Origin of the sequence: Enterococcus sp. DIV1639a (genome assembly GCF_050530445.1) — a bacterium.
GTDB lineage: Bacteria > Bacillota > Bacilli > Lactobacillales > Enterococcaceae > Enterococcus_B > Enterococcus_B hirae.
The window spans coordinates 2,212,501-2,270,171 of sequence record NZ_CP172886.1; the positions used below are offsets into that span (position 1 = coordinate 2,212,501).

At 37.3% G+C, this 57,671-nt stretch carries 51 protein-coding genes, 1 rRNA gene, 1 other RNA gene, 2 pseudogenes and 1 riboswitch (2 of these 56 only partly in view); of the genes and pseudogenes, 13 read left to right on the top strand and 42 right to left on the bottom strand.

All coding sequences use genetic code 11. The features are described from left to right. The 3 genes from IGJ32_RS10125 to IGJ32_RS10135 all read right to left on the bottom strand — a co-directional run. A 16S ribosomal RNA gene (locus tag IGJ32_RS10125) occupies positions 1–1,509 on the bottom strand; it reaches 51 nt to the left of the window's first position. A gap of 690 nt (positions 1,510–2,199) precedes the next feature. Next, positions 2,200–2,562, bottom strand: coding sequence for a hypothetical protein (locus IGJ32_RS10130; RefSeq protein WP_010720718.1), 363 nt, complete (start codon positions 2,560–2,562; stop codon positions 2,200–2,202). A gap of 73 nt (positions 2,563–2,635) precedes the next feature. Continuing rightward, entirely contained in the window at positions 2,636–3,016 is a 381-nt protein-coding gene (locus IGJ32_RS10135) for a CvfD/Ygs/GSP13 family RNA-binding post-transcriptional regulator (protein ID WP_207433585.1), read from the bottom strand. Positions 3,017–3,107: 91 nt separating this feature from the next. Between IGJ32_RS10135 and IGJ32_RS10140 the strand changes: the two genes are divergently transcribed. Continuing rightward, positions 3,108–4,274 (top strand): MalY/PatB family protein, encoded by a 1,167-nt coding sequence (locus IGJ32_RS10140; protein ID WP_207426907.1) that lies wholly within the window; start codon positions 3,108–3,110, stop codon positions 4,272–4,274. A gap of 141 nt (positions 4,275–4,415) precedes the next feature. Here the strand turns inward: IGJ32_RS10140 and IGJ32_RS10145 are convergent, their stop codons facing one another. After that, on the bottom strand, positions 4,416–5,000 hold the full coding sequence (locus IGJ32_RS10145) for a peptidylprolyl isomerase (protein WP_010720721.1): 585 nt from the start codon (positions 4,998–5,000) through the stop codon (positions 4,416–4,418). A 327-nt stretch (positions 5,001–5,327) separates the two neighbouring features. Between IGJ32_RS10145 and IGJ32_RS10150 the strand changes: the two genes are divergently transcribed. Then, positions 5,328–6,326 carry an NAD(P)/FAD-dependent oxidoreductase gene (locus IGJ32_RS10150; RefSeq protein WP_034700569.1) on the top strand — a complete coding sequence of 333 codons (999 nt, stop codon included), beginning with the start codon at positions 5,328–5,330 and terminating at the stop codon, positions 6,324–6,326. Positions 6,327–6,446: 120 nt separating this feature from the next. Next, a complete protein-coding gene (locus IGJ32_RS10155; RefSeq protein WP_010720723.1) occupies positions 6,447–6,956 on the top strand; it encodes a phosphatidylglycerophosphatase A family protein in 510 nt (169 codons plus the stop codon). 577 nt (positions 6,957–7,533) lie between these two features. Here IGJ32_RS10155 and IGJ32_RS10160 read toward each other — a convergent pair. The 11 genes and pseudogenes from IGJ32_RS10160 to tadA all read right to left on the bottom strand — a co-directional run bounded on the left by IGJ32_RS10160 (position 7,534) and on the right by tadA (position 16,196). Then, entirely contained in the window at positions 7,534–8,175 is a 642-nt protein-coding gene (locus tag IGJ32_RS10160; RefSeq protein ID WP_034700571.1) for a TIGR01906 family membrane protein, read from the bottom strand. A 1-nt stretch (position 8,176) separates the two neighbouring features. Beyond that, positions 8,177–8,941 carry a TIGR01457 family HAD-type hydrolase gene (locus IGJ32_RS10165; protein ID WP_185184752.1) on the bottom strand — a complete coding sequence of 255 codons (765 nt, stop codon included), beginning with the start codon at positions 8,939–8,941 and terminating at the stop codon, positions 8,177–8,179. Between the two features lie 2 nt (positions 8,942–8,943). Continuing rightward, a complete protein-coding gene (locus IGJ32_RS10170; RefSeq protein WP_010720726.1) occupies positions 8,944–9,603 on the bottom strand; it encodes a YutD family protein in 660 nt (219 codons plus the stop codon). Positions 9,604–9,639: 36 nt separating this feature from the next. Continuing rightward, positions 9,640–11,025 (bottom strand): bifunctional metallophosphatase/5'-nucleotidase, encoded by a 1,386-nt coding sequence (locus tag IGJ32_RS10175; protein ID WP_010720727.1) that lies wholly within the window; start codon positions 11,023–11,025, stop codon positions 9,640–9,642. Between the two features lie 949 nt (positions 11,026–11,974). After that, positions 11,975–12,943: pseudogene (locus IGJ32_RS10180) on the bottom strand (peptidoglycan amidohydrolase family protein); the annotation flags it as partial. Positions 12,944–13,018: 75 nt separating this feature from the next. Beyond that, positions 13,019–13,426: pseudogene (locus IGJ32_RS10185) on the bottom strand (phage tail tip lysozyme); the annotation flags it as partial. Between the two features lie 263 nt (positions 13,427–13,689). After that, positions 13,690–14,061, bottom strand: a complete 372-nt coding sequence (locus IGJ32_RS10190) for a phage holin family protein (protein WP_053766345.1) — start codon at positions 14,059–14,061, stop codon at positions 13,690–13,692. A gap of 279 nt (positions 14,062–14,340) precedes the next feature. After that, positions 14,341–14,529, bottom strand: coding sequence for a hypothetical protein (locus IGJ32_RS10195; protein WP_081204136.1), 189 nt, complete (start codon positions 14,527–14,529; stop codon positions 14,341–14,343). 398 nt (positions 14,530–14,927) lie between these two features. Next, complete coding sequence (locus IGJ32_RS10200) at positions 14,928–15,374, bottom strand: type II toxin-antitoxin system HicB family antitoxin (protein WP_207426845.1); 447 nt, start codon at positions 15,372–15,374, stop codon at positions 14,928–14,930. A 205-nt stretch (positions 15,375–15,579) separates the two neighbouring features. Further along, positions 15,580–15,664, bottom strand: an RNA gene (gene ffs, locus IGJ32_RS10205) — signal recognition particle sRNA small type. Between the two features lie 40 nt (positions 15,665–15,704). Continuing rightward, entirely contained in the window at positions 15,705–16,196 is a 492-nt protein-coding gene (gene tadA, locus IGJ32_RS10210) for a tRNA adenosine(34) deaminase TadA (RefSeq protein WP_010720731.1), read from the bottom strand. A 108-nt stretch (positions 16,197–16,304) separates the two neighbouring features. Here tadA and IGJ32_RS10215 point away from each other — a divergent pair, with 108 nt between their 5' ends. Next, entirely contained in the window at positions 16,305–17,165 is an 861-nt protein-coding gene (locus IGJ32_RS10215) for a helix-turn-helix domain-containing protein (protein WP_010720732.1), read from the top strand. A gap of 106 nt (positions 17,166–17,271) precedes the next feature. Here IGJ32_RS10215 and IGJ32_RS10220 read toward each other — a convergent pair whose 3' ends face one another. Both IGJ32_RS10220 and IGJ32_RS10225 read right to left on the bottom strand, forming a co-directional pair. After that, positions 17,272–17,607 carry a hypothetical protein gene (locus IGJ32_RS10220; protein ID WP_010737193.1) on the bottom strand — a complete coding sequence of 112 codons (336 nt, stop codon included), beginning with the start codon at positions 17,605–17,607 and terminating at the stop codon, positions 17,272–17,274. 159 nt (positions 17,608–17,766) lie between these two features. Continuing rightward, positions 17,767–18,309, bottom strand: coding sequence for a TetR/AcrR family transcriptional regulator (locus IGJ32_RS10225; RefSeq protein WP_373169204.1), 543 nt, complete (start codon positions 18,307–18,309; stop codon positions 17,767–17,769). Between the two features lie 444 nt (positions 18,310–18,753). On the opposite strand from IGJ32_RS10225, the gene IGJ32_RS10230 reads away from it, so the two are divergent. Then, entirely contained in the window at positions 18,754–20,217 is a 1,464-nt protein-coding gene (locus tag IGJ32_RS10230) for a helix-turn-helix domain-containing protein (protein ID WP_010737192.1), read from the top strand. A 201-nt stretch (positions 20,218–20,418) separates the two neighbouring features. Here the strand turns inward: IGJ32_RS10230 and IGJ32_RS10235 are convergent, their stop codons facing one another. From IGJ32_RS10235 to IGJ32_RS10305, 15 genes are all read right to left on the bottom strand, one after another. Beyond that, the gene (locus IGJ32_RS10235; RefSeq protein ID WP_010720736.1) at positions 20,419–21,126 is read right to left on the bottom strand and encodes a zinc metallopeptidase; all 708 of its coding nucleotides are present in this window, start codon (positions 21,124–21,126) and stop codon (positions 20,419–20,421) included. 77 nt (positions 21,127–21,203) lie between these two features. Continuing rightward, a complete protein-coding gene (locus tag IGJ32_RS10240; RefSeq protein ID WP_010720737.1) occupies positions 21,204–21,536 on the bottom strand; it encodes a zinc ribbon domain-containing protein YjdM in 333 nt (110 codons plus the stop codon). Positions 21,537–21,676: 140 nt separating this feature from the next. Continuing rightward, complete coding sequence (locus tag IGJ32_RS10245) at positions 21,677–22,627, bottom strand: DHH family phosphoesterase (RefSeq protein WP_207426841.1); 951 nt, start codon at positions 22,625–22,627, stop codon at positions 21,677–21,679. Between the two features lie 14 nt (positions 22,628–22,641). Continuing rightward, positions 22,642–23,973 carry a DRTGG domain-containing protein gene (locus IGJ32_RS10250; RefSeq protein WP_010737191.1) on the bottom strand — a complete coding sequence of 444 codons (1,332 nt, stop codon included), beginning with the start codon at positions 23,971–23,973 and terminating at the stop codon, positions 22,642–22,644. Positions 23,974–23,982: 9 nt separating this feature from the next. Next, entirely contained in the window at positions 23,983–24,663 is a 681-nt protein-coding gene (locus tag IGJ32_RS10255) for a metal-dependent hydrolase (RefSeq protein ID WP_010720740.1), read from the bottom strand. A 153-nt stretch (positions 24,664–24,816) separates the two neighbouring features. Beyond that, positions 24,817–25,290, bottom strand: a complete 474-nt coding sequence (locus IGJ32_RS10260; RefSeq protein WP_207426840.1) for a YbaK/EbsC family protein — start codon at positions 25,288–25,290, stop codon at positions 24,817–24,819. Between the two features lie 154 nt (positions 25,291–25,444). Further along, on the bottom strand, positions 25,445–27,124 hold the full coding sequence (locus tag IGJ32_RS10265; protein WP_010720742.1) for a ribonuclease J: 1,680 nt from the start codon (positions 27,122–27,124) through the stop codon (positions 25,445–25,447). Positions 27,125–27,882: 758 nt separating this feature from the next. Continuing rightward, positions 27,883–28,107 carry a CsbD family protein gene (locus IGJ32_RS10270; RefSeq protein ID WP_010720743.1) on the bottom strand — a complete coding sequence of 75 codons (225 nt, stop codon included), beginning with the start codon at positions 28,105–28,107 and terminating at the stop codon, positions 27,883–27,885. 88 nt (positions 28,108–28,195) lie between these two features. Then, complete coding sequence (gene iadA, locus IGJ32_RS10275; RefSeq protein ID WP_088745467.1) at positions 28,196–29,380, bottom strand: beta-aspartyl-peptidase; 1,185 nt, start codon at positions 29,378–29,380, stop codon at positions 28,196–28,198. 235 nt (positions 29,381–29,615) lie between these two features. Beyond that, positions 29,616–31,355 (bottom strand): putative basic amino acid antiporter YfcC, encoded by a 1,740-nt coding sequence (gene yfcC / locus IGJ32_RS10280; protein WP_010720745.1) that lies wholly within the window; start codon positions 31,353–31,355, stop codon positions 29,616–29,618. 680 nt (positions 31,356–32,035) lie between these two features. Continuing rightward, on the bottom strand, positions 32,036–32,635 hold the full coding sequence (locus IGJ32_RS10285) for an SIS domain-containing protein (protein WP_010737187.1): 600 nt from the start codon (positions 32,633–32,635) through the stop codon (positions 32,036–32,038). A 780-nt stretch (positions 32,636–33,415) separates the two neighbouring features. Continuing rightward, on the bottom strand, positions 33,416–33,772 hold the full coding sequence (locus IGJ32_RS10290; RefSeq protein WP_010720747.1) for a hypothetical protein: 357 nt from the start codon (positions 33,770–33,772) through the stop codon (positions 33,416–33,418). Between the two features lie 169 nt (positions 33,773–33,941). Next, positions 33,942–34,811: a UTP--glucose-1-phosphate uridylyltransferase GalU gene (galU, locus tag IGJ32_RS10295; RefSeq protein ID WP_034700586.1), complete on the bottom strand. Its 870-nt coding sequence runs from the start codon at positions 34,809–34,811 to the stop codon at positions 33,942–33,944. A 31-nt stretch (positions 34,812–34,842) separates the two neighbouring features. Further along, on the bottom strand, positions 34,843–35,862 hold the full coding sequence (locus IGJ32_RS10300) for an NAD(P)H-dependent glycerol-3-phosphate dehydrogenase (protein WP_094940103.1): 1,020 nt from the start codon (positions 35,860–35,862) through the stop codon (positions 34,843–34,845). A 559-nt stretch (positions 35,863–36,421) separates the two neighbouring features. After that, the gene (locus IGJ32_RS10305) at positions 36,422–38,155 is read right to left on the bottom strand and encodes a fibronectin type III domain-containing protein (protein ID WP_034700588.1); all 1,734 of its coding nucleotides are present in this window, start codon (positions 38,153–38,155) and stop codon (positions 36,422–36,424) included. Between the two features lie 217 nt (positions 38,156–38,372). Here IGJ32_RS10305 and IGJ32_RS10310 point away from each other — a divergent pair, with 217 nt between their 5' ends. The 3 genes from IGJ32_RS10310 (at position 38,373) to IGJ32_RS10320 (ending at position 41,014) form a co-directional block, all read left to right on the top strand. Continuing rightward, a complete protein-coding gene (locus tag IGJ32_RS10310; RefSeq protein ID WP_178285705.1) occupies positions 38,373–39,245 on the top strand; it encodes a helix-turn-helix domain-containing protein in 873 nt (290 codons plus the stop codon). A gap of 133 nt (positions 39,246–39,378) precedes the next feature. Continuing rightward, entirely contained in the window at positions 39,379–40,026 is a 648-nt protein-coding gene (locus IGJ32_RS10315; RefSeq protein ID WP_010737182.1) for a lytic polysaccharide monooxygenase auxiliary activity family 9 protein, read from the top strand. Between the two features lie 343 nt (positions 40,027–40,369). After that, positions 40,370–41,014, top strand: coding sequence for a lytic polysaccharide monooxygenase (locus IGJ32_RS10320; protein ID WP_010720753.1), 645 nt, complete (start codon positions 40,370–40,372; stop codon positions 41,012–41,014). Between the two features lie 170 nt (positions 41,015–41,184). On the opposite strand, the gene IGJ32_RS10325 is transcribed toward IGJ32_RS10320, so the two are convergent. From IGJ32_RS10325 to IGJ32_RS10355, 7 genes are all read right to left on the bottom strand, one after another. Continuing rightward, complete coding sequence (locus IGJ32_RS10325) at positions 41,185–42,186, bottom strand: SIS domain-containing protein (RefSeq protein ID WP_010737180.1); 1,002 nt, start codon at positions 42,184–42,186, stop codon at positions 41,185–41,187. A 12-nt stretch (positions 42,187–42,198) separates the two neighbouring features. Further along, positions 42,199–43,248 (bottom strand): SIS domain-containing protein, encoded by a 1,050-nt coding sequence (locus IGJ32_RS10330; protein WP_342082121.1) that lies wholly within the window; start codon positions 43,246–43,248, stop codon positions 42,199–42,201. A gap of 16 nt (positions 43,249–43,264) precedes the next feature. After that, positions 43,265–44,086, bottom strand: coding sequence for a PTS system mannose/fructose/sorbose family transporter subunit IID (locus IGJ32_RS10335; protein ID WP_010720756.1), 822 nt, complete (start codon positions 44,084–44,086; stop codon positions 43,265–43,267). Next, positions 44,073–44,852 (bottom strand): PTS mannose/fructose/sorbose/N-acetylgalactosamine transporter subunit IIC, encoded by a 780-nt coding sequence (locus IGJ32_RS10340; RefSeq protein WP_010720757.1) that lies wholly within the window; start codon positions 44,850–44,852, stop codon positions 44,073–44,075. Before IGJ32_RS10340 ends, IGJ32_RS10335 begins: the two co-directional genes overlap by 14 nt. A 17-nt stretch (positions 44,853–44,869) precedes the next feature. Further along, positions 44,870–45,340: a PTS sugar transporter subunit IIB gene (locus IGJ32_RS10345; protein ID WP_010720758.1), complete on the bottom strand. Its 471-nt coding sequence runs from the start codon at positions 45,338–45,340 to the stop codon at positions 44,870–44,872. A gap of 12 nt (positions 45,341–45,352) precedes the next feature. Next, on the bottom strand, positions 45,353–45,772 hold the full coding sequence (locus IGJ32_RS10350) for a PTS sugar transporter subunit IIA (protein ID WP_010720759.1): 420 nt from the start codon (positions 45,770–45,772) through the stop codon (positions 45,353–45,355). A 76-nt stretch (positions 45,773–45,848) separates the two neighbouring features. Continuing rightward, positions 45,849–48,617, bottom strand: a complete 2,769-nt coding sequence (locus IGJ32_RS10355) for a sigma 54-interacting transcriptional regulator (protein WP_207427166.1) — start codon at positions 48,615–48,617, stop codon at positions 45,849–45,851. A gap of 374 nt (positions 48,618–48,991) precedes the next feature. Here IGJ32_RS10355 and IGJ32_RS10360 point away from each other — a divergent pair, with 374 nt between their 5' ends. Next, the gene (locus IGJ32_RS10360) at positions 48,992–50,707 is read left to right on the top strand and encodes an ABC transporter ATP-binding protein (RefSeq protein WP_342082122.1); all 1,716 of its coding nucleotides are present in this window, start codon (positions 48,992–48,994) and stop codon (positions 50,705–50,707) included. A gap of 1 nt (position 50,708) precedes the next feature. Continuing rightward, entirely contained in the window at positions 50,709–52,475 is a 1,767-nt protein-coding gene (locus IGJ32_RS10365; protein WP_010737174.1) for an ABC transporter ATP-binding protein, read from the top strand. A 283-nt stretch (positions 52,476–52,758) separates the two neighbouring features. On the opposite strand, the gene IGJ32_RS10370 is transcribed toward IGJ32_RS10365, so the two are convergent. After that, complete coding sequence (locus IGJ32_RS10370) at positions 52,759–53,649, bottom strand: helix-turn-helix domain-containing protein (RefSeq protein WP_342082123.1); 891 nt, start codon at positions 53,647–53,649, stop codon at positions 52,759–52,761. A 419-nt stretch (positions 53,650–54,068) separates the two neighbouring features. On the opposite strand from IGJ32_RS10370, the gene IGJ32_RS10375 reads away from it, so the two are divergent. Beyond that, the gene (locus tag IGJ32_RS10375; protein ID WP_373169205.1) at positions 54,069–54,791 is read left to right on the top strand and encodes a hypothetical protein; all 723 of its coding nucleotides are present in this window, start codon (positions 54,069–54,071) and stop codon (positions 54,789–54,791) included. A 93-nt stretch (positions 54,792–54,884) separates the two neighbouring features. Then, positions 54,885–55,232, top strand: coding sequence for a thioredoxin family protein (locus IGJ32_RS10380; RefSeq protein WP_242690531.1), 348 nt, complete (start codon positions 54,885–54,887; stop codon positions 55,230–55,232). Between the two features lie 330 nt (positions 55,233–55,562). Here IGJ32_RS10380 and IGJ32_RS10385 read toward each other — a convergent pair whose 3' ends face one another. Together IGJ32_RS10385 and mgsA are read right to left on the bottom strand one after the other, a co-directional pair. Next, a complete protein-coding gene (locus IGJ32_RS10385; protein ID WP_010720763.1) occupies positions 55,563–56,099 on the bottom strand; it encodes a folate family ECF transporter S component in 537 nt (178 codons plus the stop codon). A 37-nt stretch (positions 56,100–56,136) separates the two neighbouring features. Next, positions 56,137–56,235, bottom strand: a riboswitch (THF riboswitch). A 154-nt stretch (positions 56,236–56,389) separates the two neighbouring features. Continuing rightward, positions 56,390–56,815 (bottom strand): methylglyoxal synthase, encoded by a 426-nt coding sequence (gene mgsA / locus IGJ32_RS10390; RefSeq protein WP_014834468.1) that lies wholly within the window; start codon positions 56,813–56,815, stop codon positions 56,390–56,392. 173 nt (positions 56,816–56,988) lie between these two features. On the opposite strand from mgsA, the gene IGJ32_RS10395 reads away from it, so the two are divergent. Continuing rightward, positions 56,989–57,671: the 5' portion of an ABC transporter ATP-binding protein gene (locus tag IGJ32_RS10395; protein WP_010720765.1), read on the top strand. Its footprint extends 427 nt past the window's final position; 683 of the gene's 1,110 nt are visible here — the first part of the coding sequence; it begins with the start codon at positions 56,989–56,991; its stop codon lies off the right edge, out of view.

Below are 57,671 nucleotides of genomic sequence, written 5' to 3' on the forward strand. Positions count from 1 at the left end.
CACCCCAATCATCTATCCCACCTTAGGCGGCTGGCTCCAAAAGGTTACCTCACCGACTTCGGGTGTTACAAACTCTCGTGGTGTGACGGGCGGTGTGTACAAGGCCCGGGAACGTATTCACCGCGGCGTGCTGATCCGCGATTACTAGCGATTCCGGCTTCATGTAGGCGAGTTGCAGCCTACAATCCGAACTGAGAGAAGCTTTAAGAGATTAGCTTAGCCTCGCGACTTTGCGACTCGTTGTACTTCCCATTGTAGCACGTGTGTAGCCCAGGTCATAAGGGGCATGATGATTTGACGTCATCCCCACCTTCCTCCGGTTTGTCACCGGCAGTCTTGCTAGAGTGCCCAACTAAATGATGGCAACTAACAATAAGGGTTGCGCTCGTTGCGGGACTTAACCCAACATCTCACGACACGAGCTGACGACAACCATGCACCACCTGTCACTTTGCCCCCGAAGGGGAAGCTCTATCTCTAGAGTGGTCAAAGGATGTCAAGACCTGGTAAGGTTCTTCGCGTTGCTTCGAATTAAACCACATGCTCCACCGCTTGTGCGGGCCCCCGTCAATTCCTTTGAGTTTCAACCTTGCGGTCGTACTCCCCAGGCGGAGTGCTTAATGCGTTAGCTGCAGCACTGAAGGGCGGAAACCCTCCAACACTTAGCACTCATCGTTTACGGCGTGGACTACCAGGGTATCTAATCCTGTTTGCTCCCCACGCTTTCGAGCCTCAGCGTCAGTTACAGACCAGAGAGCCGCCTTCGCCACTGGTGTTCCTCCATATATCTACGCATTTCACCGCTACACATGGAATTCCACTCTCCTCTTCTGCACTCAAGTCTCCCAGTTTCCAATGACCCTCCCCGGTTGAGCCGGGGGCTTTCACATCAGACTTAAGAAACCGCCTGCGCTCGCTTTACGCCCAATAAATCCGGACAACGCTTGCCACCTACGTATTACCGCGGCTGCTGGCACGTAGTTAGCCGTGGCTTTCTGGTTAGATACCGTCAAGGGATGAACAGTTACTCTCATCCTTGTTCTTCTCTAACAACAGAGTTTTACGATCCGAAAACCTTCTTCACTCACGCGGCGTTGCTCGGTCAGACTTTCGTCCATTGCCGAAGATTCCCTACTGCTGCCTCCCGTAGGAGTTTGGGCCGTGTCTCAGTCCCAATGTGGCCGATCACCCTCTCAGGTCGGCTATGCATCGTCGCCTTGGTGAGCCGTTACCTCACCAACTAGCTAATGCACCGCGGGTCCATCCATCAGCGACACCCGAAAGCGCCTTTCAAATCAAAACCATGCGGTTTCGATTGTTATACGGTATTAGCACCTGTTTCCAAGTGTTATCCCCTTCTGATGGGCAGGTTACCCACGTGTTACTCACCCGTTCGCCACTCCTCTTTTTCCGGTGGAGCAAGCTCCGGTGGAAAAAGAAGCGTTCGACTTGCATGTATTAGGCACGCCGCCAGCGTTCGTCCTGAGCCAGGATCAAACTCTCATAAAAAGTTCGAACAATCTTGCGATTGTTAAGCTCAATTGTTTGCTAGCATATTGCTTGCTTGTTAAAAATGTTTGTTGTCTTGAATCAATCAAGACGCCCTACACATTTGGTTTGTCTTTGCTTTGTTCAGTTTTCAAAGGTCTACTTGATTAAAAGCTAATCAGTTGAGATTGCCGTAGCAACTTTTATATCATATCAGAGTGACGTTTGTTTGTCAACTCTTTTTTAAAAGTTTTTTTCGACTTCATTTTTTAGAAGTGTTTCAGCAACTCATTTATCATAACTCGTCGTTTGTTATTTGTCAACAACTTTTTTGAAGTTTTTTTCGATAGAATCAAGCTTCGTAAGCTGTCGTTTTTTAACGACTTAGTTATCTTATCATGTGTTTTTAGAAACGTCAAGAACTTTTCTGCTATTTTTTTAGAAAGTTTCATTACGCTGTTTCTTAAATCAACGTTAATAAATTTATCACGTAAACCAAGGTACGTCAACAAGCATTTTCACTTAATTTTTCAAAAGAATATTCAAGCAAAAGATCATCATTCGCTTTTACTTCAAAAGAAGCATAAAAAAGTTTGCATTATCGAATATAATCCATGATAAACTGAACGTTTCATCCTTTAAAGAGGACCGGTTACCATAAAAAAAGAAACTTGAATTTTTTTCAAGTTTCTTTTGGTGTCTAATTCTACATTAAAAGAAAGGAACTCCTTCCACTTCGTAAGTGCCAAGGACAGAGCGCATTTGATCTGGGTCTTCCCAAAGATAGCCTTTACCTAAGTCTTCACTTTGACTTTTTTGCTCAGTTTCAAAAACAAACAATGGAACATTTTCGTGATTAATATGTGTATTGGTCAACTCCATCAAATTAATTTTGCTAACATCAATATGAACGATTTCTTTTAAAAAGCTAAGTATGTTTGCTAACCCCGTCTTTTCTTCTGAAAGCTCTGCTAATGCAAACTCCAGCTTGTCATCAATTGAATGGACTAAAAATTTTTTTGATCCATCCTCCAAATGCAACATGATTGTACCAGCTACTTTTTTGCTTGCCAAAATTTCCACCTCGATCAACTTGTTCTGTGGTTTACATAAAAATTCTAGCACATTTTCAGAAAAAATACACTTTTTATTTCTTATTTTCTTTCTGTTCTAGTTCTTTTAGTGCTTCGTCCACCCATTTTGGTAGTTGTTCCGCAATCGTGGCAAACCCGATCTTTTTATTTTTATTCGTAAAATATCTTTTCCTTCGATAAGGAATAACAGGGCTCTTCTTCTCCAACGTACGTAACGACAAACTAATTTTTTTTGAATATTCATCAATATCAATGATTTGAACAGTTACTGGTTGACCAACTTTTAACAATGTGTGAATACTTTTCGTGTAACCTGATTGTACTTCTGATACGTGAATCAAGCCTTGTGTTTCCTCGTCTAAAGACACAAATGCACCATAAGGCTGTATTCCAGTTATTTTTCCTTTAATTATTTGTCCAATTTTATATGTCATGTACTTCCCTCTCTTTGCATTTATCATTATACTGTAAATGATTTAAAAAAAGAAGTTTTGAAAATACTCAATAGAAAAAGGGGTCCTTTAGATGAGTGAATTTGACAAGAAAGTTTCAAGAAGACATACCGATAGCGTAAAATGGGATTCAATTAAAGAAACCTATCAAAGAGACGACTTATTGCCTTTATGGGTTGCAGACATGGATTTTTTATCACCTGCTGGAGTAAAAAAAGCTTTTGAAAATTATGTTTCTCAAGGTCTTTTTGGTTACTCTACCGTTTCAGAAAAATTATATCACGCAGTCATCAATTGGGAAAAACAACAGCATCAGGTATCTTTAACAAAAGAACACATTGTCTTTACTAGCGGTGTTTTATCTAGTTTAGCTGTTGCAATTCAAACTTTTACTGAACTAGGTGACAGTGTGCTGATCCATGACCCCGTTTACCCACCTTTTTCTGCAATCGTCGAGAGCAATCACCGTCAGCTTATACGGAGTCAATTAATTGAACAAAACAATAAATTCATGATGGACTTTCAAGATATGGAAAAAAAGATCGTTGAACAACAAGTAAAAGTGGTAATCCTTTGTAATCCCCACAATCCAGGGGGGCGTGTTTGGACTAAAGAAGAATTATCACAACTAAGCGAACTATGTTTGAAACACCAAGTGCTGCTTTTTAGTGATGAAATTCATCAAGACTTAGTTTTTTCAACGAACCATTTTAACTCGATGTTAACGATTGATGAAACACTAAGTCAGTCTTTAATCACGTTTACTTCGGCAACCAAGACCTTTAATTTAGCAGCGATTAAAAACTCAATGGTGTTTATAAAAAATCCTAAATTAAAAGAACAATTTGAACAGCGGTTACTAATGAATCAGCAACAAGATATAAATACTTTTGGTCTAATCGGTACACAAGCTGCTTACGAAACGGGTAGAGAATGGCTTAGTCAACTGCTTCCTTATATAGAAAAAAACGCGGCCACTGCCACTTCTTTTTTTGAAAAACATTTACCTCAACTAGGTGTGATGACGATTGAAGGAACGTATTTGATGTGGTTAGATTTTTCTGCTTATGAAGCGAATGACGAGTTGCTAGAACAAACATTGATTACCAAAGGAAAAGTTGTTTTAAATCCTGGCATCTCATTTGGTCCTGCCGGTCATGCTCATATGCGATTGAATTTAGCTTGTCCGGAAGAAACACTACTAGATGGATTGATGCGGATAAAAAAAGCCTTCACATAAAAAACAAAAGCACTTTTGACGACTTTTAAACGAGGTTCTATTCTAATTAGAAATAAAATAAACCAACTGGGTCAATGATTGAAACCAGTTGGTTTATTTTGTGATTAGTTAATAATTAAAATGTCTTACTATTGCGAGTGATTATTCTGATACTTCAACTTTCTCGATCACTACATCATGTACTGGACGATCTTGTGGACCACGTTGTACGTTAGCAATTTCATCTACGGTAGTCATGCCATCAATCACATGACCAAATACAGTATGACGGAAATCTAGCCAAGGTGTCCCACCACCTTTGTATGCTTCGATGATTTCAGCCGGGAAGCCTGCACCTTCTAATTGATCTAGCATATTCGCTGGTACATTTTCATTATTCACGATAAAGAACTGGCTACCGTTTGTATTTGGTCCAGAGTTAGCCATCGATAACGCCCCACGTAAGTTGAACAACTCACGACTAAATTCATCTTCAAAACTTTCACCATAGATGCTTTCGCCACCCATACCTGTACCAGTTGGATCGCCACCTTGAATCATAAAATCAGGGATGACACGGTGGAAAATTACTCCGTCGTAATATCCTTTTTTAGCAAGTTCAATAAAATTTTTAACTGTTTTAGGCGCTAATTCTGGGAATAATTGGACCGTAATGTCACCACGGTTTGTTTTTATTACTGCCTTTGGTCCTTTTTCATTTTCTAAGCTTAATTGTGGGAATACCATATCTTTTTCCTCCTAAAAATTATTCCTTCATTGGTAATAATAACATATTCTCTCTATTCGCTGTTACATGAAACTTAAGAAAACAAAAAGACTCATCCTTATGTAAAAATGATTATATACTTTTTATCAAATGATAGATACTTTTCTGCGTTTCTCTGACTTAAAAAATAATCCACGAGTATTTTTAAATATGTGAACCAGTAGATTTCACGAGAGATCGTTTTCGCTTCTGCCCCAACCTCCTTAAGAATTAGAAATAAATCATTTGTTTGAGAAGTATTCTCAATTAAATTCTGCTATAGTGTGGGTATGAGGAGGAAGTTTTCTATGGAAATCTATGATATTACAATTATCGGTGCAGGACCAGTAGGGATGTTTGCAGCGTTTTACGCAGGTATGCGTCAAGCAAAAACTAAGATCATTGACAGTTTACCTCAACTAGGTGGGCAATTAGCAACGCTTTACCCAGAAAAATATATTTATGATATTCCCGGCTATCCCGCCGTGAAAGCCAGTGACTTAGTAGCAAATCTGGAAAAACAGTTAACCACATTCAATCACTCTTTTCATTTGAATGAGGAAGTTCTTTCTATTACTAAAGAAGATGAAATAATTGAGATCACAACTACTAAAGGAATCCACTATTCAAAAGCAGTCATTTTGACTTTAGGAAGCGGTTCTTTTCAACCTAGAAAATTAAATGTACCAGAAGCAACAACTTATGAGCATCACGGTCTCGATTATTTTGTGAACGATTTAATGAAATATGCTGGTAAAAAAGTAGCAATTGCAGGTGGTGGTGATTCAGCAATTGATTGGGCGTTGATGCTAGAACCGATTGCGAGTGAAGTTTATCTTATCCATCGCCGGCCAGAATTTAGAGCTCATGAGCATAGTGTAAACTTATTGAAAGCTTCATCAGTCAATCTTTTAACTCCCTATCTCATTGATGAATTATCTGGAGAAAATGGGGAATTGACTGCTGTTCGCTTAAAACGGGTAAAAAGCGAGGAAACAATTGAGTTACTGATTGATTCATTGATTGTTAATTATGGGTTCACCTCAAATCTAGAACATCTTTCAACATGGGGACTTGAAAGTACCAGAAATGCAATTTCAGTAAACTCAGATATGTCAACCTCGATACCAGGCGTTTATGCTGCTGGAGATATCTGTTCTTACAAAGGAAAAGTAAAATTGATCGCTACTGGATTTGGCGAAGCACCTACAGCTGTCAATAATGCGTTACACTTTATTAACCCTAAAGAACGCACACAACCTGGACATAGTACCAGTTTATATGATAAAAAAGTTCCTCCGAAATAGGATAGCTTGTGTGATTTTTGACCATTTTGTCCAAAGCAGAGGAGACAACATTTGTTTCTTGCTTTTTTATTTGGTAGGCTAACAATATAGTTGATTCACAGAAGCAAAAGGAGGAAGAAAATGGTTATCAAAACTGAAACGCTAGAAGAAAAAGCACGTGAATTGCTCAATGAGCGTGGAGTAACCCTTGAAGACATTGCTGAGCTAGTGATGTTTTTACAAAAAGATTACATTACTGATCTTACTTTAGCAGATTGTATCCAAAGTGTTCACGCTGTCTTAACCAAACGTGAAGTCCATAACGCAATCATAACTGGGGTTCAATTAGATATTTTAGCAGAAGAAAATAAGTTGATGTCACCGCTCCAACATATCATTGAAGATGATGAAGGACTGTATGGGATCGATGAAATACTAGCCTTATCAATTGTAAATGTCTATGGGACAATCGGTTTCACTAATTATGGCTATATCGATAAAGTAAAGCCTGGTATTTTACAAAAATTAAATAGCCATGACGGAAAAAATGTGCATACTTTCTTGGATGACATCGTGGGTGCAATCGCTGCCTCTGCTGCCAGTCGTCTTGCTCACCAAGAGCCAGAAAAACGCAGTCGTTTGACTCAATAAGAGGTTGTGAAAGAAGCGATCAGCTCCGAGCGAATAAGAGAGGATTTTTTAAAATAGCTTCTCATATTTTAGAAAATCATCGCTTATTGCTGAGGAGTTGCTTCTTGAACACCGTGAACCAGAGGTTGTGAAAACATCGTATAGCTCCGATGACAATAAGAAAGAATTTTTTAAAATAGCTTCTCATATTTTGAAAAATTCAGGCTTATTTCAAGGAGCTGATGTTTGAACACCGTTTAGAGAAAGAGGTTGTGAAAAGAGCGTTTTGTCCTGAGTATTAAGGATGAAAATCTCGAAACAGCTTTTCATGTTTTGAGATTTTTTGACTTAATACCGAAGGGCAGCTCTTTGAACACCGTGAATCAGAGGTTGTGAAAACATCGCATAGCTCCGATGACAATAAGAAAGAATTTTTTAAAATAGCTTCTCATATTTTGAAAAATTCAGGCTTATTTCAAGGAGCTGATGTTTGAACACCGTTTAAAGCAAAAACCCGAGACAATCTCCTTGTCTCGGGCTTTTTTTATTCTGTTGAAACAAAATAGGCATTATGATTTGTTCTATTCTATGTTTGATTTTAACTTCTTTTTAGCTCTCTTTTTCCAATGATCACAAAAAAAGCAAAAAAGAGTTCAATTAAAATAAAAAATAAAATAAAACTATGCATAAAAAATTGTTCTGGTAAGACGTTAATGATTGGATCGGTTGTCGGATCAAACAGCCAATCGTCGTTGTTAAAAAATGTTTCATGGAATAAGATAAAAAAGCGATCAAATCCTACCAACATAAAAAAGCCAAAAACAATCGGTACGAGCATTCCAATCTTAAACGGTTGAACTAAACGCCAAAAACGCTTATGACGTTTCAGATAAAAAAGATAGTAGATACTAGGTATCAACGTCAGCAGCAGCACAAAATAGTTAAGTAAAAAAAGTTTTTTGACTTCATAAAAATGATGTGCTCCACTTGCAGAAATAGGAAAATTTTGCAGACTTAACTCCTTCTGAAAAGGATTATTTAAATAAGCCATTAATTGATCAAAATTTTTCAATAAAGTTTCTTGATCAAGCGTAGTATGATCCAATATGTTCAGATATTTGATGTCTAGTTCATAGAGAAAGCGAAAATTGATTGTTATCGCGATCGCCAGACTGATCAGCATGAAGAATAGACAAACCAAACCCGCATATTCTCCCCACACCCATTTTGTTTTTCTCATTCTAGAAACTCCACTCATCTAACGAACGGAGAACGTGTGTAGCAGGTACCGGTAATAAAGGTACATCCTCAGCTTTCGTAAATCCTGAGAGCACCAACAACGTATCAATCCCATTTCGAATCCCTGCTTGGATGTCTGTTTCATAGTTGTCTCCAACCATGATGACATCTGCTTTCGTTAAACCTAATTTTTCTACCGCCTTATCCATAATGATCGCTTCTGGTTTGCCAATATAAATCGGTGGCGTCTGTGTAGCTGTCTCCACAAACGAAATAACCGATCCTGCACCTGGCAGCAACCCACGCTCAGTTGGAATATTTTTATCTGGATTTGTTCCAATAAATGTTGCTCCTTTTTGGATCGCAAGAGTCGCTTTGACTACTTTTTCATACGTCAGATAATTATCTAGACCGACCACTACATAATCGGGATTTTCTTCATCCCAGATAAATCCTGCTTCTAAAATCAAATCGATCAAACCAGCTTCACCTATGGCATAAAACGTGTTTCCTTTCCCGGCAGCGTGCATAAAATCGATCGTTGCTAAAGAAGCTGTATAAACAGTTTCTGGGCTAACGTGTATATCAAATTCATCTGCCAAGCGATTGGCTACTGCCTGCGGACTTTTTGTGGTGTTATTCGTAACAAACAGAAAAGGCTGTTTTTTTGCCTGAAGAGCCTCCACAAAACGTTTCCCAGCAGGTATAGGTTCAGTCCCCCGATAAATCGTTCCATCTAAATCAATCAAATATCCTTTATAATCCATCTTTACTCTTCCCTTTGTCTTATCGTAAAATTAGTGTTGGCTTTTGGTTTAGTTGATGTTTTTTCAGTCTTTTTTTGTTCTGTTTTTCTTTTTTTGATGACCGGTTTTTTGTGATTTGAAGAAACGGGTCCTTTTTTCTCATCAATGTACGCACGATGTTGGTTTTGATTTTTCTTTTTTCTTCGGCGAGGAGTATTTTTTTCCTTCTTACCTCCGATTTGTTCAATCACAAAATAAGCGCAACCAAAATTACAATACTCATACAAATAATCTTCCAAAGCATCAATTCGTTGGTCGGGATGAGCACGTCTGTTATCTACTCGGAAAAATCCTTTTAATCTTAATTGTTCATAGCCCCAATCACCAACGATATAGTCATAACGCGACAAGACTTCACTATATCTTTCGCCAAGTTTTTCTGGATTGAACCCCTCTCGATGATCCTTTACTAGGCGATAGTGCTGTTCGCCAATCAAAAAATTCTTCTCATCGATGAAAGTAATGATTTCTCCCTTTACTTTCTCCGGTTTGGGTTCTTCGATAATTTCTTCTAACACGGCGGTGATTTCTTCTGTCACCGTATGGTCCTCGACATTTTTCGCTGTCTGTTTTTCTTTTGTTTTAGCTTCAACGGCGTGTTGCTCTTTTTGTTTTGCCGACATGCTTTCACCACCTATCATTCCTATTATACCTTGTTTTTATTTTATTGGATAGTGAGCATTTAAGTATTCCCCTACTACGCTACGAATAAATTCCGGAAATAAAAATTCATTTTCACCAGCAATCTCAATCGTTGGAAAGAAAGGTACAAACATAAAATGATCCACTGTTGTAAATGTATATCGACGCTCGTTATCTATCGGCTGATTCAGCCAGTGAACTTGATGATTCACTGCATCATAAGAGATCCCACTATAAACTACTTGTCCAAAAATTTTTCCCCGAAATCCCATACCTCTGATTGGGTAATTGCGTAAAAAGGCACGATTTTTTTCGATTTCTAATACCAATCGAATCAAATCACTTCCTTTAAGTGTGACATTCAGTAAATGCATTGGATGAGGCAATGCCGTATGCAGTTGATCCTGATTGATCAGCCCTGCTGGTAATCCAGTTAAAAACAACCCACTATTTAGCATTGCGCCTTGTGTTTGCCCACGATACTTGACTGCTTCTAACGCCTCATAGATAAAAGAATGTTCCGAAAAAATATCTACTGATAAATCATAAGGTAACTTGGCTACTTTTTTTGCCGCTAATAGTTCGTGCCCTTTAGTTAAATAATCTTGGCTTTCCTGCTCATCTTCAATAAACGTCGTCATCGTTTCTGTTGGGATAGCCCGAGCTGATTTTTGGATGATGTTTTTATGCTCATCAACGGTGAGGTGAACCTCTCCAACGTATTGTCCATATTTTCCCGCTGCTGCAAGCTGAACACCATTAACGATTTGACCATCAATCAGCAAATGATGCGTATGTGAGCCTAAGATTACATCGATTGACGGAAGTTCTTGGGCAATCTGACGATCGTCTTGGATACCTAGATGGCTCATCAATACCAAGATGTCTACTTTTGGTCTTAGTTCTTCCACCAATTCAGGCAAAATATCATAAGGGTTTCTGATATCCCAACCATTTGGACTATATGTTAAGGGAAAAGGAGCCGTCAAAGCCAGTAAGCCGATTTTAGTCTGTTGAGGAGTTTCAATGATCTTGTACTTTTTTGCCCATTTCGGCGGTTGCAACAGATGTTTATCAAACAAATTATCCAATAAAATATCAAAGTTTGCCTGATCATAAAGATGATTCAATTGATCCTTGGCATTTCCCACGCCTTCATTATTACCTATCGTCACAGCATCATAGCCTACGTTATTCATTAGTTCAACATTTGCTTGTCCATCGGTTGCTTCTGATAGCGGGTGCCAGCGATCAACAAAGTCACCTAAATCAACAGTGATGGTCGTGGTATTTTCTTTTTTTTCGTTTTCACGCTTTTTTTGCTCAATAAACCTTCTGATTTTAGGCCAGTTTTCTAGATGCGAGTGTAAATCATTCGTATGTAATAGAACTATTTTTTCCATCTTATTCTTTCGCCTCACTTTTCTTTATCATACCATAGGCTTTTTCTTTGTTCACTTTGAAAGATTTTAAAGAAAATCAAATTCCTCCGCTGTGAATAGACTCCATTCTAAACGTTAGCTTTGTGGATAATATCGGATCAAAGTAATAATCAGTCTATCTCTAGCTAGCGATTCGGGGTAGAAAAGTGATGAAAAAATACGTTACAGCAAAACATGATCAATAGACATAATTCTATTGGCATTGCCCATTCATTCGTCAGCTAACTTTCAATCAAATCGACAGAAATAAGCCGTAAAATTTCCAATATACGCAGGACGAATGTCGGAATTCTTCGGCTTATTTCTTAAAACTAACTCTTCTATTCCTACTTCTTCAGCAATAATCAAGTAGCAATCAGTTTCTCATTTTTCTCTTTTCAGCCAACTAATTGAAGTTTTTTTAATCAAAAAATTGATTAGATGCAGCTATGCTGATTTGTAGACGATCCAATGGTTCGCCAAACATCCCTGCCCAGCCATCATAGCCAGCGATAGAGGTGCCATCATCACAACATACTCCTAGCCAACCAGCTCGGGCGGTCGTTTGGGAACGGTAGTAGGCTTGCGATAATGTCTTACCTGTAGGTGTTGTATAGTAAAGTTGCACGCCATCGATGGCTTCACCAGGATTTCCTGCACATCCATTGACCATATCATTTGGATCACCTTTGCTGACCCAATCTAACCAACCACTTTTTACCGTATGGACTCGATAACGAATCGTTCCCGCATCTACTTTGATATAAAGCATGTCATGTTGATTATTTGGCAATCCTGAAAAACCATTGGAATCGACATCATTGAAATTGGTAATTTCTCCTAACCAACTTCCGCCCAACACACGTAACCCATAGTGAACATTGGTAGAAAAACTTCCCCCATTATTTACCCCTGGTGAATAAGTAAATAAAGGATTGGATTTCGCAATCCCGATTTGCAGACGGTCTAGCGGTTCGCCAAACATCCCTGCCCAACCATCGTAACCGACGATCGATGTTCCATCATCGCAACAAGTTTGTAACCAGTCAGCACGAGCGGTCGTTTGTGAACGGTAATATGCTTGTGAATAAGTTTCTCCAGCAGGTGTTGTGTAATAGATTTGTACACCATCAATCGCTTCTCCAGGATTCCCTGCACATCCATTGACCATATCATTTGGATCACCTTTACTAACCCAATCTAACCAACCGCTTGTCATCGTGTGTACTCGATAACGTAATGTTCCTTTATCAACCTTGATGTATAGCATATCGTGTTGATGATTCGGTAATCCTGAAAAACCATTAGAATCTGAATTGTTAAAGTTAGTGATTTCTCCTAACCAAGCTCCCCCCAACACTCGTAAACTATAATGAACATTTGTCGAAAATGAAGGTGGCGTTGGGTCATTAGTTATTCCTGTTGAACTTGATTGATTAAAACCGCCAGAAAAACGCCAAACTTCATAATAATGAAACCCATTTGCAACGATATAATTTTTATCAAAACGTAATTCTTGAATCGCAGTATTTTTTTCTCCTTGCGTATAGTAACAAGTTGAAGTGATGTTTTTACCACCACCAGTAATCACACCTGTATGTCCAATCGCACCACCTGAATCAGCCATCGAGGACCCACCAGAAAGTAAAACAATATCCTCATCTTTCAGCTGAGAGAGATTGGAAGCGTTTGAATTTCCGACTAAAACTAATACATAACCACATCTTTGGAGATAACCACCAAGGGTAACCGTATTATATAAATAGCTATAAGGAATTCCAGAGCTGTCTTTGACTGCTTGAGTAATACTTCCAGAACAATCTGCCGTTCCATCTGTACCGTTTCTTGAGCCAGTCATGGAATAGGTTATCTGTCCACGATGTTTATTGAACCAATCCACGACTTTTGTTCGGTTTAATTGTTGGTACCAGTATCTAGCTTGTTGCGCTCTTGCTGGTTGGTTTGCATTTGCCGGTCTTTCATAATATTGAATGAAAATATTCGCCAGTTCTTCTGGAGATTTGTTACTTGTCTTAAATTGTTGAAACGTCATAGATATATTATAAAATTGTTGATTGTTTGCTACCTCCCACTCAATACGTTTGCATTGAGAAATGACGTCTTTGTAATTTAATCCATTCGCATTTGCCCAATTGATATATTTAGATGCTGGTGTCCATTGCACTAGTCCGTATCCACCAGACATATTTCCGACAATGTCGCTCTCCCATCGGTCGGCAATAATGCCACTTTCTGATTGCATGTTCCCTAATAATCCAGCAACTGCGGTTTTTGACCAACCTTGACTGACCAAGTAATCCCAAATTGTTTTTGCTGTTTCAAATTGTCCCATAATAGTTGTTCGCTCCTTACTTTCAATCATTTTTTCATATTAGTTGCGCCTTTAAATGTACACAGCTTATTACTTACTGTTATCTTTCATCCTCCTAAAAAATTATTTTGATCATTTGATTCGAATCACATAGATATGTGAGCTATTTTAGTGATTTGTGACAGAAAAAATAAAATCTTTCACTTTTTTCTAAAAAGCTGTGCCTAGGTTGCTTTGTTAGTAAATAAAAAAGTCATTGTCACGTAGTATCTCGGTAAATTCACTTTGATCCTTCCTAATCGTTCTCTGTTTCGTTATTGTTTTGGTTTCATTTTGTCTTGAATTGATTTTAAAATCCCCTCAAAATAAGTCGTTACTTCTGACTCAGCAATATTGGTCAAAATGCTCCCAATCTCAGTGAAAATCAGGCAAGTCGTAAAAACCTTTACTAACGTAAATTCAAAATGAACGCCGTTTTGGATCAACACAAAATCAACGACTCCCGTCAGGATCAATAACACAAAATGACTGAGTTTTTTCCAAAGTCCTCGCCAACTTAGCGTTGAATACCAAACATGATTGACTTTTGCTTTAAGCCAACCTGTTATGAGATCTAATAGAACCACTAGAAAAAAACTGTGAATTAATGCTTGATCACTAGCAAAGACTTTCGTTAATGCCGTCATACTAACACCTCCTTTTAAACGTAATGACTGCGAAAGAAATGCCCTCCATAACAGACATTAGTTTGCAGTTTTGAGTCCCTTGCTCTTGGCTTTCATCATTTGTTTGATACACTATTCTTCTTTTTACATTGTCAGACCTTCCTTTCACTACTTTGCTAAAGATTTTTGTTTCCATTTAGATATGTTGGAAAATAATAAAATTTGTGACAAAAAAAAAAGGGACTGGGACAAAAGTTGTCTCAGTCTCTTCTAGTATCTCTAAAAACGAATAAACGGTGTTCAAACATCAGCTCCTTGAAATAAGCCTGAATTTTTCAAAACATGAGAAGCTGTTTCAAAAAATTCTTTCTTATTGTCATCAGAGCTACCCGATGTTTTCACGACCTCTGATTCACGGCGTTCAAGAAGCAACTCCTCAACAATAAGCGATGATTTTCTAAAATATGAGGAGCTATTTAAAAAAATCATCGCTTATTCGCTCGGAGCTGAACGCTTCTTTCACAGCCTCTTGCTCACGGTGAGACAAAAGTAGCATCTTCGGAAAATTTGCCGAAATTTACCAAAAATTTGAGAATCACCAAGTAGGTAACAATCAACATCAAAAACTAGTTTTTGTGTTTCTTGTCAATTTTCGGAAATTCCTTCTTATTTCTTGATGCTGAACACTTTTGTCTCAACCTCTTTCAACTTTTCACTGTTCTTAAGCCAACTTATTCGTTCACTATTAAATTTAGAGCTGTCATTTTATCAAGTTCTCTGCTTATTCAAAAAAAGAATTTTACAAAATATTCGTTGTGAATATTTGTAAAATCCATATTTTGGACTAAAGTTAAATTTTATTCCAGGCTTTTTTCTTGTCATTTATTTTAATTATTTTTTACTTCTTCTGCTTTCTTTAAAATCGCATGTGTCAATGTTTCAGAAAAATTGATCTTCAATTCTTTGCCTAATTTATCTGCCCACTTAGGAATAGACACATTTTTACGTTCTCTCTTTTCCATGTCCAGATACTCTTTTATATTAACTGAAACAAGCGTGACAAATGAATCCTCTTTATTGTATGTATTCGTCTGCTCAAAAGGGAAATAGTTTTCTACATTAATATTGTTTACACTTGAGCTAGACGGCAATTTATTTTCTTCCTCAATATAATAAGACAATTGTAGCCCAAGATAGTCACTAGCCATCTGCATACCGTCGTTTATATCATTTGCTTGTGTTCCGTTTCCATCAATATCAGGAAAATGTATAAAATAGTATGGTTCTTTATCATCGGTCATTAAATAAAAAACAGATGGATACGTTAATACCATCAATATGTACCTCTTTCGATTATTTATTTTTAGGTCATTGGTATGAAACTGTATCTTTCTACCAATAACAATTATACTCTCTATAGCTATTTACTTCTCTATAAAATACAAATAAAGTACCTAAAAAACTAAAGAGGCACTGGTTCATTATACAAAAAAAACGTAACAAGTAGTAAAGTACTACCTATCACGCTTTTAAGATTCGTTTTAATCAGACACATGGCGGATCCTGCTTAGTGCTGCTTCCTTCCAGATCTGACACGCTTCACAAGCCCGCCATTGTCCTAGCCTTTCGGCAAATAATAGTATACCTGATTTTTTTTTATTTGGCTAGCCTTTTTTTAATTTCTTTTTTCTTAAGCGCAACTCTCTAAAAAAATCCGTTAAAAGTTGGCCACATTCCGTTTCCAAAACGCCTCCTACTACATGGGCTTGGTGGTTAAAGCGTTCATCTGTCAACAAATTCATTAATGTTCCCGCTGTTCCACCCTTTGGATCATACGCACCGAAGTATACTTCTTTGACTCGAGATAAAATCATCGCACCGCTACACATAGGACAAGGCTCGAGTGTCACATATAATTGGGCTTCTTCTAAACGCCAACTTCCAACATTTTGACAAGCTTCACGGATCGCAATCATTTCCGCATGCGTGGTTGCGTCTTGCGTGGTTTCTCTTAAATTGTAGCCTCTTCCAATGATTTCATCATTTAAAACAACAATCGCTCCAATTGGTACTTCTGCTAATTGTTGGGCTTTCTGAGCTTCTTCAATGGCTAACCGCATCCATTTTTCATGTTTTTCATTATCGATTTCCTTCATTTCCAATCGATCCCCTACTTTTCATTTTCTTGCTTAACTTTAGCATAAGACAAAAAGGTTGTAACTAGCTTTTTGTCTTATGGTAAAATAAAACATGAGGTGACTTTGATGGACTTGACAAAACTGATAACACTTTATCCTAATGCACAGAAAAAAAATTCCCCTGCTTCCGATAAAGGAATTCTCTCTTTAGCAATTGATGATTATTTTTTATGGATCGATCAATCGACGATTTCGACACAAGAAACAAATATTTTGAAAGCGTTATTCCCTGTAGCTACTGTCGAAGATAATCATCCGTGGTATCATTATCTATTTGAAAATAAACCGCTAGTAGCAGAAGAAAGCTTTCGCATGATTCAATTTCACATTGATCCAAGAGGAGAATTTCTTAAGCGCCAATGGCAAGAAACAATCGGTGAAATGTTTTTCCACTTAGAAGATTTTTTCTTTTATACAGAAACCGATGCTGTACTGATTGAAAAAAAATGTCCTAGTTATCTAGAAATTTCTGAGCTAAGAGGTATTTTTCTTTCATTAGATGCAGACTTTGAAATTACTACCCAAGTATTTATTGGCTCATTTCATTTACCTTCTCCCAATTTTTCAGAATTGTTTTTTGAAGAGCGGAAAATATTTTTTGAAGAAAAAAAGCACTTTGCTTTACATGGTGGCGCAATCTCATTATCAGAGGTGGCTTTACATCATTATACAAAAGGAACAATGAACAACAATCAGTTAATTGCAAGTTATCAGGAGATGGTCAAACGGACAGAAATGGAAGAGATCATTTCAGTGTTATGGAAAAATTTAGGTAATATTAGTTCGACAGCTAAATCACTCTTTCTTCATCGAAATACATTGAAATACAAAATCGAAAAATTCCAAGAACAAACTGGGTTCAACTTAAAAGAAGCAAATGATTTACTGTTTTGTCATTTGCTCTTACTGCAAGAACAAACACATTGAACACAAAAAGCGAAAGTATTCGTTCATGAGACAAACCAATACTGTTTGTCCCATTTTCTAATACTTTCGCTCTTTTTGTACTTTTAACTTTACTTTTTTTGTTGCATCACATGATTTTATCAACGTAATGGAGTAAACGGTCTTTCACATCTTCCGTTGATCCTTTTAGAGAATCTCCGTAGACAGAAATTTTCTTTTTGCCTGACTTGATCTTCGCCAGGATTCCCATCAAAGAATCTAAATCACTATCCGATAAATGTTCAACGATATCTAGTAGCTTTTCGTTTCCATCAAATGTCTCATTAACGAACTTTTTTACTTTTGCCCGGTTCGTCAAATGATGGATTTTTTCAATGACTTTTCCCGAAACAACTACTGCTGTCGCTACGCTTGCTGCTGCTGCGACACCTAATCCAATTGTTACTTTTGTTGATGTTTTCATCATTATCAGCTCCTTTTATCTATATTAATCATAGCATAGATAAAAAGATAAACGAACTATTTACCCTTTTTCACTTTCAAAATCGCCGAAAGATAAAACGCTACCACCAATTTTTCTAATCATCTATATGAAAGGACGCTTCAGCATCGTTTCATCCATTTACTTAGGGGAATATTCAATATTTGTTAATACTTCAGGCAAGTTCTCTTCCAACTCAGCCAATTTATTCCAAATCAATGTCATTGTTTCAAAAAATTCATGAGAAGATCGATCTGAGTTCAAACTGCCTAATGCATTGAGCCAAAGTAATTCTAATAAGTAAGGCTCTTTGATCCCAGTATGTTCTTTGACATATTCTGAAAACGCACGTTTAAATAAGGAAGCCATATCTAACTCAGACTTAATCACTACTCCACGAATACTTTCATGGATTGAAAAGAACTCTTTTAGTAGATGGACGATACTGAAGAAATCATCAATGACATATTCTGATAAATAGCGATCAAAACGGATCGTTATTTCTTCAAGTATTTTTTCTTTTAATATACGTATTGATTTAAAGTGGGCATAAATCGGATAAGTGGAACAGCCACAAAAAGAAGCTAAACTCCTAGCTGTTATCTTTGATAAGCCATTTTCTTCAGCATATACCATACTTTTAAAGAGTAAATACTCTTTGCTAAAATTTGTTACTCTACTCATACAATTCTTCCTTTCTCACTTTTGATCATTTTTTTTAAAAAGACATTATTTTTAGTCATCTCTAAATTAAAGGCATTATTATTTAGAGGACAGTACTAACCCCCCATTAAAAATAACAACATAACATCAAAAAAATATATTTAGGTACAATTTCAACAAGAAGCTTATTTTATTAATAACTTTCTTCAGTACTCAAAACCCAACATAACAAAATCAGCTAAATAACAATGTTTTTGTTATATAAATTGATTATTTAATCTGTTATAACTTGACAAAATGAGCGAAAAAAACAACAATAGAATAAACGATTGTTATATACCATTTAAATAACAACATGTACATACAACAACTACTACTATGTGAGAATAACATACATTAAAAACTCTTTCCACTCACAGTTTATGTCCTCCCATGGACAAAAAATAAAAGGAAAAGGAGCAACTTATGTTAACGGACGCAAAAAAGAAAGAATTGTTAGTATTCTATACCATTGTTCAAACCAATAAATGTTCCTTACGTGAATTATCTCAGGTTCTATCAATCCCTAAGAGAACGATCAAAGAAATCATCCGCAAATTAAACGGGACTATTTTTCAACAACTAAGTATCCCTAGATTCATTTACTCAACTGCCAAAGGCGAATTGAAATTAGATTCACAACATAAAGATGAAAAAATGGCGATCTTTCATTATATAAAATTGTTTTTCCTACGCGAATCAAATCGTTTTAATTTTTTATTGTTACTTTTTGATTCGCCACACAGTCGTGTTTCAAAAAAAATATTATTGGAAAAGTTGTACATATCTCCTTCTTATTTAGAAAAACTAACTAATCAATTAAACAAATCACTTAAAAAGTTCCATCTGCAAATCATCTCTCGCCAAAATTGTTACATTTTGAAAGGCGATGAATTATCGATTAGAATTTATATGTATTTCTTTTTTTCTGATGCTTTTCAGGGGATTGATTGGCCTTTGACAAATATGAAACTTTCCCAAGTAAAGCATACTCATTTATCCAATGAGCTTTTGATGACCAAGAAAACATCAAAGATACAAGAAAAAGTTTACTTATTAGTGGCAATCTTTTTAATGCGATCTGCTCATCATCAATTACCAGATGCTAGCCTCTTAGAAAGCTATGAAACAATGAAAATTTTAACTTCTACAAAAGATTTTAGCGGCGAATTGAAAAAACAATTGTCCCAATCATTGCCTGAAAGTCTTGTTCAAAATGAAGTACTATACTTTAATTTTTTACTTTGCTATTTTTTTCCTAACCTCATTCCCGAACAACAAAAAACACTCTTTGGCTATGAGTTTTCTAAAAGTAATCATTCGCTTTGTCGACAAGTTTCTTTTCTGATCAAAAAAATAGCTGAATCATTCCCTTCGATATCTGCTGGTGAAAAGAAGTATTATTACCATTATTTGATTATGATGCTGACGACGTTTATTTTTTTATTCCAAGAAAAAATCGATTACTTCCATGCACTTTATTATCCTTCTGAAAATATGAAAATCGATGCCTCGGATCAACGATTAAAAAAAATACAAATGATCATCGCTGACACGTTTACTTCTCAACCAAGCCAAAATTTACTGCACGAACATCTTAGTCGCCTGATCTATACACTTTTAAAATCGGAAGAAAATAAAAAATTAGCGATACATCTACAGATAAGCAAGGTCTTTTCAGGAAACTACCACATCGAAAAATTATTAAAAAATATTTTTAATCATCAGTTTTTACAAATCACCGAAAACCCTGAAGAAGCTGATTTAATCGTCACTGATTGGTTCGATACCCAACAACAAACGGCAGATATCTTTTATCTTGACCCTGAACGTGAAGATGAACTTTGGCTCCATTTATTCCATCTGATACAAAGACTCCACCAAAAATAATCCTTTTGTTTCCTTAAGCTGGGAAATAGCTGAAACAAGCCAAAAAAGTATAGGACAACCTGTTGTCCTATACTTAACTATTATCTTGATAGACAGCCCTATCTTATTCAACTCTTCGCGTTTGAACCAGGTCAAAGCGGTTTAACGATAATTACTTACGATTTTTCATTGCTAGTAAGGACCTTAATAATGTCCCATGTACTAGTCTCTACGATTACCACCGAATAATAAGATCAAACGAAGCAATTGTAAGAAAGTGGCAAGTGCTGCAGCTACGTATGTCAATGCTGCGGCAAAGAGTACGTGTCTAGCCATTGGTACTTCTTCTGCTGTCAGAAGACCACCTTCGCTTAGAATCTGAATGGCTCGTCTGGATGCATTAAATTCGACTGGTAATGTAACTAGCTGAAACAAAAGCGCAAGTGAAAAAGCAAAAATACCGATGTTGATCAATGTATCATTCCAGCTCAGTAAAACACCAATCAAAATCAATGGAAATGAAATCATCGAACCAAAATTAGCCACTGGAACCAGTGCGGCACGAATCTTTAGCGGCGCATAACCAACAGCATCTTGTACCGCATGCCCACATTCATGGGCAGCAACACCAATTGCAGCTACCGAAGTAGACTGTGCCGTTGCTTGTGATAAGCTCAACATTTTATTTCCTGAATTATAATTATCGGTCAAATCTCCTGCAATTTGTTGGACACCGACATCATTAATTTGTTGACTTTGTAAAATGTATTGCGCTGCTTGAGTACCCGTCACGTTATTCTTACTTCTGATTTTGTCATATTTACGAAAAGTACTGTTCACATAAGCTGAGGCAATACCGGAAATAACTAATCCGATGATCACTAACAAAAATGTAGGATCAAAAAAGCCATACATGCCATATCCATACATGATAAATCCACTCCTTTTTATTTTAACTTATTTTACCATGAGTGATCTAAAAAGAAGGTGAAAATACCTTGAGTGTATTAGAGTTTTTTAACAAATTCTGATTTTAATTTCATCGGTCCAAATCCATCGACTTTACAATCAATGTTATGGTCGCCTTCCACTAGACGAATATTTTTCACTTTTGTTCCTTGTTTGATGGCACCAGATGCACCTTTCACTTTTAAATCTTTGATCACTGTCACACTATCGCCTTCTGCCAAAGGATTACCATTAGCATCAAGAACGATCAAGCCATCTACTTGGTCCTGTTCTTCATTTGTCCATTCATTTGCACATTCAGGACAAATAAATAATCCTCGATCTTCGTAAGTGTATTCAGAGCCACATTGTGGGCAGTTTGGTAATGTCATCTTCTTTCTCCTTTAAAAATAGCGTTGAGCATTATTGTAACGGATAACGTGTCTTTTGAAAAGAGAGACTTGTGATTTTTAAAACAAAGTTTAGTAAAAATCATTTTTACAACGAACAACTCTCTCTTCTAAAATAGTTACTATCTTTGATACGCATGACAAATCTCTTTGATTTCGTCATAAATTTCTGCCACTTCCGCTAAATCTTTCGCACTTGCGCCACTTGCGAGCGGGTGGCCACCACCATGATGCTTTTTCGCTAATTCATTAATGATCGGGCCTTTCGAACGTAACCGTACACGGTAATATCCTTCAGGTTGTTGCACAAAGATTCCCCAAGCTAATACCTCATCAATGACACCAGGCAAGGAAACAACAGCTGCTGTTTCAGAATCATCAATTCCGTATTGCGAAAGGAGTTCTTGTGATAAAATCACTTTTCCTGCGCCATTTTCATCAACCTGGATATTTTGGTATAAATAACCTGAAAGTTTAGCAACTTTCATCGGCATTTGTTCAATTTCACGATTCAATGCACTGGCATCAAAAGGATAACGTCTTAAATCTGCTGCAATTTCCAACGTCCTGGCGGTTGTAGCTGGATATAGGAAGCGTCCTGTATCTCCTACAATCCCAGCATAAAGCAAACGCGCTGCACTGGTATTCAACGTTAACTCATTTGGAAACATGAGGGCAAACTCCGTAATCATCTCACTACAACTGCTGGCTTTCGTATCGACCCAGACCAGATCACCATACGGTTCATCATTTGGATGATGATCAATTTTTATTAATTTCTCACCTAACTTAAAACGATCATCACTGATTCTAGGTGCATTTGCTGTATCAGTGACGATGACCAAAGCTCCTTCATACACTTGATCATCAACTATTTGCATTTCTGCTAAAAAGCGCAAGCCCTCCACAGTTTCCCCGACTTGGTAAATTTCTTTTTGAGGAAACGTTGCTCTTAAAATCTCTGCTAAACCTACTTGAGAACCTAAAGCATCTGGGTCAGGACGTTGATGTCGATGGATGATGATTCGATCATATTTTTTTATTTCTGATAAAATTTCAGATTGGACAGTCATTATTTCCCTGCTTTCTATGAACGTTCCATTACTTGGCAAACAACGATTGCCTTGGAAACGATCGTATTTTCGATATATACTTCAATGTCTAGTTTGGCTGATCTCCGACCAATTTCAAGCACTCTTGGACGAATATCCAATTCGCTTTCAAGTTGGATTAAACGTAGATAATGGAGACTCATCTGTTCGATCATGATATTTCTGCGTTGATTTAATACCATGGTTTTTTGTGCAACATCAGAAAGGATCTCACTTAATACACCAAATGAAATCGTACCGACCCCATTGACCATTTGAGGGGTAACCATAAATTTAAACTTTGGATTTGCCAAAAGATTCCCGTCTCGGTCTCGATCGATCGTTTGGATTCCTCCTGAGATTTGGTCAGAGATCGTATCTGCAATTTGCGGTTGTCGCTGAACTAACTGCATGGCTTTCATCACATCTTGCCGAGTAATTAGCCCTTCAAGTGTCAAATCATCCGAAACGACTGGCATGACTTCTAAACCATCCCAAATCATTTGATGGCTGACAGAAGCAACACTCATGGTTTTTTTCACACTGATCGGGTCTTTTGTCATGACCCGCTCAATTACTTGTGTATCTGCTTTACCAAGTACATCTTTAGCAGTAATAATTCCCATCAAGCGCATGTGACGGTTCACTACTGGAAATCGTGAATGGTGCGTTTCCTCTGATAGTTTTTGATAATCGGCGATCGTATCTGTTTGTAGCAGGTAGTGTGTCTTTTCTGCTGACATATAGATATCACTGACAAGCATAATGTCTTTTTTAATCAATTGATCACTCAAAGCACGGTTGATCATCGTTGCTACGGTAAAGGTATCATAAGTCGTACGAAGAATCGGCATCGCTAATTCGTCTGCTAAGCGAGCAATCTCGGGGGTAGTGTCAAATCCACCAGTAATCAGCACGGCGGCTCCATCTTCTAAAGCTAATTTTTGAACTTCCGAGCGGTTACCGACGATCATCAGTGATCCTGGTGTGATATAGCGTTCCATCGCATGTTTCGTCATCGCACCGATCACAAATTTATTCAATACTTTGTCTAATCCTGTTGCGCCTCCCAATACATCTCCTTCAATGATCCTGACGACTTCCCCAAACGTCAGTCGTTCAATATGTTTTTTCAATTTCCGCTCAATCCGGATTGTTCCGACACGTTGGATCGTTGAAACTAATCCGATATTTTCAGCATCCTTGATGGCACGATAGGCCGTTCCTTCACTTACGTTTAATTCTTTTGCTATACTTCTGACTGAAATACGATTTCCAACCGGTAAGCTTTCGATATATTCTAAAATCAAGTCATGTTTCGTCGCCATATCTTTAACCTACACTTCCAGCGTTTCAGAAACGCTCATTATTTTTCCTTCGTTCCCTGCCAACTTCTCAATAAATAGTTGAGGATCTTGTTGGATAACAGGAAATGTATTGTAATGGATAGGAACGACTAGCTTAGCGCCAATCCGTTTTGCTGCTCTCGCTGCATCTTCTGGTCCCATTGTAAAATTATCACCAATTGGTAAAAAGGCAACGTCAATGGTAAATTGTTCGGCAAGTAAAGCCAAATCACTAAAATCAGCGGTATCTCCTGCGTGATAGATCGTTTTTCCTTCTGCTTGGATCACAATCCCACTAGGTTCGCCCATATAAAGCGGTGTGCCAGCTACCTCATAACTTGAGCTGTGCTGGGCAGGAACAAATTTTACGATCCCAAATGGAAATTCATATTTTCCACCAATATTCATCCCATGTCCTTTGGCACCTAACTGTTCCGCATAATTTGTAATCTCAACAATGCTGATAATCGTTGCATCATTTTGTTTAGCAATCGGCACCATGTCTCCTACATGATCGTTGTGCCCATGAGTAACTAAAACCCAGTCTACTTCTACCTTATCCACTGTTAAATCTGTTAACGGATTGCCTGTAATAAACGGGTCGATAATCAAGCGTTCACCATTTTTCATTTCGATCGACACACATGAATGTCCGTGATAAGTAATTTTCACTTTTCTCACTCCTTTTACTTTCTTTCATACATTAAATAAACCGATTTCATTTAGAGAATAATCCTAAATAATAGTACAGTACATACGTAATCATTGTAACAGATAATACAGTTTGTACCAAGTGGCAAATCAGCTCAAACCACTCTAAGTACGCTACTCCACTAACTCTGCATACGTAAAAGGAACTATTTTTTCGAAGTCTGTTCTAGCGATCTTAATGTTTCTGCCAATTTCGCCACTTGACATGACCAACATTTGCTTTTCTTTGAAAGATGCATCAACTAAAAAAAGATAATCTGGGTGTTTACGATAAATGCCGATCGGTGTATTTGCACCATGAGGATAACCAGTAGATGCCATCACAAAATCCATTCCGGGAAAACCGACTTTGTGATCACCAGAAATTTTCCTGGTTTTTTTGTAATCTAAATGTTCCGACAATGGAACAACGGCAATGATTACACCTGTTTTATCCCCTTTCAAAACTAATGTTTTACAAACACTGTTTTGATCAATCTGTTTTCGCTTGAGTATTTTTTGAAAATCATTCAATTCTGTCTGATTAAATGTCAGAGCTTCGTAAGAAATTCTTTCTTTTTCTAAATATTCTTCTACTTTTGTTTTCATCTACTATCTTCCTTCCATTTCCTTCTCTTTTATTTTACAAAAAAATAGAAAAAAAAGAACGAGCAAGAACTTTGGTTCAACTGATACAAAAAATGGTATGGAAAAGTCGCCTCTTTAAAAGATTACGACCTTTTCCATACCATTATTGTTTCAATTATTTTTTGCCTCTACGTTGTGTTGCTTCCATGATCACTGGTAAAATCACTGGACGACGTTTTGTTTGTTCAAATAGGTAGCGTCCTAATTGATCTCGAATGTCTTGTTTTAATTTACTCCACTCAAAGTCGTTACTTTCCAAGTGTTTTTCCACGATTTCTTCGATCATCGTCCCACTTTCTTTCATCAAATCACGACTAGCTTTGACATAAACGAAACCCCGAGATGTGATTTGTGGTTTTGAGACGATTTTCTTTTCACGGCGACTAATAGTAACTACAGCTACAAAGATACCATCTTCTGACAAGATTTTACGGTCACGTAACACAATATTACCAATATCACCAATTCCTAAACCATCGATCATCACATTTTCAGCACTGATCGTTCCAGCGACACTCATCCGTTTATTTTTATATTCCAACACATCACCACGTCCTGTGATGTAAATGTTTTTGTAAGGGATCCCGACGGCATGAGCTAAATCAGCATGAGCAGCTAATTCACGATATTCACCTTGAACAGGAATAAAATAAGTTGGTCTCATCAAATTAAGCATCAACTGAAGATCATTAGGATTCGCATGTCCAGACACTCGCATGTTCTCAGAGATCAATTTGACCGTACCACCTGCACGATAAATGATATCCTCTGTTTTAGCTACCATCGTTTCCATCGCAATACTTGGAGTAGTTGTGATATAGACTAAGTCGCCTTCTTCGATTTTGATATTACGGTGGGTTTTATTGGCCATTTTTTGCAACGACTTAATTGGTTCACCCATCCGTCCAGTTTCTAAAATGATGATTTCTTCTGGTTTGTATTTCTTCATGTCCTTCAAGGTCACAAGCAAATCTTCACTCGGAAGTTGTAGTTTTTCCAGACGCATTGCTGTTCGGATGATCCGTTCAAAATCTTGCCCTGTCAATACTACTTTTCTTTGTGCCTTTTCGGCTGCATCCAAGACTTGTTGAACCCGCTGTAGATTACTTGCCACACAAGCAACGATGATTCTACCTTCCCAATACTTGATCGTATCGAAGACTTCATCCGCAATCTGCAGCTCTGATGCTACAGGAACTGAGTTTTCAGCGTTCGCTGATTCACTAAGTAATGCCAATACGCCTTCTTTACCGATTTCTGCCAAACGAGCATAATCAGTTTGATACATTGGAATAGCTGTCTGATCGAATTTAAAATCGCCTGTGTAGACAATGCTGCCCTCTTTGGTTTTCAAGTTGATCCCGACTGAGTCTGGAATCGTGTGGGTGGTTCGGAAAAAGCTGACGATCGTCTCGCCAAAATCAATCTCCGTGTGTTCATCGACTACATGGAAATCTTTGAAACCTTTTGCTGCATCATTTCGTCCCACACTCAATTTAGCAAGCTCGATCGTTAACTCGGTTCCAAATACTGGTACAGAGAGCTTAGAAAGTAAATAAGGTAACGCTCCGATCGCATCTGCATGTCCATGTGTCAAAAAGACTCCCGCTACCCGATCAATGTTTTCTTCCAGATACGTAAAGTCAGGAATGACTACATCAATACCTAACAATTCGTTTTCAGGATATTTTAAACCACAGTCTAAAACAAAAATATCTTCTCCCACTTCAGCGATGTACATATTTTTTCCATTTTCACGTACGCCGCCTAAAGGGATAATTTTAATGGTACTCACAAATTTCACCTCTTCTTATGATGCCCAAGTTTAAAGACATCGATTCTCTTCTTTAACTAAATAGATGATTCATCTCAATGAGCAACTCACAAAATTTTAGCTGACTTCTTCTATTGCTTAGCAAGAAAAAGCAGCTGATTGACAGTCCTCTTGTTTATCTTCTGCCATTTTTGAATAAGTTTCATTAAAGCGATGAATCGATTATTTTTAACACAAAAGTCGAAAACAATGGATTCGACTACTCCCCATCATTATACAACAAATTAGATAAATCGCTAGCATCTGCTATTTTCAAGAAAAAAAGCATGGTTTTATAACGCACAACCAATCTTGCCTCAAGTCGTTGATTAAAACAGTCTCAATTTAACAAACTGTCTACTTTTATCCGTTCTTCTGTTACAAACATACTCCGTCTATTTTACCATATTTTTAGGAATAACTATAGTAGGATTTTCGATCTCAATAAAAGCTTTCTTACTACAAATCACTTCAAAGCTCTATTAAGTTCATTGACTTATAATTATACTTATCATAATTCGAGAGAATACATCGATAGATTTGCTGGAACGCATACTAAAAAAAGACGGTAGAATTGGTATCGTGGCGCACCTCAAAAGTTCGTTTACTAACTATAAGAGGTGCAAAACACAATAAACCAAATCTATCGTCTTTTACAATCAATCTTCCTTAAGAACTCGCTTTGGACAAAACCAGAGGATCATTCTCAAAGTTTTGACCAAACTTCTCTTTTGGAGAAACTATTTTTTATCATCTTTTTTGGAGAATTTTTCTTTGACATCTTCAAAGCCTTCTTTGATATCATCGCCTAAATTACGAGCTTTTTCTTTGATATCAGCACCAAGTGATTGTGCTTTTCCTTCAGCTTCTTTGCTTTTATCATCTGTTGCTTTACCGTAAGCTTCTTTTCCTTTACCAACTACTTTGTCTTTTGCATCTTCAGAACGTCCTTTTAAATCTGCCATCTTAATTCCTCCCTTAAATTTCTCATTTCTAACTATCTAACTATTATCAGGGTATCATCAACTTGAAAAACAGACAAACAGTATGCTCTTAGATCGTTTTTTCAAAGGTTCCCCACACTTTAACTTCTTTGTTTTCAACCATTACTTGTCCTTTGGCGATCACTGTTTCGATGGCTAAGGTTTCTTTGTCAAGTATACATAGATCAGCATCGTTCCCTACTTTGATTGTTCCTTTTCGCTCTAGCTTTAACACACGAGCGGGATTGACTGTGATTGCTCGCAAGGCTACTTCAAGTGGAATCTCTTCTTTTTCTACCGCTTCTTTGATACCTACCAGTAGTGATTTTGCGCTTCCGACACCCATACCAAGAAAGTGATTTTTTTCATCAAAGTAAGGTAAACTTCCTTGTCCATCAGATGACATTGTAAAATGATCAAGGGAAACGCCAGCTTCGATCAATTGTTTTAAAGCTTTACTAAAGCGGACTTCCCCATCTGTTCGTTCCCAAAAATCAGGATCTTCGCTCGCTGTGAAGTCAATTGTCCCACCTTTTTTCGCAAACTCGATACAAGCTGTTAAAAGTTCTGGCGTGCGGTTGGCATGGGTAGGTAAAAATTGCGTAATCGGAATCTCGGTTTCCTCAACTACCCTTGTTAATAACTCTAGTTTACGTTTTCCTCCACCTAAATGGACATTGACGATACCAGCTTTACCAGACAACATACCTCCTACTCGGGCATCAGCAGTTGCTCGAGAAAATTCTTCAAATGTAGGCTGAGATGATCGATGGTCAGAAACAGCAATTTCGCCAATTCCGATGATTTTATCAATTGTCAAAAAATCTTTGATGATTGAATCCGTAACGGTTTTGATTGGTAATCGATAAGAACCTTCATAGACGTAAGTTGAGATCCCTTCTGCTTCTAAGCCTTTTGCCTTACTGATAAGTGCAGTCATGTCACGACCTTCACCATCTGTTCCCAAACACCCAACAACTGTTGTTACACCCGCTGTCGTCAATTGACTTAAAGTTACTTCTGGCGTACGATTTTGAAAACCGCCCTCTCCACCTCCACCTAAAAGGTGAAAATGGCAATCAATAAAGCCCGGTGTCAACACTTTCCCACTACCGGAAATTTCTTCCACTTCTAACTCAGCATAGCCACCGCTCAACGCTTCTTCAAGCGCAATAATTTTATCCCCGGCAATCAATACATCCATGACCCCTAAATAATCTGGTGCATAAACCTCAATTTGACGAATGATTTTCATTTGACTTCATCCTTTCTCATACCGATATTTTGGTTTTCTTTGTTTCAAAAGTAACTATTTTTATTATAAAAAAGCCGAAGAATAATGAAAATAAGACAAACTATTTTCAGTCTCTTCGGCTTGCTTTCTATAAGTCAACTTTTTGGCTAGTAAGTTTGAAAAAGCATCGAGTTCCTCTGTCATCAGAAAAAACACGATTCGTGTATTCTTCACTAGCCTTAACTTTATTGCTTCGCTATTGTAAGCCGATTGCTATCGCAATCATGATAAAGATAGTACCTAGGACAAAAAAGAATCCTTGCATTTTGATTTGGAATCTTGCCCATTTTGCCCACTCGATACGTGCAACACCTAAGACACCAATCAAACTAGCTGATACAGGGGTAAAGGCATCCATAAATCCAGCGCCTAATTGATAAGCTAATACAGCTACTTGACGAGAGACCCCTACTAAGTCAGCAAGTGGTGCCATGATTGGCATCGTTAACGCCGCTTGACCAGAATTGGATGTCACGACTAAATTAAACAGGCTTTGGAAAATATACATTGCCCACGCTCCGATAGCCGCTGGTACTCCTGCTAAAGCTGTACCGATACCATGTAGAATGGTGTTTAAAGCAGAAGGAACAGAAGCATCTGAGCCACCTAATACTAATAAGATCCCTTTTGCCATCCCTACAACGATTGCTGTTCCAGCTAGATCAGCAGCACCCGATTGGAAAGAAGAGGCAATATCATTGATCCGCATGCCATCCAATTTGAAGATTACTGCAATGATCCCTGCGACTAATCCCATAACAAAAAATTGTGAAGCAATTTCTGGGATATAATACCCTTCTTGCGTAACACCCCAAACGATCCAAACCAATACGATGAGCATTTCAAGTAAAATCAATTTGTGTCCCAACATAAACGCTTTTTTCTCGTCGGTTGTTTTTTTCAAATGACTTCTGAAATAATCATCTGATTTATACGTCAATGAGCTTTCAGGGTTTTTACGGATTTTCTCCCCATAAATCATCAAATAGCCAGCAGATAACGCTGTGATAACGACCCACATGATCAATCGGAACGTCGCACCCGATAACACTGGAATGCCAGCGATCCCTTGAGCAACTGCTACACTAAACGGACTCATCCAGGAAGTCGCATTTCCGACTTGAGAGGCGACATACGTGACTGTTACTGCAACGATCGAGTCATAACCAAGAGCTATCACAAATGGGACCATCACCATAGAAAAAGGAATGACTTCCTCTGCCATGCCGAATGTCGCGCCACCGAATGAAAAAGCAAAAAATAATAGCGGTAAGGCTAAACGCTCCAGTCCCCTTGTCTTACTGATGAAAGCATAGATCCCTGCATCAATTGCCCCGGTGCGCATGATAATTCCAAAAGCACCACCAACAACTAAAATAAGTGCAGCGATTCCGACAGCCGATCCATACTTGTCTCCTGAAACTAACCCTTCAAAGACAAAATTCAAAAATCCGAAACCACCAAAATCATCGGTCCCCCATACTCGAGCCGTTTTATGGAGTTTTTTTGAAGTATCATAAATGCGTTCGCCAAATTGATCATAAAGTACATCATCTGTTAAAGAGATTTCATCTAACTTTTCTTGCGTTAATTTCTTTTCACCTTCAGAAATCACTTCTTCTAACCCTTTTTCAGGGACTTTTAATTTCTCTCTTTCCGTCGGATCATTTTGTAACTTCTCTAATTGATCAAATACATAGGAGCGATCCAAGGCATAAGCATAACGAAATGAATCTTGGCGTAATACAGTTCGCGTACTTGTTTCTCCATTTGCATCTTGGTATTCGATATCTTGTGTACTAAATTTTCCTGCTGGTACAATAAATGTCAGCAACCAAGCAAGGATGACCACTCCAAAAATGATGACATAAGTATGGGGTGTCGTCATTTTTGTGAGATCCCGTTTGGATTTCCCCGAAGACACTTGCTTCTTCACTATGAAGTCTTCCTTTCTATCTTTAAATTTTTATGAATAAAACAATCAATATCAGATTAGATTATACAGCAAAAAAACGCTAAACACATTAATTATCTATTAAAGCAATCTTTTTTATTTTTGTTAAAAGCAACCAAAAAAAGTTAAATAATTCTCTTGTATTTTGTGATGCAAGGATATAATCAATTAGTTTCATATGATATCTTTACTTGTTTTATTATTTATGAAGAAAAACCAATTATATTTTATCATTTTTAAAATATGCATATTTTTTCAACATTCGATATAAATAGAATTTTTTATTCATTATTTATCCGAAAAAAAACGAATAAAAAAACAGATAGTCTATAAGAAAAAATAGCTGCTTCAGACTTTTTTTAATCTATAAACAATCTTCATTGCAATAATCATAACTAATGTACTATAATTGCAATGTAAAGAGTTTTGGGGAAGACTCTTTCATCAACGTGTATTAAGAGACAAAAAAGAATTCAAGTGAATTCTTTTTTGTCTCTTCTTTGTGATATTTTGCTTGTTTTAACTATTGAAAAAAGAGGTTACCTTGCTCTACTTTTTACACTAACACTTAGAAATCGCCGAATGTTCCTAGTTTTATTCAAAAGTGTCCCTTTTTCATCTACTTCAAGGCAATGTTTCCATTCATTCTATTTTTACGTTCCCTAACGAATCAGCTGGCAGACTGTAAAATATAGGGTTTGCTGCAATAGTAATATGGTAGCGATAGAGGAACTATCACAAAGAGCAAGCTCAACTTCTGACAATGATAAAGCGGTATCATTCATTTGTGCATGGTTATCCAATACTAGGTCAGCAAATTCAAACAGTCGCAACCCATTACTGTGTTGTGATTTGATACTTCGCGAGAGATCAAATCCAGTAACAATAATCAGTAAATGACCATTTGACTTGATCCATTGAGCTAACTCCACAATACTTGGATCCCTGCCTTCATTGGAAAGAAGTAGAAAAATATCTGCTTGTTTGACAGAGAGCTGATCAATGATCGCTTTTCCCGTTCCTTCCAAAGTTTCATATATCCCATTTGCCGGATTTTCAATTAACTTGCCCGGTATCATTTCAGGTAAATGCTCCCAAAACTCAAATGCTATCCCGCTTAGTGTACGACTAGCAAAGATTTGTAAACGTCCACCTAATGAAACTTGACGAGCAATTAAAGAAGCAGCTTGAACCATCAAGGGTTCTTCGATTCTTAATTTCTTTTCTAGTTGCTGATAATAATCAAAATAGCGTAAACTCATTTATTTCTTCACCTTTAATTTCACAACAAAAACAGCAAGTGCGCTAAAGCATAAAAAAAGAAATCAGTTAAGACGTATCAACCTTTTACTTGAAAATGAAAGATAAAAAAAGGCATTGAGCATACTGCCCAATACCTTGACATAGTAAATAAACGAGCTACCGACCATCGAAAAACCGACACAAGGGTAGAAATCTCCCCAGAAATTAGGTACAATAAATACGGTCGATGCCTTGCATTGACTATGGCAAATGATCGGTCAGGGTGTATACGTGTGACTGGTCATTCCCTGATAGTTAGTTGCCGCTAACTATTAGGGAGCCTTTTTTTATTCTGCTGTTTCTATCTTCAATCATTTTAAGTAATCTATCAGACAAGTGCAAGTCCGAAAAAATAAAAAAACCATGGTCTGTTTTCTTGACATATAAATCAACTTTTTTAACTGAACAAGAATCCTATCACGATAGGATTCTTGTTTTTAGATTTATTTTTTAACAATGATAACAGCCAATATCTACTTAAATAAATAAATTTGCCGTCCACAATTAAACATGTCATGATCATTTTTTTGTTTAGCCTACCAAGATGACTCTCCCCTACTGCTTTTCGCTAACTCCCATTCCTTAAATGGCATACTCAGACCCTAAAACCAGACAAAAAAGCAACCGCTCATCCAAATAAAATGGATTTAACCAGCGATTGCTTTGTTCTAACGAAAAACTCAAGCGAGCAATAACCGTAGTTGCAAGCTACATGGATCAACTTTCTTAACTCACTGCTTTTAGCGTTTATCTGATCGTTTTGTTCTGCGATGAGAAGCCGTGTGTCTGCCTTTTTTGCCGATATGAACGCCTCTAAAGAAATAAGGGATAAAGATGATGAAATAACCTATGATAAATATCAAAGCAAAAATCATAGCTTCCCACGCACCTAAAGCAAGTTCAAGCATAACACTTAAAATAGAAATTGTTGCTAAATACCAGATAAAAATCAATAATTTCTCTTTTTTTCTAGCCATTTGAATGAAAACATATCCACAAATTAGCACCAATGGAGTCAAAAACAACCAGTTATTTCCTTCCATCAGCCATTTCAATCCATCAAGAAGTGTTTGACCGATTGTAATCAATTTTCCCATACAAAGCTACACACCTTTTCTGTATTTAAAAGTCAATTTTGCCATAACTCTTTTATATTACTACATAATAAGAAAAATGACGTTTATTTTAATAGCTAACAAAAAGTATTTTACTAAAATTTAAGCAACGAACTAGATAAGACCAAGTAAAAGTACCTTAGTTTAGAAATTATAACTCTTTACTAAGTTGTATCAGATACTCTTTAAGGGCAGCGCCGATTTCTGGATGTTGTAACCCATAATCAATATTGGTTCGCATGTAACCATATTTATCACCAACATCATATCGTCTCCCTTTAAAATTTCTTGCATAGACTTTTTGATGGCGATTTAATGTATCAATCGCATCCGTTAATTGTATTTCATTGCCCGCACCTGGTGTTTGCGTTTCGAGTATTGGAAAAATGTCTGGTGTTAATAAATAGCGTCCAATAATGGCAAGGTTACTAGGCGCCTCTTGAGGAGTAGGTTTTTCTACCATTTTTCTTACTCGATATAACCCAGTTTTTTCTTCCTCTCCAGGATCAATGATTCCATATTTTCCTGTATCTTCTGGCAAAACTTCCATCACTGCAATCGTTGATGAATGAGTTTCCTCGAAGTCCATCATTAGCTGTTTTGTCAAAGGGACTTGATCCACCATCAAGTCGTCCCCTAACATGACAACAAATGGTTCATCTCCTACAAATGCTTTGGCCTGAAGAACTGCATGCCCTAATCCTTTAGGGTAAGATTGTCGGATAAAATGAAGATTAACAGCTTCCGTTTCCTTGATGGTACTTAATAAATCGAGTTTTCCCTTCTCACGCAGATTTAATTCCAATTCAAGGTTAGCATCAAAATGATCTTCGATAGGACGTTTTTCTTTCCCAGTAACAATTAAAATATCTTCAATCCCAGATTTTAACGCTTCTTCAACAATGAATTGGATCGTTGGTTTGTCAACAATAGGAAGCATTTCTTTAGCCATTGCTTTTGTCGCAGGTAAAAAACGCGTGCCTAAACCACCTGCAGGTATGATTGCTTTCTTAACTTTCATACACCCCGTCCTTTCATTTCAATATAAGCCCTTAGCTTAATGAAAATTCATTCTCTATTTTACCATCTCGCAACATGATTTCTTTGGCTGCTTGTTTGATGTCTTCTCCATTATATAATACATTGTAGATTGTCTGTGTGATCGGCATCTCTACCCCTAGTTGTTCCGCTAATTCAACCGCAGCTTTAGTGGTAGAGACTCCTTCAACCACCATTCCCATATTCTCAAGTACTTCTTCTAATTTATGTCCTTGACCAAGCAAATTTCCTGCTCGCCAGTTACGAGAATGAACACTTGTACAAGTCACGATCAAGTCACCTACACCACTCAAGCCAATAAATGTCAATGGATTGGCACCCATTGCCACTCCTAGACGGCTAATCTCCGCTAATCCTCGAGTCATGATCGCCGCTTTTGCATCATCACCAAAACCTAATCCATGGATGGCACCAGCACCGATAGCAATGATATTTTTTAAAGCCGCACCCGTTTCAACTCCGATGACATCATTATTCGTATAAATTCTAAAATAATCATTCATGAACAGATCTTGCACATAGATTGCCGCTTGCTGATCAATGCTTGCAGCAGTAATGGTCGTAATATCATGAACAGCAACTTCTTCCGCGTGGCTTGGTCCAGAAAGCACGACGATTGCCTTTCTTTTTTCCTCTGGAATCTCTTCAGCAATAACTTCAGAAATGCGTTTATGTGTTCCTTGCTCTAACCCTTTACTTGCATGAATGATGATTGGTTTAGTATTCATTTTCTCAATCAATTCTTGAGCAACTGAACGAATGGCTTTCGTTGGTACAACGAATAAAACCGCATCGACATCCTTCACTGCTTCTGCTAATTCTTTATAACCGATAATCGTTTCGGAAATTTTTAGGTTAGGTAAAAATTGTTTATTTGTATGATACTGATTAATTTCATCGATTTGTTCAGGAACATTTCCCCAAATACGAACATCATGTCCGTTTTCTGCTAAGGTTTGCGCTAAAGCAGTCCCCCAAGAGCCTGGGCCTAAAACTGCAATTTTTTGTTTCATTGATATTCCTCCAAATAGTTGATAGTAACTATTATAGTATAGATACTCTAAATGTTGAAAACTATTTTTCCCGTTTTAACAGTTTGTTTAACACTTGACATTGTTGTATTAAGATACATTTTAATTTTATGTCATTCAAAGCGTTATAATTATCATATAAATAATCATTGAATCAACTAGAAAGGGGGGCTAGAATATGTGGTCTGTTACACCGCCATTTTAATTAATGTTTCAGTTATTTTTATTCCAGCGATATGGGTTGCATCGTTTGTCCCATCACTTTTGTACGATCGTTACTAAATGATAAAAGAAGAAAACACCAGAATTCAGATTGAACTGTGTGTTTTCTTCTTTTGTTTATTCTCTCATCCTGAACAACTGAAAATAACTATTTAGATCAGAGCATGTAAAATGGTTGCGTGGCTTATCTTTTTTTGATTCTGACAATTTTATGTAAAAAAATCAGAGTGCGCTTTATATGTGTATGTCCTCATTACATCCTCATTGTAATAGCCCTGACATACTGCACTCTGACTCTTTTTTTATTTTGTTAACTTTATTAACTGATCTTCAGCCATAATGCTAAAGCCACATCAGGTTCCCAACCGATTTGTCCCATGTGGATGTTACGACAACGGTAAAGATTTCCTTTATAGGTCACAATATCACCAATATTATATAATTTCCCAATTTTCCATTCTTCTGCTTGATTATCTGCTGTCGTTTTCGCTGTCACTTGTTGACTTTTCTTAGAAATACCAGAAGAATTGACTGCTGCGATTTGATAAGTGTATGTCGTATCAGACATTAATCCCTTGTCTATAAAATCTGGTGTCATCGTGGTTGTTAATAGAACGCCATTTCGATAGATTTCATAGCCGATGACCTCTTCTTTCGGATCATTTGCAGACCAACCGAGTGTCACAGAGTTTTGCGATACACCTTTTACTACTAGACCAGTTGGCATCGAAGGGGCTGGTAATTGTGAACCAGCTTGTGTTCTGATCGTTAATACGTCAGACGATGTTGAGCGATTTCCAGAAGTATCGACTGCTTCAACCGTAAATGAATAGGTTGTGTCTGGGGATAAATTGCTCACCGTATAATTGGTTGTGTTACTAGTGCCAATGAGTTGTTTGTTTTGATAAACATTATAATGAGAAACACGCACATTATCAGTAGAAGCTGACCAGCTTAATGAAATGCTTGATTGCGTTGCGGTTCCTTTTAAATTTTCTGGTTTAGAAGGTTTCTCAGTATCTGGTACTTGCTCTTTGAACAATCCTTGATAAGCATTCGCAAACGACTGATTATAGGCAATCCCAGCTTTATTTCTGCCCTCGTCCCAATTGACACTCCATGTCATGATTCCTTTTAATGGCGTTTGATCTTTTGTCATTTGTTCAAATACTTGGTAGACCTTTGAAGGATCTTTAACATAGCCATTCGCTGCGGCATCTTCGTTAGCTGGGATCCCTAGAGCTAGTTTACTTGCCGGAATTTGGATAAAGCCACCGCTTCCTTCATTAAATGATTTTGAAATCCCGTACAAAAATTCATACTTTTTATTGTCATTGTTTTGGGCAATCCATTCCGTCCCAACACTAATCCCATCGCCTGCTTGATTATACAATTGAGGGGCAATAAAGTCATATTCATTTTGTAAAGCTGTAATGTATGGTACATATGCCCCATTTGTTCTTAAGTATGGAAATTCAGGCGCCATTGAGATAATAAAATGTTTGTTTTCTTTCTTGTAATGCTCACGAACGATTTTTAATGCCGCCGGAATGACTGTTTGATTATCCCCAGCAGCCACCGCAGTTTGTTCCAAATCAATATCTAATCCATCAAAGCCATATACTTCTACTAACCGAATGATTTCATTCGCAAAAGCTTGTTCCTGGCCACGATGTAATTCAATATGTGAATCTGCTCCTCCTAGAGAAATAATGACTGCTCGCCCTTGCGCATTCAATGTTGCTACTTTTTCACGAAAGGCCTGATCCGTCATATTATAAGGTTTAAAAGTAGGAATCCCTTCTCCTTTCATAAACGAAACCGTCACTACATTGTAAAAAGGATTTATTTTGGCCAAATCAATGTCGGCTGGACGACCTCCTTGATAGCCTGCGCCTTGTTCCGCTTGCCAGTTATGATAGTATCCGACTGCAATTTGTTTATTCGCGAGGTCAGGCATCGTGTCTGCTGCATCAGCTGCAAAAACCGTCGTACCTCCACTTACTATTGCACTAAACACGCCTACAGAAAATAATACTAGTTTTTTCTTCATCAAACCGCCTCCATTATTCTTTATTACATAACATATTACACCACCAATTAAAACGATTACAATTATTTGCATAGTATTGCAACACCCAAATAATCGATTACGCACTTTTTCTTTAAAAGCGCGCAAAAATGACGTTTTATTTAAATTTTATTACATTTGTGATATATTTAAAAAAACATCTACAATATATATAAAAAAACACTAGGAGGATAAAGATATGACTAACCATTCGTCTCTGATTCGTAAGTTAAGAAAAGAACGTGGCTTAACACAAGAACAGTTGACACGAGGTATCTCACAACGAGGAACCCTTGCAGCGTTTGAATCAAGAGGAACAAAGATCAGTTTTGAACTATTAGTTAACTACCTTGAACGAATGAACATTACTTTAGAAGAGTATCAATTTCTTCTTAATAGCAATTCACTTACGAATAAACAAAAATTAACCAACTATCTCATCTCATCCAAAAAAATCACTCACGAACAAGAATTAGAACTACTAAACGAATACGAAAAAACAGGCAGCATCTACTATCGTTTGATTTATGCCCAACGAAAATTGATTATGAACTACCTCTACAACCATACTGATACCAATTTGAAAATAGAAGAAGAAATTTTTGTGATCAAAAATTATCTTGAAAAAATTGAAACCTGGGGACATTTTGAACTAACGATTTTTTCAAACTGTTTGTTTATTTTTGATGATCAATACATCATCCATCTCTTTCAAACCAGTGTATCAAAAATGAAAACGTACATAGACGCTACCTACTATTCAGAACTTTTCTCTAATTTTATTCTTAATGGTTTACGCCTCTCATTTAACCGTCATTCTGCGATTCTTAGAAAACTTTTTCTATGCGAACTGAAAAGATTAACGCAAAACCACAAACAGTCAATTGATCTTGCCCAGTATAAATTATTTGCGGCTTTGGATCGATTAGCAGATGGCGATCATTCAGCCATCCCGGAAATCGAAAAGGGTCTTCGTTTTTTTGAGTGGTTAGATTTGACTAATGCTAAAGAATATTTTAGTAATCTCAAAAATTCATTGATTGAAAGCAGTTTACAAAACAAAGCTAATTAACAATAACGAACCGGAAGATGTTATTTTTGTTGTAATGCTAGACAAACAATCTAAGCTTACTGTTCTCCTCGTTATACTAAATTCATGAAAAGAAAACCTTTTCATAAAAATCATTTTGGAGGAAAGTTATAATATGAAAAAAAGTTCTTTATTAGGGTTAGGTTTGGTTTTAGCAACGACAGGATTGACAACATTATCTTCCGTCAATGTTTCAGCACATGGTTATGTTATCTCGCCAATTAGCCGTGCCTATCAAGGTCAATTGGATAAAGAAAACATTGGCTATGATTTCGCAGTTCAAAAATATGGTCCGATCATTAATGAACCACAATCACTAGAAGCTCCTCAGGGATTCCCTAAAGGTGGACCAGCAGATGGAAAAATCGCTTCTGCAAATGGTGCAAGAGGATTTGAATTAGATAAGCAAACTTCTAGTCTATGGACGAAACAAAATTTAACAGGGGGAGCGACAAAATTCACTTGGAAGTATACGCAATCACACCCAACTAGTAAATGGCATTACTATATCACTAAACCAGGTTGGAACCAGAATAAACCACTTTCTCGCAATGAACTTCAATTGATCGGCGAAGTCCAAGGAAAAGGTGCGCAAGCTAGCACGAGTCCAACTCACACCATTACGATCCCAAATGACCGGATAGGTTATCATGTGATTTTAGCAGTTTGGGATGTAAGTGATACATCAAATGCCTTCTACAATGTCATTGATGCGAATATCCAACCTCGTAGTATCTTAAATGATTTAAATGAATCCATGTGATTCTCTTTAACTGAACAATCAATCATTCTTCATTTTCTTTACTGTTTATTGAAAACATTTGCTCAATCTTTCCCACGATGGGTAGTTCTAGTATTGCTAGGCTCAACATCGTGGGATCTTTTTCGTTTCACTTTTGCCACTCATCAATAATAAGAGCGTATCAGAAAGAAGTTATCTTTTATCGAATGCTTTTTCATGATAGCGAACTGAGCGAACTTTTTTAGGAACCATACTTTTTTTGTTGCAATAACAAACAATATTTAACCCTCTTCTCCTATCGTTTTATACTATTTTTGTGAAAAAATTTATTTCACATAATAAGCAATTGATGGAGGGAATCAAGATGAAAAAAAGTTTAGTCGTAGGATTAGGTCTCGTTTTAGCAACAACTGGTTTAACTGCCTTATCGACAGTTAATGTGGATGCTCACGGTTATGTGGAGAAACCTATCAGTCGTGCCTATCAAGGAGAATTAGACAGTAAGAAGAATTGGCATGCAGCTCTTGAAAAATACGGTGAAATAATTACTGAGCCACAATCACTAGAAGCACCTAAAGGATTCCCAAATGGTGGACCTGCAGATGGAAAAATTGCTTCCGCAAATGGTGTCAAAGGATTTGAATTAGACAAACAAACTGCTACTATTTGGACAAAACAAAACCTTTCAACTGGTCCAACGAAATTCACTTGGTCTTATACTGCCGCGCATAAAACAGCTAAATGGCATTACTATATCACGAAAAATAATTGGAATCCAAACAAACCATTATCCCGCGATGAATTTCAATTTATAGGTGAGGTAGACGGTCACGGGAAAGATGCCGACACAAATCTAACACACACGATCACTATTCCAGGTGATCATCTCGGTTATCATGTCATCTTAGCCGTTTGGGATGTGAATGATACTTCAAATGCCTTTTACAATGTGATTGATGCGAATATCCAACCTCGTAATCTCTTAACTGACTTATCAAACAATTCATAAAAATTCTTCTATCCACATATCAACACACAGATCAAATCGCTCACTTGATCCATGTCATAACCAAAAAACATACCAGTATGAACCGCTTATCTCACTGACAGACGATTCATATTGGTATGTTTTATTTTATTATTTTACGAAATCGTTCCTCTTAGAACTGATTGTGTCGCTTAATACTCAAATTGACGGTAATATCTTCTGATTTCTAAGGGGTGACAATTTAATTGCTCGATATGTGCATCGATTCGTTGTGTCACCGCATGCATCAGCAAATAAGAAAGGACACGTCCACGATAACTTTCGTCAATTCCTTCAATTGGATAGTCTTTTGTATCAATCAATGTATAATTTGCACAGATTTTTGGTAATAGGTTTGCGACTCTTTCTGCAAGTACACGTTGTTCATCTTCTCCTAAGAACAACGTCACTGGTGTCGTTTCTTCAATCACTTCTAGCGTACCATGTAAAAATTCAGCAGCGTGGATCGATTTAGAAGGCAACCAACTTTGCTCTTCCCAATAACACATCGCATAAGAATAGACAGCGCCCCATTGGTTCCCAGCACCGATAAAATAGTGCATCGAATCATGACGATGTTTTTCAGCAAACGCTAATCCAAAAGCATCTGCTTGTTTTTCGGCTTCGACTAAGCCAACTGCTAAGTGCTCTTCTAATTGTTGATAATAGGTTTCGTAGTCTTCAAATTCGCCATGATTATACATCAAACGATCTGCGACCATAAAGAATTTGATTTGTTCGGTTCCAGGTGCAGGATAAGTGATCGTATGGTCACAAAGTTCAGCGAGAATACTCTCTTTTGTATCAATAAACCCGATCAGTGTCGCACCCACTGTTTTGATTTCTTTGACCGCTTGCACGACTTCTTGCGTGGTACCAGTAACTGAAGACAAGACAACAATTGATTTTTCTGTTAGGCGTTTGTTGCCAGTTGTGTAATATTCTGCTGCATGTTGGACATAAACAGGTAGGTTACTTTTACCATTCATATAAGTCACAGCTTGCATCGCTGATGCGTAGGTTCCGCCGATTCCTAAATAATAAATTGCATCGAATCCCTCTCCCAATCCGTCAATGATTTGTTCCACTTGCGGACGTAAAGCTAGCGCCCCATTGATATCCTCGATTTGTTTTTGTTCATTGAATTTTAACATAGTCTCCACCTCTTAAATTTTACTTTTTAATACTTCATCAAAATCATCAAAAATTCTTTGACCTAAATCGATCCCTTTGGCAGTCGCAATTTTATAAGCCAAAACTTGGATCGGTACAACTAAAGCTAAAACAGAAAGATCTTCTTCGCTAGTGATTCCCAGACTAAGCTGATTCTCAGTCGTTTCTCCTTCAGTCGTTACAACAATGACCTGTCCAACATATTGTTTCATGTATTGTGCTAATCGCTGGGAACGTTTTTGACTATCACTATCGGTTTCCAAGAAGAATAGAATATGACCAGGATCGGCTTCTAAATACGGACCGTGCATGTATGCCTCTAATTCAAAGCCTTGGGAAGGTTCCCGAACAGTTTCCGTAAACTTGGTTTCAAACTCTTTCGCTGTTCCCCAATTCGGTCCATACCCGATCGCAATAAATCGTTTTGCTACACGAAAGAGTGCTTCATTTTTTTCAAAAAATTGTTCTGTTTGCGCAATGATCTGAGGAATTTTCATCACGATTTCTCTTAGTTGAACTAGTTTTTCTTCTTTTTGCGCTGCTGTTATTCTGTCTTTACTGGTTCCAATCGCTAGACCTAAGAGAATCAACTGAAGAACGGTTGCTGAATAGCCCTTGGTAACAAACCCCACTTTTTCCACGCCCATATTCAAGTCAATCACTTGATCCACTTCTTTGGTGATCGGACTTTGATCATCTCCAGTTAAAGCGATCGTCCGTCGTTTTGATGATCGGATCTTTTGGATGGCATCGACTGTCGAAGCACTTTTCCCACTTTGAGAAACAGCGATGACTGTATCAACTTCTTCTGACAATTTCCCATAATGATTAAAATGATAAGGTTCTTGGATATCCACAGTGATGTCTCCATAGCTTTCTAGTGCCGGCTTTGCAGCAAGACAAGCATTATACGAAGAACCTGTCGCCAGAATCAGAACGTGTTGCATGTTTTGATAAGACACATGAAGTGACGAATCATTCTTTTCAAGAATCGCTGATAAAGCTGTTTTTTCTTCATGAATATAATCAAGCATTGTGACCATCTTGTTCTCTCCTTTTCTAAAAGATACCGATCCATGAACCAGCAATCCCAAAAATAGCTAATCCAATCAAAATCATCAATGGTTTGACTTCTTTTTTCAATAAATAAAAGACTGCTCCAAAGGCACCTAAACTTAAAATATGAGGAACGATATCATCAAAAATACTTTGGATCGTGACGGCATTTTCACCTGTTCCGATTTTCAAAGGAATATTGATATCGATCATCGTCGCAGTCATCCCGCCAACTACCATCAATCCAATGATTGAAGCACCTAACGTTAAACTTTCCATCATTCCGTTTGCTTGGATTTTCTTTAAAAATCCAGTACCTAGTCGATAGCCCCAACTTGTTGCCAAGTAACGAAACAAAACATGAGGGATATTGAAAATCAAAAGGAATAAAATTGGTCCTAAAATATTTCCTTGTAGTGCTAGCGAAGTCCCAACACCCGTCGCAATCAAACGCAACGTTCCCCAAAAGAATGAATCGCCTAACCCTGCTAAAGGACCCATTAGTGAGGTCTTGATACTATCGATAGCTGTTACATCAAACTCTGGGTCATTTTTATTTTCTTCTTCCATTGCTGCATTGATCCCTAAGATCAGGGTCACGATATGTGGTGTCGTGTTAAAAAATTCCAAGTGTCGTTTAAGCGCTGCTGACATTTCTTCTTTAGTATGATAGAGCTTTTTCAAGATGGGAATGATGGCAAAGACATAGGCCATATTCATCTGTCTTTCATAGTTCCATGAAAATTCCATTTGAAATGAGCGCCAAAAGACCTGATTCAATTCTTTTTTGGTCACTTTGTGTTCTTCTTGATTAGAAGTCTTCATCCTCTTCTACCTCCCCTGCTGAAGTTTGAACGGATACTTGACGTACGTTCATGATATTGACGACAATGACGGCTAAGATCGCCCCAAAGATGGCAATACCTGTTACTGGAATCTCTAAGTAAGCTGCTACAGCAAAGCCTAAAAAGAAATAAGGTGCTACTTTTTTATTGATCAATAAACGTGCCAGCATGGCAAATCCAAGTGCTGGAATCAACCCAGTTGCAACGGTCAATCCGTTTTGCACAAAATCTGGTATTTTCGCTAAGAGATTCCCGATCGTTTGACTTCCGACTAAATAAGAAATCATGACTACCAGACCAAGCATCAATGACAAGCCGAAACCAGCTAATAAGTGCATGTGTTCGACCCCTTTATAATTCCCATCCTCCGCATAACGATCTGCTCTGTGGTTCATGATCGGAATCAATAGTCCTAAATAAACATTTTTTAAAATAAGGGTAAGTGTCGCAATTGGTAACCCTAATAGTAATGCTGTTTCTGTTCCTGCTCCTGCAGTAATGGCAAATGCAGTTCCTAAGATTCCACCGGTCACAACGTCTGGTGGAATCGATGCTCCAACTGAAAATGAGCCAATAAAAGCTAATTCCAAAGTTGCTCCCATAATAATACCTGTTTTTACATCTCCCAAAACAATCCCTGTAAATAATCCCGTTACGATCGGACGAGAAAGCAGGGAAGTTCCTAACGCATACTCTGATTGCGCAATAAAGGCAACCAGACCTAAAAGAATTGCTTGTAGGATCATCTTTTATTCTTCCTTTCTCATAAGACTTCCTTTGCTGCTATTTTTTTATCTGCTGGTACTTGACGAATTTCTACTTCTATCCCATCAGCGATCATTTGTTCCAACAATTTTTCTTCTTCAGGTAATACGTTGACCGCTTTACCTAGACTCCGCGTTCCTTCCTTTGCTTTAATCCCACCTAAATTGATTTGCTTGATCTGTGGACAAGCTTTTGCTAATTGATACGCATCTTTCACAGACTCTACTACGATAAATAGTTTATATTTATCCGTTACGCCACTTTGTAATGCAGCGATCGAATCTTCAATCGATTTGATCACTAGTTTCACTCCTTGTGGCTTTGCCAGCTTAATGGTTGTTTTGCGTATTTCATTGTTTGGCACATCATCATTTGCGATCAAAATACAATCTGCGCCAATTGACTGTGTCCAAGAAAAAGCGACTTGACCATGTAATAAACGATGATCGACTCTTGTTAAAATAATCATTTCCAATCCCTCCTAAAATTCTTCTTCTTCCATTTTTTTTTCGATACTTTCATTACAAAATTGGATCATTTCTTTTGAATCATTCAATACCTGATGGATCAATTCAACGATTGAATCAGCTGTCTCAATTTTTGTGGCAATCTCGATCAACAATGGCAGATTCAAACCAGCAATCAAGTAGATATTCGGTCGGTTAATGTACTGCAAAAATTCATTGTTTACACTGCCACCAAATAAGTCAGTGATGATGATCAACTCCTGCCCTTGATGATCGTTGATCAATTGCTGCACTGATTTTGCTAAATCAAACGTTTCAGTTCCATAGCAATCTAACGCTAGGATCGAATGCGTTTTACCAAAAATAAGTTCCAAAGAATCTAAAATCCCTGAAGCAAAACGTCCATGGGAGGCTAGAATAATTGTTCTTTCCATGTTTCCACCTCTTTCTTACTCTCACTACAAATAAAGCAAGATACGTGCCAACATAGTGGCGGTATCTTGCTTACGATTAAAATTCTTCTTCTGAGCCTATTTTATCCTCTACATTTTCGAGAATATCATAAATATAAGCGACTTCTGATGGTGGGATCGTGACACTATAATGTTCTTCGATGACACTAAATGCTTCTTTGATTCGATCCAAGGTTTCTTTTTGACACTGTAACAACTGTTCTTGACCATGGTAACTTTCAATCGGGATCTGCCTGATCAATCGTTCGATCAAACAACTGACATGGACAAAAAGGGCGATCTTTTGTGGCGTCGTGATGTTCTTATCAAAACGCATCTCCAATTCACGCATAAACAGCTCGATTTCTGTCATCACTTTTTCTGTATCAAGGATCGTCACCGACTCCAGTACTTTTTCTAATGAAAAATTTCGGACAAATTGCTGATCAAAGTTAGCTTGTTCTTTCAATGAAAAAATAGGAGCCAGCCATTGAACAAGTTCATCCATTTTCTCTCCTGAAATCAATGACTCTAACGAAAGATATGGCATCGTGTCGATTTGAGGATTCGTTGTCCCAATGATGCCAATCACATCGTACATCGAAAAAACCGATTCCGTTAATTTTCTTTGTGTTAATACTTGGTATTCATAAGGGATGATTTTAAGTGCGCTGTTTGCTGGTAAACTTTTTTCAAGTAGTTCACTCATATGGACAGCCGTTCCGATCCCCGTCATGCAAGTGATCAGTAATGCTTTTTGTTTATTTTTTTGAGGGTAAATGATCGTCCACTCTGCTTCCAAGGAGGCCACCGCTTCCTTGACGATTTCTTCCAGATCAGTCATTTTTTGCATTTTTTCTCCAATACTGATAACTAATGGTGTTGTCACATTATTCAAAATAACGATTGGGGCAAAGACCTGATCTTTGAATAGTTGATGGATTTCTTTTAGCGAGCCCATATCAACTAAAATGATCAGTCCATTAGAGATATCATGACGATTACTGTAATCGATCATTTCATCCGCAATTTGTTGGGGTGTCACATCTAAGGGCATATCAAAGGATTCAAACAGATCATTTCCCAACAGTCGATTAGCGACGTTTGCCATACTACTAGCGGTAGCATAACCATGAGCAGCAATGATTGCTTTAGGCACACTTTGTTCTTTTGTCCATTTCGTCCGTCTCAAATAGATCGTTAATAAAATATGATCTAATAAAGTAACTTCTAAATCTAACTTGGCTTGTGTCAATTCCAAGATCCGATGGGCGTAGTGATAGTTTGCTGGATACATTAGTTCTAACTGGCGGTCTAGTTCCTTGATCAATTGTTCGATTTCTCCATCTTCTGGTAACCACTTTACTGTGCTTCTTTGATAGAGATAATAACTTAGTGCATATACGCTGTTACCATCAAACTTGATCTGATAGGCACTTTCCATTTGTTTTAGCGTTTCTCGAATGGAGTGCAACCAGTAGACTAGTAGTTCATGTTTTTCTTGGCGACTCGTTTCAAAGAGTAAAAAATCAAATAAATAAACGACTTCTTCTTTTAATTTTTCCTCACAGTTACTTACTGTCGCGCTATTTTTCTTAAAGGTCAATAATAGTTGTTCAAAGCAGCGGATCATTCGCTCCTGTTCTGGTTGTCTTTTTTCAACCAAATGAGCTAATTCTTTTTTCTCAGTGATCCACACAGCTGATTGGGCTGGGCTGTCTTGATGGGGAACCTTCAAAAGATATCTTTGTAAATGTTGGAGTTTGATCGATAGGCTCTGTTCCTCTTTTTGTTCAGCGAATGCTTTGGCTACAGCTACTTTTACGCTATTTTTCAATTCACCGATGTTGCCTGAAAAACTTTGGTTCGTCAATAATGACAGCACTTGACCACTCACTTTCATTGGTCGCTCGATTTTTCTTTGTTCATTTAAGAAAAAAGAATAAATCAGCTCCAATCGTTCTTCTTTTCCACGAGCACGTAAAGAAGGCAGATCAATCTTAAAAGGAATCCGACGCATAAAAGTGGGCAGAAAATGTTTGGTGACTTCTTCAGTCGTAGCAAAGAAGAGCCGAACATCGACTTTTTTCCCCTGATTCGTTTCTCCCATTCGATAAATAATCCCTTGATCCAGATACGTAAACAATTTTTCTTGTCCTTCAGGGCTAAGTCGATGAACTTCATCTAAAAATAATAATCCCCCATCGGCTGCCTCAAAAGCGCCAACCTTATCTTGTGTCGCACCGGTGTATGCTCCACTGACATGTCCAAATAAATTACTCGTCAACAATTCTGGATTGTCGGCATATTGGGCACAATTCAACGTCACGAAAGGCGCATTTTCTGGTAAGAGATCATGTTCTAAACAGTATTGATAAACGATATTGACTAAGAAGCTTTTCCCTGTACCACTTTCTCCAGTTAATAGCACAGGGAGCCCACCATCTGGATAAAAAAGAGCTGTTTTGATTTGTTCAATGCTTTCTTTCAAGCTTGCTTCGTGACCGATCACTAAAGAAAAAAGATCTTTACTTCTTGAAAAAATAGGCTGTTCAGCCCTAATTTCTTCAGTTGAGGCATAATACGTTTTACTTAAAGCAAAAAATTGCTGTTCAAAAGCCATTTTATGAAAGTAATAGACCGGACGAGAATTGATCTTAACCAAAATGCCAGCTTCATTTAATTGATTAAGATAATGACTGACCGTATTACGTTTCACTTTAAAGTATGCTGCTAAATATTTCGCTGTAAAAACATCACTTAATTGTGCTAAATCGATAAATGCCGTTTGATTTTCTAAATAATCTTGGATTTCTTCTTTTAACATTCTCTCACCTCTTCTCCATCATAGGAAACGCATTCATTTTGTCAATAGCTATTTTTATCTAAAAAGAAGGAGAAACAAACGAGATTCGTCAATGACTTTTTTTGCTAATTCACTTCAAAGTTTCATTTATGAAAAGGCTTATTCACTTTTCATTCTAAATTTCATAAGATACAATGTGAGAGTACCTACTTATACATAGGAAAGTACTCGTTTAAGACAAAGGGTCATCAATGTAAAATAGACAGAAATTTCTTGCAACTGACTCCCCTTTCTCTTAAATCCGTGCCTACCGTTTAAGTAGCTAAGAAAGAAATTCGAGAAAATTTATTTGGCTTTTTCTTAGCTAATGGTAAATATATTTTAGGAGGAATCATATGATTCAGTTATTGCGTTATGCAAAAGATTACCGTAAACAAATCATTCTGGGTCCCGTTTTTAAATTCTTAGAAGCTGTCTTTGAATTGATTTTGCCATTATTGATGGCCTCATTGATTGATAACGGTCTAAAGATGAATGATCGTGGTGTGATCATCCAAATGGGGATCTGGATGGTCGTGATGTCAGTTGTTGGATTGATTTGTGCGATCATTTGTCAATATTATGCTTCAATAGCTTCACAAGGATTTGGTACTGAGCTTAGAAATCAACTAATCAAGAAAATCAATTCCTTTTCACATAGTGAATTAAATCATTTTGGTACAGATACATTGATCACTCGAATGACGAACGACATCAACCAACTCCAATTAGCATTAGCCATGGTAATCCGTTTATTGATCCGTGCGCCATTTCTAAGTATCGGTTCAGTCGTCATGGCCTTTGTGATTGACTGGGAAATCGGCTTGTTTTTCTTAGCTATCCTACCGATTTTTTCAATCATTTTATACTTTATCATCAAAAAAACAATTCCACTGTACCAAAAAGTCCAAGAAAAACTGGATCGTTTAAATGAAACGGTTAGTCAAAATCTAAGCGGTGTTCGTGTAATTCGGGCATTCTCCCGCACAAAAACAGAAATTGATACTTTTGATGAGGACACCGATGAATTAGCTAAAAACTATTTACGTGTTTCAAACATCTCAGCTCTCTTATCACCGGCTACCACATTGATCATGAATATCGGTATTATTTGTTTGTTGACTGTTGGTGGGATCAAAGTCAATATCGGACATTTGCAACAAGGTCAAGTCCTTGCGTTGATCAATTACATGAATCAAATGTTACTGGCATTGATCGTCGTATCTAACCTGGTCGTTATCTTTACCCGGGCCGAAGCTTCAGGTAATCGGGTCAAAGAAGTCCTAGAAACTGACATTACACTGACAGATGCAGAAGATGCCTTGACACCGAATTTCCAATCCGAAAATATCGTTCAATTTGAACATGTCGACTTTCGTTATACTGAAAAGTCAGGATTATCTTTACAAGACATTACTTTTGCTTTGAAACGAAACACGGTTTTGGGGATCATTGGACCAACCGGTAGCGGAAAAACAACCTTAACTCAATTGATTCCACGTTTCTATGACGTCAACGCAGGTTCCGTCGCTTTTGATGACGTGGATGTTCGCTCATGGAAACTTGATCCTTTAAGAAGCCAAATCTCACAAGTTCCTCAAACCGCTGTTCTATTCACTGGAACCATCCGTGAAAACCTTCAATGGGGAAAAGAAGATGCCACAGATGAAGAATGTTGGGAAGCTCTTAGAATTGCTCAAGCAGAAGAGTTTGTTCGACAACTTCCTAAAGGATTAGAAACAAAAGTAATGGAAAACGGAAAAAACTTTTCTGGCGGTCAAAAACAACGGCTAACGATTGCACGTGCGTTAATTGCCAAACCTGAATTATTGATTTTAGATGATTCTTTAAGCGCGTTAGATTATCAAACCGATCTTAACTTAAGAAAAGCATTACAAACCTCACTAGATACGACAGTCATTATTATTTCTCAACGAATCCGCTCGATTCAAGAAGCACATAAGATCCTCGTGATGGATCAAGGAAAGATCGTTGCGCAAGGGAAACATGAAGATTTATTGAAGGATTCCGTTGAGTATCGCGAAATCGTCGCATCACAGGAGGAAGAATAAGATGAAAACAAAAAAATTATCCTGGAAAACCCTCAAACGATTCGTTCCTTACCTTACAGCCTATTCAAAAGATATCTGGTTTGCGATCCTTTTAGGGATCATCAACGGGATCGCTACTGTGGTAATGACTTTACAGATTGGTCAAAGTATTGACCAAATGATCGGCGCAGGTCAAGTTCGATTTGCTCAATTGTTCCACCTCTTATTATTATTTGGCGGGATCGTATTGATCAACGTGATCAGTCAATGGCTGATCCAAGTCTTAAGTAATCGCTTGGCTTATCTTTCCGTAGCAAAATTAAGAAAAGATGCCTTTGCACGTTTGAATAAATTACCGCTTCGTTACTATGATCAAAATTCACACGGGAATATCGTTAGTCGTTTTACCAACGATATGGATAATATTTCCATTGCGATCTCTGCGGCGTTTAACCAAATGTTTGCCGGCGTGGCTATCATCGTCTTGTCTTTTATATTTATGTTACGCCTTAGCCCGTTATTGACACTCGTCGTGATTTGCTCCACACCGATCATTTTTCTTGTGAGTTGGATCGTTGCCCGTGCATCACAAAACGACTTTGACAATCAACAAAAGATTATCGGGAATATCTCTGGCTTTGTTACCGAACGGATCGGGAATCAGAAAATCGTCAAAGCCTTTCAACAAGAAGAAATGAATCAACGACAATTCCAAGCATTGAACACTGATCTTTATCAAAAAGGACAACGTGCCCAATTTTCTTCTTCTTTGACGAATCCGTCTTCTCGTTTTGTGGATCACTTGGCTTATCTTTCGATTGGATTAGTTGGTGGTTTACTAGCATTAAGAAGTGGCTCAGCCATTACAGTCGGTGTGATCTCTAGTTTCACGATCTATTCTAGTCAGTTTTCTAAACCGTTTATTGAACTTTCTGGAATCACGACACAGATCCAAACCGCTTTTTCTGGATTAGAACGTGCCTTTGAACTCATCGATCAACCCGAAGAAACACCAGATGAACCTAATGCTTATGCGTTGAATCCAGCAACAATCAAAGGTGAAGTAGCGTTCAATCATGTATCCTTTTCTTATGAACCAAGTCAACGATTGATCGAAAATTTCAGTTTTGTTGCTAAACCAGGGCAAACGATTGCGATTGTAGGTAAGACTGGTGCTGGTAAATCCACGTTAGTTAACCTGTTGATGCGTTTTTATGATGCGACAGGTGGAACCATTACGATCGACGGGTATGATATTCGAGATATCCAAAGAGATAGCTTGCGAAAAAGCTTTGGAATGGTTTTACAAGATACTTGGCTCTTTGACAGTACGTTAAAAGAAAATCTACAGTATGGCAATCCAGATGCTAGTGATGAAGAAATCAATCAAGCACTCAAAGCTTCGTATATGTATGAATTTGTGGAACGCTTGCCTGAAAAGTTAGCAACAAAAATCGGCGGACAAGGACTGAAAATCTCTGACGGACAAAGACAATTGTTAACGATCGCCCGTACAATGATCAGCAACCCTCCTATGTTGATCCTAGATGAAGCAACTAGTTCAGTCGATACTTTGACGGAAAAGAAAATTCAAGATGCCTTTTTAACAATGATGGAAGGCAAAACGAGCTTTGTGATTGCCCATCGTTTATCGACAATCAAAAATGCTGATCAAATCTTAGTCATGGAGCAAGGCGCCATCGTTGAGATGGGTACCCACGATGAATTACTACAAAAAGACGGGTACTACCATCAACTATATCAAGCGCAGTTTACTAAAAATAGTTAACTCAATCAAAAAGTAGTTGTAATAAATCAGTGTAACTGTCCCTCAAGAGCTAGTTTTTCACTAACTTTTGTGGGACAGTTATTATTTTATTAGAGAAAATCATTAAAAGAACCTATTCATTCACTCCTAAAACATGAACAACGTCTTTGCGACATGACTCACTTTATATGTAAATGGTTATCAAAACTATACTTCTTCATAAAAAAACAAAAGCAAAACATTTCATCCCTAGCTCATCTTTAAATAGCTTAGCTGCCCAAAACTTCCTTACTACCAACGGTTTTTATTCTATAATTGAAGGTAAAAGAGAAAGACCATAAAGTCTCTCATATTTTTTTAAAGCTAAAAGAAACTCCTCTTCAAGTTGAGTTGCACCAATTAACCTAATCCCCTTAAAAAAATCTGTTAATTGCTTAGGATTAGTTGTACGCTCGACCAAGCTATTCAGTAGCAAATCGTTAAACCTTTCGTGTACCTCTGTTTTTTGTGGTGTCACTAGTCTACCTCGAACCATCTTTAATTTTTCTAAATATTCTTTTGAATAGCCGCTTTCTTTTCTTTCTAGCATTAAAAGAAAGAGAACATGATACAACGTGCAAAGTGAAGAGAGAAAATTTTCGTTATCACCCATTCTTTCTACTTTCGAAGCTTGCATTTGAATAAATTCTGTTGTAAAAAGAAAAGCCAGTGAAGTAAATGTGACTATTTCAAAACGACCATATTCTGCTACTTTTTCTAGATGGTTCATGATCGCTTTGATATAAACCTTATCATGTAGGGTAAACTTTCTTTCATCATTCGGTAGTAAATGCCATTGATAGCCTTTAGCTATTAGATAATTCCGCTTATCAACAATGCTTTTTGTTTTTTTGATATCTAATTCTAAATTTCTTAATCGGTCGTCAATTGGTAACTTGACATCTTCCAATTGACTAAGTAGCTGATTTAACTTTTGTCTTGGATGATTTCCGTTTATTTTATTTAAATAAAATAAACATTCGTCTAACTCAATGTTCATCTTTTTTAAAAAAGCTAATAAAGGAATCAATGGAATCTGATTTTTACCACTTTCGTATTTTACTAAAGATTCTCTATAAGTTATTTTATGTGCTAACTCTTTTTGAGATAACCCCCTTTCCTTTCGAAATTTACGTAGTAATTCATGAATTTCCATTCGTCGTTCACTTCCTTTTTTAAATTCAATGTGACTATTGATACCATATAAAATAATTTACTCGTTTTCATTCTATACTATGGATACAAGCAATAAAAGCGCTTTAAATAATAGTAAAGGAGAAAATATCAGGAGATTTGTGAATATAGTTATTTGGTGATTATGTTTTATTCACTAAATTGTTATAAAGTGCTTATTTTTACTGCAAAGTACAAAAAAGAAATGTTATGTAAGAATTCACACGACTAAGAGTAACTATTTTTTACTTAAACTGGATCATCGAAAGGAATTAAAAAAATATGTAAAAAAACAAATTCATTATAAGTCTTATTGCTGTTATAACTCTAGCTTCCTTTATCATTCCTAACTTTTCTATGATTGTCAATGCAGAGATGATTCAAGAGACTGACTATGTGCCAATGACACAAACGATTAGTACCTATTTTGAAAGCAATCCAGTGACGGTTCCTGGTATAAATTCGAAAGAAGCTACATCAATCGTTAAAAATATGGTCATTTTGTCTGAAACAGCAAAAGAAATTAGCTCGAAAGAAAAAAACAAACTAATGGACGTATTTTCATCTAAACTTGACTCTACTATTCAATTACATGTTTCAGAAAAATATTTAACATTGGACAATGCTACAGCGTTACAAATTATAAGTGAAAATGGAGAAAATAAAGATTATTATTCATTGACTGTACCAATCACAAATGAACACTATAATCTATTCAGCAGTGTTACGGTAATCTTTGATATGATGTACAACATTAAGGGAGTCCAAGAATCTTTGATCACTCAATCAGAAGAAGATACTTTCGAGATTAGAACATTTTCCAATGGCGAAGAAATGACTCACCAAATTCTTGAAGATAAATTTATACCAAATAATGAATTGAAAAAACAGTTACAAGAAGTTCAAAGTGAGTTTCTTCATTTGAAGCAAGCCCGTGGAATGGCTGAAAAAGCAGCCTGTCTAGCAATTGTTTTAGGAATAAGCCGTGCAGTTGCTAACATCATTGCCCCTACATGTGCTGCTGCTTGTCTTGCAGTTCCATTAGTATGTGCTGCTTGTATAACAGGTTTTGTCGCTCTTGCTGGTGGTACCATCGGTGGAGTAGTCGCATGTTTTAAATTATAAACTGGTTGTGTTTATGATAAATATTAATCAAAAAAAATGTGTTTCATTTTAATTATTTTTAGTTTACCTACTATTTTATATGTCTATACTCAAATGGCAACATCTAAAGAAGGTTTATATGAAGTGGATAGTATTTCTTTAGAAAAAATAATGAATGGAAAGGATACTTTATTTGTTTATGTAGGGAGACCTACATGCCCCCAATGTAAAGAATTTGAGCCTATTTTGCGAAAAGTACTAAACAACCAGCACCAATCTATGGGATATTATAATACAGATAACGCTCGTAAAGAGAATGAGGATAAGTTGGAAATAATGGCTGACAGCTTAGGAATTAATTCTGTCCCGGCCATAATAAAAATTGTGGATGGGAAAGTTATTGATCGAATAATTGGCCTAAAAAATGAAAAAGCAATCAAGGAGTTTATCCTAAATGGCTAAAAAGAATTGGTACAAAGAATTGTTAAAGATATCACTGTGTATAAATATTATTATGACACTTTTCCCTAATTTTAGATCTGGAAGTGCTATTTTCTACTTCAATCTTCAAATTGGGCTTGCCTATTACTATCTTTCATTAACAAAGCCCTCTAAAAGTGTCACAATCCTTTTGACCATCATCAGTAGTATTCTAGGTGGTATGGCCATATATCATCTCTTTCAATCGTTGTTCACTATTTTATAGAAATAAACGTCTCCTTTCTTACAATAAATAAGCAAAAGAAGCAACCTTCTGGGATGGGAAGGTTGCTTCTTTGTTTTCTGAGTTGACTATTTTGCGTGAAGAGTCATACTTCTTAAAATCTTTTTGTATGGAATACTACGTCCGACGTAATACATCGCAATGGTTTGAATAGGAATCCAAACGACTGTTTTTAATAACCTTGGTGCCCAGACGATCCAACTAAATAATGGAACATGATACATCATCGCTAGCCACAAAGGAGTCAATAGCAAATTAATGATCAGCGTGACCGAAAGTGTAGCTAATAGCGAATTTTTCCAAGTAATCTCTTTTCGATAAAAAAAGAAACCATAAATTGCTCCTTCAATAAAGGCATTCAAAGTAAAACCAATGAAGAAAGCTGTTTTTGAAAATAACGCCATTCCTACTAAGTCAGCTAATACACCCCCAATTCCAGACCAAAACGGGCCAAATAAAATCCCCATGATCATTTGTGGAATAAATGTGACACTGATCTTCACAAAAGGGGTTTCGATCGATACCAAACGGGATAAAGTGACCATCAAAGCAATCAACAATCCCATGATAGCGATCATGCGTGCGTCTAACCGATTTTTCTTCATTTCTTAGCATCTCCTTTAAGAGCTGCTACATCCTACATGCAGCGAATGCGAAAATAAAACCGCGAACAACTTGTCCTTCGTCAAAGAGGCAACATCCCATCCTCTCAGCACTTAACGCTTTATTTTCTACTCTGTTTATTTTTGGGAAGTCATTCCCAGCAAAACTATAGCATAGATTACACACGACTGTAAATAAAAAACATACATTCCTGAATAAAAAGTAATTCATGTTCGTGAAAAATCACACATTCAACGAACATAAATGGACGATCAATAGTAAATAACGAATTTTATTCCAGAGACAACGGTCGATTCTCTAACTCATGAACTACAGTACGGAAATCCAGAAAGCCAGCTTCTAGTCCTCGCAACAGTACTTCTGCTGTTCCAATATTGGTCGCTAAAGGAATTTCGTAAACATCCGATAAGCGGATCAGTGCAGTCACATCCGGTTCATGAGGCTGTGCAGCCAACGGATCTCGCAGAAAAATCACGAGGTCTAATTGATCTTCTGAGATCATTGCACCAATTTGTTGGTCACCACCTAAAGGACCGGATTTAAAGCGATGGACTTTTAAGCCAGTTGCTTCGGTGATTTTACCACCTGTTGTCCCAGTTGCGAATAATTCATGTTTTTCCAGGATTGCCTTATAGGCGGTTGTCAACTTGATCATCAAGGGCTTTTTGCGGTCATGAGCAATTAAAGCAATTTTCATATTGATCATCCTTTCCTCTCTCAACATCTTGTTCCTACTCTATTTTACCTCAAGGTGTAGCATATTGCCCAAAAAGACAATCAATTCTTGTTCAAGTTGCCATTGAGCGTAGATAACGCTTTCATTTATACTTAATTCAACATTAAAACTAAACAGAAAGCGTGGAATGAATCATGGTAGAAATGGCACTGAAACATGTATACAAACAATATGACAACGCAGAAAATTATTCCGTAACGGATTTTAACTTAGCAATCGATGATCGTGAATTTATTGTCTTTGTTGGACCTTCTGGTTGTGGAAAATCAACTACATTAAGAATGATTGCTGGGCTAGAAGATATCTCGGAAGGAGAATTAAGCATCGGCGGTAAAGTGATGAACGATGTAGCACCAAAAGATCGTGATATCGCTATGGTATTCCAGAACTATGCGTTATACCCACACATGACTGTATTTGACAATATGGCTTTTGGGTTGAAGTTGAGAAAGTATGACAAAGCAGACATCAAAAAACGGGTAGAAAATGCTGCTGAAATTTTAGGGCTTACTGAATATTTGAAACGTAAACCTGCTGCTCTCTCAGGTGGCCAACGTCAACGGGTTGCTTTAGGACGTGCCATCGTTCGTGATGCAAAAGTTTTCTTGATGGATGAACCATTATCAAACTTAGATGCAAAATTACGGGTAGCGATGCGTGCTGAGATCGCCAAACTCCATCAACGTTTAGAAACAACAACCATCTATGTAACCCACGACCAAACAGAAGCAATGACGATGGCAGATCGTATCGTTATCATGAAAGATGGCTTTATCCAACAGATCGGTACGCCAAAAGAAGTGTATGACACACCAGT

Bases quoted from the DNA above. Each gene is read 5' to 3' on its own strand.
- IGJ32_RS10135 (WP_207433585.1), bottom strand. From the start codon at position 3,016: ATGACATATAAAATTGGACAAATAATTAAAGGAAAAATAACTGGAATA.
- IGJ32_RS10260 (WP_207426840.1), bottom strand. From the start codon at position 25,290: ATGAAAACAAAAGTAGAAGAATATTTAGAAAAAGAAAGAATTTCTTAC.
- IGJ32_RS10305 (WP_034700588.1), bottom strand. From the start codon at position 38,155: ATGAAGAAAAAACTAGTATTATTTTCTGTAGGCGTGTTTAGTGCAATA.
- IGJ32_RS10335 (WP_010720756.1), bottom strand. From the start codon at position 44,086: ATGAAGACTTCTAATCAAGAAGAACACAAAGTGACCAAAAAAGAATTG.
- IGJ32_RS10175 (WP_010720727.1), bottom strand. From the start codon at position 11,025: ATGGAAAAAATAGTTCTATTACATACGAATGATTTACACTCGCATCTA.
- IGJ32_RS10385 (WP_010720763.1), bottom strand. From the start codon at position 56,099: ATGAAGAAAAATCGGTTAGACGCACGCATGATCGCTATCATGGGATTG.
- IGJ32_RS10160 (WP_034700571.1), bottom strand. From the start codon at position 8,175: ATGAGAAAAACAAAATGGGTGTGGGGAGAATATGCGGGTTTGGTTTGT.
- IGJ32_RS10330 (WP_342082121.1), bottom strand. From the start codon at position 43,248: ATGGTCACAATGCTTGATTATATTCATGAAGAAAAAACAGCTTTATCA.
- IGJ32_RS10270 (WP_010720743.1), bottom strand. From the start codon at position 28,107: ATGGCAGATTTAAAAGGACGTTCTGAAGATGCAAAAGACAAAGTAGTT.
- IGJ32_RS10245 (WP_207426841.1), bottom strand. From the start codon at position 22,627: ATGACTGTCCAATCTGAAATTTTATCAGAAATAAAAAAATATGATCGA.
- IGJ32_RS10225 (WP_373169204.1), bottom strand. From the start codon at position 18,309: ATGAGTAGAGTAACAAATTTTAGCAAAGAGTATTTACTCTTTAAAAGT.
- IGJ32_RS10170 (WP_010720726.1), bottom strand. From the start codon at position 9,603: ATGTCGGCAAAACAAAAAGAGCAACACGCCGTTGAAGCTAAAACAAAA.
- IGJ32_RS10310 (WP_178285705.1), top strand. From the start codon at position 38,373: ATGACTAACCATTCGTCTCTGATTCGTAAGTTAAGAAAAGAACGTGGC.
- IGJ32_RS10320 (WP_010720753.1), top strand. From the start codon at position 40,370: ATGAAAAAAAGTTTAGTCGTAGGATTAGGTCTCGTTTTAGCAACAACT.
- mgsA (WP_014834468.1), bottom strand. From the start codon at position 56,815: ATGAAAATTGCTTTAATTGCTCATGACCGCAAAAAGCCCTTGATGATC.
- IGJ32_RS10300 (WP_094940103.1), bottom strand. From the start codon at position 35,862: ATGAAACAAAAAATTGCAGTTTTAGGCCCAGGCTCTTGGGGGACTGCT.
- IGJ32_RS10250 (WP_010737191.1), bottom strand. From the start codon at position 23,973: ATGGCGACGAAACATGACTTGATTTTAGAATATATCGAAAGCTTACCG.
- IGJ32_RS10360 (WP_342082122.1), top strand. From the start codon at position 48,992: ATGATTCAGTTATTGCGTTATGCAAAAGATTACCGTAAACAAATCATT.
- IGJ32_RS10240 (WP_010720737.1), bottom strand. From the start codon at position 21,536: ATGACATTACCAAACTGCCCACAATGTGGCTCTGAATACACTTACGAA.
- iadA (WP_088745467.1), bottom strand. From the start codon at position 29,380: ATGAAAATCATTCGTCAAATTGAGGTTTATGCACCAGATTATTTAGGG.
- IGJ32_RS10235 (WP_010720736.1), bottom strand. From the start codon at position 21,126: ATGTATGGATATGGCATGTATGGCTTTTTTGATCCTACATTTTTGTTA.
- IGJ32_RS10155 (WP_010720723.1), top strand. From the start codon at position 6,447: ATGGTTATCAAAACTGAAACGCTAGAAGAAAAAGCACGTGAATTGCTC.
- IGJ32_RS10230 (WP_010737192.1), top strand. From the start codon at position 18,754: ATGTTAACGGACGCAAAAAAGAAAGAATTGTTAGTATTCTATACCATT.
- IGJ32_RS10380 (WP_242690531.1), top strand. From the start codon at position 54,885: ATGGCAACATCTAAAGAAGGTTTATATGAAGTGGATAGTATTTCTTTA.
- IGJ32_RS10220 (WP_010737193.1), bottom strand. From the start codon at position 17,607: ATGAAAACATCAACAAAAGTAACAATTGGATTAGGTGTCGCAGCAGCA.
- galU (WP_034700586.1), bottom strand. From the start codon at position 34,811: ATGAAAGTTAAGAAAGCAATCATACCTGCAGGTGGTTTAGGCACGCGT.
- IGJ32_RS10140 (WP_207426907.1), top strand. From the start codon at position 3,108: ATGAGTGAATTTGACAAGAAAGTTTCAAGAAGACATACCGATAGCGTA.
- IGJ32_RS10190 (WP_053766345.1), bottom strand. From the start codon at position 14,061: ATGACGGCATTAACGAAAGTCTTTGCTAGTGATCAAGCATTAATTCAC.
- IGJ32_RS10355 (WP_207427166.1), bottom strand. From the start codon at position 48,617: ATGTTAAAAGAAGAAATCCAAGATTATTTAGAAAATCAAACGGCATTT.
- IGJ32_RS10195 (WP_081204136.1), bottom strand. From the start codon at position 14,529: ATGATTTTTTTAAATAGCTCCTCATATTTTAGAAAATCATCGCTTATT.
- IGJ32_RS10365 (WP_010737174.1), top strand. From the start codon at position 50,709: ATGAAAACAAAAAAATTATCCTGGAAAACCCTCAAACGATTCGTTCCT.
- IGJ32_RS10370 (WP_342082123.1), bottom strand. From the start codon at position 53,649: ATGGAAATTCATGAATTACTACGTAAATTTCGAAAGGAAAGGGGGTTA.
- IGJ32_RS10145 (WP_010720721.1), bottom strand. From the start codon at position 5,000: ATGGTATTCCCACAATTAAGCTTAGAAAATGAAAAAGGACCAAAGGCA.
- IGJ32_RS10285 (WP_010737187.1), bottom strand. From the start codon at position 32,635: ATGAGTTTACGCTATTTTGATTATTATCAGCAACTAGAAAAGAAATTA.
- IGJ32_RS10290 (WP_010720747.1), bottom strand. From the start codon at position 33,772: ATGGGAAAATTGATTACAATCGGTCAAACACTTCTTGATGGATTGAAA.
- IGJ32_RS10165 (WP_185184752.1), bottom strand. From the start codon at position 8,941: ATGGATTATAAAGGATATTTGATTGATTTAGATGGAACGATTTATCGG.
- IGJ32_RS10200 (WP_207426845.1), bottom strand. From the start codon at position 15,374: ATGGTATTAACGTATCCATCTGTTTTTTATTTAATGACCGATGATAAA.
- IGJ32_RS10345 (WP_010720758.1), bottom strand. From the start codon at position 45,340: ATGATTATTTTAACAAGAGTCGATCATCGTTTATTACATGGTCAAGTC.
- IGJ32_RS10315 (WP_010737182.1), top strand. From the start codon at position 39,379: ATGAAAAAAAGTTCTTTATTAGGGTTAGGTTTGGTTTTAGCAACGACA.
- IGJ32_RS10340 (WP_010720757.1), bottom strand. From the start codon at position 44,852: ATGATCCTACAAGCAATTCTTTTAGGTCTGGTTGCCTTTATTGCGCAA.
- IGJ32_RS10325 (WP_010737180.1), bottom strand. From the start codon at position 42,186: ATGTTAAAATTCAATGAACAAAAACAAATCGAGGATATCAATGGGGCG.
- IGJ32_RS10350 (WP_010720759.1), bottom strand. From the start codon at position 45,772: ATGGAAAGAACAATTATTCTAGCCTCCCATGGACGTTTTGCTTCAGGG.
- IGJ32_RS10375 (WP_373169205.1), top strand. From the start codon at position 54,069: ATGACACAAACGATTAGTACCTATTTTGAAAGCAATCCAGTGACGGTT.
- tadA (WP_010720731.1), bottom strand. From the start codon at position 16,196: ATGAAGGAAATCGATAATGAAAAACATGAAAAATGGATGCGGTTAGCC.
- IGJ32_RS10150 (WP_034700569.1), top strand. From the start codon at position 5,328: ATGGAAATCTATGATATTACAATTATCGGTGCAGGACCAGTAGGGATG.
- IGJ32_RS10215 (WP_010720732.1), top strand. From the start codon at position 16,305: ATGGACTTGACAAAACTGATAACACTTTATCCTAATGCACAGAAAAAA.